The following is a 57,671-nucleotide window of genomic DNA, read 5'->3' as shown; positions in this document are numbered from 1 at the left end:
GGCGACATCTCGTTCGCCGCTTGCGCAAACATCGGCCCCATCATCTTGCACGGCCCGCACCAGGGCGCCCAGAAATCGACCAGCAGCGGCACCTGATCGTTCTTCAGATGCTTGTTGAGTTTCATCTCGTCGATATCGAACGGCGCGGCGGGAAACAGCGCTGCCTTGCAAGCCCCGCAGGTGAGCTTGGCGCCAAGCCTGTCTTCAGGGATACGGTTGATGGCTTGGCAGGCGGGGCAAACGATGTGGATCTTGTCTGTCATGGTAGCTTCACTCGCAATCGGCGGCGCTGACGTCCACAACGTCTTCGATCACGGCGCTGGTGCCTGTGCCCACCAGCGAGGGCAGGGTATGCAGGTGCACGCCCTCGGCATTGTGACCGGCGAGAATGGCCAACGCGCGCTCCTCGTGTTGCTCATCGCGGGTGCGAACCCAGAGCAGCAATCCGCCTGCCAGCAGATGTTTCTCGATCTCGTCGGCATGGGCCTTGCCGATCAGGTGCGCTATGACCGCGCCGACTGATCCACCGACGCCGCCGGCGATTAATGTTGCGGCTACCGCTGCCGCCAGCGCGCCACCTGAGGCAACCACTGCCGCAGCCCCGATCATCGCCGGCACATAGACCAGAACGCCGATCACCGCGCCCATCGCATCGCCGATGGTTTCGGTTGCGACAAAGGCCGTGGTCGGCACCGCGACCCGGTCTTCAAGCTCGCGGGCGGGGATATAGGATTCATGCAGCTTTTCTTCGATGGCGGTTTCGGACGCCAGAATGCTCAAATCCATGCGGTTGAAGCCCTGGCTCAACAGGTCATCGACCGCTGCCTGCAGATCCTCTGCGCTGTGAAAGACGCCAACGGCTTCGGTGGTGTTCTGATAGGCTGACTGGGACATGGGTTGTGCTCCGCTGATCGGGTTGTGCCCTATTGATAGCCAAAGCCCGACGGGGAGCATTGATGTATATCATAACCCGCGCATATATTGCCGCCGTCCCGTTCAACTGCACCGAATTGGCTACTGCAGCCATTTGAGCCAGCGCAGTTTGGCTTTGGAAAACGGCGGATAGCGCAGCGGTACATCAAAATATTCGGACTTGGTCAGGATCGCCTTGGCATGGGAGAAGGTGTCGAACGAGGTGCGGCCGTGATAGGCGCCCATTCCGCTGGTGCCGACGCCGCCGAACGGCAAGCCGGGCACCGCCAGATGCATCACCACATCATTGATGCAGACCCCGCCCGAGCTGGTCAGATCCAACACCTGATCGCGGATCTGTCGGGAATTTGAAAACAGATACAGCGACAGCGGCTTGGGGCGGGCGTTGATGAAGTCAATTGCGTCTTCGATCGTGCGATAGGGCACGATCGGCAGCAGCGGCCCGAAGATTTCTTCGCGCATGAGGGCCGCTTCCGCATCGACCCCGGTCAGGATGGTCGGCGCAATGTAACGTGTGGCCCGGTCGGTCTGGCCACCCGTGGCAATGGTGCCGCCGGGCATCATGGCTTCAACCCGGTCGAAATGGCGATCGCTGACCAGCCGCGCATAATCCGGGCTGGTCTTCGGGTCATCTCCGAAAAACGCTGTGATCGCTGTTTTCAGGTGTGCGACGAATGCGTCGGGCATCTGGTCATGCACCAGCAGGTAATCGGGGGCGACGCAGGTCTGGCCGGCATTGAGGAACTTGCCCCAGACCACCCGTCTGGCGGCGAGTTCGAGATTGCAATCAGGATGGATGATGCAGGGGCTCTTGCCACTCAGCTCAAGTGTTACCGGGGTCAGATGTCTGGCAGCGGCGGTCATGACGATCCTGCCGATGTTCTCGCTGCCGGTGAAGAAGATATGGTCAAAACGCTCGACCAGCAGCGCGGTCGAGGTGTCGGCGTCACCTTCGACCACGCAAATTGCTTCCCCATCCATGTAGGCGGGGATCAGCCGGGCCAGCAGCGCCGACGTGTGGGCCGAGATCTCCGACGGTTTCAAAACCGCACAATTGCCCGCGGCAATCGCCCCGATCAGCGGCATCAGCGTGAGGTAGACCGGATAGTTCCACGGCGCGATGATCAGCACCACGCCCAGCGGCTCCGGCCTGATGCGGCTGTGCCCGGGCTGGGCGGCCAGCGGTGTGGAGACCCTACGCGGCCGCATCCACCCTTTCAGATGCGAAAGCGCATGGCGGATTTCCGAGAGCACCGTGCCGGTTTCCGTCATTCGTGCCTCAAAGCCGGATTTGCCGAGATCGGCGTGCAGCGCAGCATCAATGGCGCTTTCATTGTCCTCGACCATGGCCTTGAGGCGAAGCAACTGCGTGCGCCGCCATTCCGGCGGTCTTGTCTTGTGGGTCTGGAATGTGGCGCGGAGCTTGGCGACGCTGTCGGAAGGATGGGTCATATGGGGTGCCCGGATTTGATGGTAAGGCCGTCGTTCTGTATGATCCATCTTTAACGAAACAGCGCGCCTGTGAACAGCTTCGACGCCAGCCAACATGATTGGCCGGCGGTCGCGGCGGCGGCGCAAACAGTGCAGGCAGAATAAGTGATCAAGGATTTGAGGTATCTGGCCGATGCAGGTGAACTCGTCGGCTATTTCGGCTATGGCTCGCTGGTCAACCGCGCCACGCTCAGAACTGAAATTGTCGCGGCCTTTCCCGCCCGGCTCAACGGCTGGCGGCGAACCTGGCGGCCGCAGCCGGTGATGGCACATGCGGCGGTTCCCGGCGCCGACCCGGCAATTGGCGGCGGGGCTGGCAAAGCCTTCACCCCGGCGCTGCTGACCGCGCATCGCGCGCCGCAGGCTGCCATCGACGGGCTGCTGGTGATTGATCTGCGCGCCAATCTGCCGGCAGTCGATGCCCGCGAGCGCCACTATCACCGGCGCGACATCGGCCCCGGCGATCTTGAATTCTATGGCTCCGCGCCCGATATCGGCTGTACGTTGCATGTCTACGAGGCGCGCAGCGAGTTGCCGTCGGCTGAAGGCGCCACGCCGATCCTGCGGTCCTATCTCGATGCGGTGATGCAGGGTTTTTGCACCGAGTTCGGCGAGGACGGGTTGATGCGTTTCGTGGCCGAGACCGACGATTTTTACACGCCGATCCACGAGGACCGGCATGCGCCGCTGTATCCGCGCTCGGTGCAGCTGTCGGCGCGGGAAATCGACCTGTTCGACGCGGCGCTGGGGCAGAGGCCGATAGGTCAGTCCATGCGCGGGCAGGTGCTGTCAGACGACTGATTCGCCGCTTCGGGTTTGCAGCGCGCCAAACTACCGCTATAAGCCCGTGCGAAACGCTATGGCAGCGTGCGCCAGATCTGGTGTATTCGCTGCCGCCGCATTATCAAATTGCGCCTGCGCCTTGTTCAATTCACTCTTGATTGACAGGTGCAGACGCTGAATCCGCGGGCGCGTTGCCTGCCTCAACACGGTGAACGACATGGCACAGAACTGGACCCCATCAAGCTGGCGCAACAAACCGATCCAGCAGGTCCCGGATTATCCGGATGCAGAGGCGCTGAAGGCGACCGAAGCGCGGCTGGCCAAGTTTCCCCCTTGGTATTTGCGGGTGAGGCCCGCCGGTTGACCTCGGCGCTGGCCGAAGTCTCCGAAGGCAGGGGCTTTCTGCTTCAGGGTGGCGATTGCGCCGAGAGCTTCGCCGAGCACGAAGCCGACAATATCCGCGATTTCTTCCGCGTGTTCCTGCAGATGGCCGTGGTGCTTACCTTTGGCGCCCAGCAGCCTGTGGTCAAGATCGGCCGCATTGCCGGTCAGTTCGCCAAGCCGCGTTCGTCCAACATCGAAAAGAAGGACGGCATCGAGCTTCCGAGCTACCGTGGCGACATCATCAACGGCATCGACTTCAACGAGGGCTCGCGGGTTCCCGATCCCGAGCGCCAGGTTGCTGCCTACCGGCAGTCGGCGGCAACGCTCAACCTGCTGCGCGCCTTTGCCCAGGGCGGTTACGCCAATCTCGACAACGTCCATCAGTGGATGCTCGGCTTCGTCAAGGATAGCCCGCAGGCCGAGCGCTACCGCAAGCTCGCCGACCGGATTTCCGAAACCATGGACTTCATGAAGGCGATCGGTATCACCGCCGACAACCAGTCCAATCTGCGCGAGACCGATTTCTTCACCAGCCACGAAGCCTTGCTGCTTGGCTATGAAGAAGCCATGACCCGCAATGATTCCACCTCGGGCGAATACTACGCCACGTCGGGCCACATGATCTGGATTGGTGACCGGACGCGGCAGACCGACCACGCCCATGTCGAATTTGCCCGCGGCATCAAGAACCCGATCGGTCTCAAATGCGGCCCGTCGCTCGACCCCGATGAACTGCTGAGCCTGATCGACATTCTCAACCCGACCAACGAGGCCGGCCGGCTCACCCTGATCGCCCGTTTTGGTCACGACAAGGTGGCCGATCACCTGCCCAAGCTGCTCCGCGCCGTCGAGCGCGAGGGCCGCAAGGTGGTGTGGTCGTGCGATCCGATGCATGGCAACACGATCACGCTCAACTCCTACAAGACCCGCCCGTTCGAGCGGATCCTGTCGGAAGTGGATTCGTTCTTCCAGATCCACCGCGCCGAGGGCACCCATCCCGGCGGCATCCACATCGAAATGACCGGCAAGAACGTCACCGAATGCACCGGCGGCGCCCGCGCGCTCACCGGCGAGGATCTGCAGGACCGCTACCACACCCATTGCGACCCGCGTCTCAACGCCGACCAGGCGCTGGAACTCGCCTTCCTCGTCGCCGAACGCATGAAGGGCGGCCGCGACGAGCAGAAGGCCGTTGTCAACGGGTAAGGACGAATATCGGGGACAGTTTACTTTCTCGGCGTAAACGCAAAAGTAAACTGTCCCCGACATCCGCATCGAATGCGCAACGCCGGAGGTAACTCCGGCGTTGCGCGTTTGGGCACAGTCGATTTGATCGAGATGCCCAATTGTGATACCAAGAACTGGTACTTGGAGAGTTCACATGGGCAAGAATACCTCAGTGGTGTTGACCGACCAGCAAGAAGCCTTTGTTCGGACCCAAATCGAACAGGGGCGTTTCGCGTCTGTGAGTGAGGCCGTGCGTGCCGGCCTGTCAACCTTGCAAGAACGAGACCAGATGTTGGACGCGTTGAGGCGCGAGATCGACGTCGGTGATGCCTCCGGCCCGGCAACGCCTTTGGATATTGATGCCTTTCTTGCCGATTTGCGCGGCTGATGCTGAAACTGGTCTACTCGCCTTTGGCGAAGCATGACCTTATGGGTATTCATGAATGGAGCGTTCGAGAATTCGGTGAGGGTCAAGCTGGTCTTTATGCTCGCGAGATCGTAGCAACGCTCAGACGTGCTTCAGAAGTGCCGGGTATCTTACGCGATGCGTCTGAAGTCCGACCTGGCTTGCTAAAACTCAATACGGGTTCGCATATTTCATTTGTCCGGCTGGTCGATGACGAACTTCGGGTCATCCGTATTCTGCACGGTCGCATGGACCCGGAGCGCTGGATGTGACCCGTGTTCACCCCATGTCGCAAATGTCAGTAGCATGGCAGCGCCGGCCCGTGATTATATCACCTCCAATCTGATACACATCCGTTGGAGGTCCTATGTCAGACGATCAAGCCCGCACCGGGCGGTGCAATTGCGGCGCGGTCACATTCCGCACCACCGGTCCCTTGCGCGAGGTCGTTGCCTGTCATTGCTCACAGTGCCGCCGCCAGTCGGGGCTCTATTTCGCCGCCACCAATGTGCCCGATGACAACATCGAGATTACCGGCGAGGCCAACATCACCTGGTATCAGGCCTCCGATGTTGCCAAACGCGGGTTCTGCACCACCTGCGGCTCGGCGCTGTTCTGGAAACATCAGGCAGATAAGCACATCTCGGTGCTGGCGGGCGCCTTCGACCAGCCAACCGGTCTTGCCATCACCAAGCACATCTTCTGCGCCGACAAGGGCGATTTTTACGAGATCACTGATGGGTTGCCGCAATATGAGAAGGGTTCGGCGGGGATATTGGTGGCGGAGTGATGTGGAGTGGCACCGCTTGGCACATTTTCTCCGTCGTCATCCTAGGGCCCCGACCCTAGGATCCATTCCGCAATCCCTCCAAAATGTTAGAGTTGTTGAAGGTTCACGGTATGGATCCTCGGCTCGGAGGCCGAGGATGGCGAAAATCGTTAAGCCCCCACAAATTCCCCTTCATTTTGTCCACACTCTTCAAACCCCATGCCAAACTTGACGTGCTCCTGCTGCCGGATGGATCGCGAACGGTTCGAGCCAGGTGGGAGGAAGGCCTTCCGGATTTTGCCGTAACGTGCGGCAAAGCCCGGGAGGAGGTGGTGACCAGCGTGGCTCCGCTGGCGGGTCTGTTCATCCTGTGCGGATGGCAGGATTCAGCCAGCCACCGGTCCGTCCTCGGGTTCTGTGCCTCGCGTGTTGCGGGCGCGGAACCGGACAGCGGGCCGGGCCTGTGGCGACGCCTGCCCCCTGACCCGGGGACAGGTTGCGTGCCGGACCCCGCGCTGAAAGCTTCCGCCGCAACCCTTGTCCGGGGATGCGGCTTGGCGAAAGCCATGAAGGCCGCGTCGGGTCAAACCATCCAAGCGGTCGAGTTGAGGCCAGTCTCTGCCTGTCGGATGCGGACATCATCCGGCGAAGATCGGGCCGCGCGCGTGCTGCGCCACCCATTTTATAATCTTCCGTAAGGCAACGCCCGCGTGCGGCCCTCCGGACCTCATCTTGTTCCCCCGCCGGTTTTGTCCGTACGGGCGCTTCGCCATGCCGGTTTGCTTGCGGTCCGGACGCTGTCCATGAATTGCGAACGTTCAGTGGTCAAATTGGCATCTACCGTGAACGGGCTCGGCCCCCTAGATTGCGGTCAAGGAGACTGCCAATGACCCAAACCACGCAGAGTATCGGCGCGCCCATGCCAGCGCTGTTCATTTCTCACGGATCGCCTGACACGGTGATCGCCGGCACGGAAGCCGCAGAGTGGATGAAGCAGTTGGGTCAAGAGTTGCCGCGTCCGCGCGCCATCGTGGTTGCAAGTGCCCATTTCGAAATCGGTGGCGGGGTCGCCGTGACCGCCGATGCCAATCCCGAAACCATCCATGATTTTGGCGGTTTCGCGCCCGAACTATACCAGATGCAATACCCGGCGCCGGGTGACCCGAAACTGGCCAAGCGCATCGTCGGTAACCTGCAGGCGCAAGGCTTTGCCGCAGGCGCGGTGCCCGATCGCGGTTTCGATCACGGTGTCTGGTCGCCGCTCAAGCTGATCTATCCCGATGCCGATATCCCGGTGGTGGTTGTCTCGGTTGATCCGGCAGCGGGACCTGCGCACCATTACCGGCTGGGCCAGGCGTTGGCCGGGCTCGGCGCTGAGGGTGTGCTGGTAATCGGTTCCGGCTCGTTTACCCACAATCTCGGCGAAGCGTTCAAGATCATGCGGCAGGGCCAGCGGTGTGCCGATGTTCCCGACTGGGTCGAGGCGTTTACCGACTGGATGAACGAACGGCTCGGCGCCAGCGACATCGACGCGCTGCTCGATTATCGCGCCCGGGCGCCGTTTGCGGCTAAAAACCACCCGACTGACGAACATTTGCTGCCGCTTTACGTTGCCTTTGGCGCAGCCGGCGAGGGCAGCTCGGCCATGCGTCTGCACCAGAGTGCCGATTTCGGCGTGTTGGCGATGACCATGTGGCGGTTCGATCATGCCATGGCGGACGCGCCAGCCGTTTAACCGGCTGTTCAGCCCTTTTCGGCTAGTCAGGACGGATGCGCTCTTTCATCACCGCCCCGTTTGTTTGTCTCACCCTTGTCAGCCTGGCGCTGCCACTGTCGGGATGTGGCACCTATCTGGTCGCCAAGACCGTGACCAACACCGGCTCGCTGGTGGTTGGCGGCGCTGTCGGCGCGGTCAAGCTGACCGGCAGAACCGCCGGCGCGGTGGTCGGTATCGGCGGCGACAGCGATCAGGAATGATGTCTGTGGGCTGATCGCAAAACGATGATTTGCAACGCCGCCGATCCGGGGTAAGACCTCAGCCATGATGACACGCGACAATTCATCCCCCGATATCCTCCGCATCGCGGTGGCGCAACTCAACCCGGTTGTCGGCGATATCGTCGGCAATCTCGCCAAGGCGCGCGAGGCGCGTGCCGATGCGCAGCGCCAGGGCGCCGATCTGGTGTTGTTTACCGAACTGTTCCTCGCCGGCTATCCGCCAGAAGATCTGGTGCTCAAGCCGGCATTCCTGCGCGCCTGCCAGCGTGCCGTCGATGATCTTGCCGCCGATACCGCCGATGGCGGCCCGGCCGTGATCATCGGTTATCCGCGCGCCGAGGCAGGCAAGCGTTTCAATTCGGTGGCCATTCTCGATGACGGCAAGCTGGTGGCCAGCCGCGACAAGGTCGATCTGCCCAATTACGGCGAGTTTGATGAGAAACGGGTATTTGACGCCGGTGAAATGCCCGGACCGGTCTCCTTGCGCGGTGTGCGGCTCGGAATCCCGGTCTGCGAGGACATCTGGGGCGAGATGGGTGTGTGCGAAACGCTCAGTGAAAGCGGCGCGGAGTTCCTGCTGGTTCCCAACGGCTCACCCTATTATCGCGACAAGGTCGATGTACGCCAACAGATCGTGCTGCGCCAGGTGATCGAGAGCGGCCTGCCGCTGCTTTACGCCAACCAGGTCGGCGGCCAGGATGAACTGGTGTTTGATGGCGCCAGTTTCGCACTCAATGTCGACAAGAGCCTCGCCTTCCAGATGAGCCAGTTCGAGGAGGCGGTCAGCCTCACGGTCTGGAAGCGCCAGGCCGATGGCGGCTGGGCCTGCGCCGAAGGGCCGATGTCGGTGATTCCCGAAAGCGAGGAGGCGGATTACCGCGCCTGCATGTTGGGCCTGCGCGACTACGTCAACAAGAACGGCTTCCGCAACGTGGTGATTGGCCTGTCGGGCGGCATTGATTCGGCAATCTGCGCGGCACTCGCCGTCGATGCTTTGGGCGAAGAGCGGCTGCGCGCGGTCATGCTGCCCTACCGCTACACCTCTGAAACGTCGATCAACGACGCCGAGGCCTGCGCCAAAGCGCTGGGCTGCCGTTACGATACGGTGGCAATCGAGGAACCGGTGCAGGGGTTCCTCACAGCCCTTGGCGAGATGTTCGAAGGCACCGACGAAGGCATCACCGAGGAAAACCTGCAAAGCCGGGCGCGTGGCGTCATCCTGATGGCGATTTCCAACAAGTTCGGCTCGATGGTGGTGACCACCGGCAACAAGAGCGAAATGTCGGTTGGCTACGCCACGCTCTATGGTGACATGAATGGCGGCTTCAACCCGATCAAGGATCTGTACAAGATGCAGGTCTACGCGCTGTCGCGCTGGCGCAACAGCCATGTGCCTCCGGGCGCGCTGGGGCCGTCGGGTGAGGTGATCCCGGTCAACATCATCGACAAGGCGCCCTCGGCCGAGCTCCGGCCCGATCAGACCGACCAGGATCTCGCTGCCGCCCTATCCGGTGCTTGACGATATTCTCGAATGTCTGGTCGAGCGCGAGATGGGGGTCGAAGAGATTGTCGCGCGCGGCCATGATATTGCCACCGTGCACCGCATCGAGCACCTCTTGTACATCGCCGAATACAAGCGCCGGCAGTCGGCACCCGGGGTCAAGATCACCCGCAAGAATTTCGGCCGCGACCGGCGTTACCCGATCACCAACCGATACCGGGACAGGTAATGTCAGCCATCCTGTTCCTGCGCGACAACGCCCGCTGGGTTGCCGGCGGGCTCATGCTCACCTTTTTTTCGTCGTTCGGGCAGACCTATTTCATCTCGTTGTCGGCGGGGGAAATCCGCGCCGAATATGGCCTCAGCAATGGCGATTTCGGCATCATCTACATGTTTGCCACGCTCGCCAGCGCCGCCTCGCTGCCGCAGATCGGCAAGATTGTCGACCGTATCAGCGTTGCTTCCACGGTGCTGCTGTCATCGCCGATCCTGGCGCTCGCCTGTGTGCTGATGGCCTGGTCGCATTCGCTGGTGCTGCTGGTGCTGGCGATCTATCTGCTGAGGCTGTTCGGCCAGGGTATGTTCAGCCACATCGCCATGACCGCTATGGGCCGCTGGTTTGCCGCCCAGCGCGGGCGCGCCATTTCATTTACCGCCATCGGCGTCAATTTCGGCGAAGCAGTCTTCCCGATCTCCTTTGTCGGAGTGGCGGCATTGGTTGGCTGGCGCGGATCGTGGCTGCTGGCCGCAGCCATGCTGATGCTGGTGGCGCTGCCGCTGATCTATTCGCTGATGAAGCTTGAACGCACACCGCAATCGGTCGTCGTTGACCCCGATCTGCCCGCAGTACGGGAATGGACCCGCGCCGAGGTGATCCGCGATCCGCTGTTCTGGGCGGCATTGATGGGCGTGTTGGCGCCGGCTTTCATCGGCACCACGGTGTTCTTCCACCAGGTCTATCTGTCGGAACTGCGCGGCTGGGAGCCCAGCGTGTTCGCCGCCTCGTTTGCCATCATGTCGGCCATGACCATCCTGTTCGCGCTGATTGCCGGGCAACTGGTTGACCGTTTTTCGGCGATCAAAATGTTGTCGACATTCTTGGTGCCGCTGTCGCTGTCCTGCTTCGTGCTCGCGTTCACAAATGCGGCCTGGGGGACCTATGTGTTCATGGCACTGATGGGGGTATCCTACGGCTTCTCCTCAACCCTGTTCGGATCGCTTTGGCCGGAACTCTACGGCACCAGAAACCTTGGCAGCATCCGCTCGCTGACCGTCGCCTTCATGGTGTTCAGCTCGGCGATGGGCCCGGGCCTGACCGGGGCACTGATTGACCGCGGCGTTTCCTATCCCGGGCAGATTGCGGCGATGGGGATCTACTGCATCATCATGATCGGTCTGATGGTGCTGGTCGGCCGCAAGGCGCTGGCGCGCAACCAGCGCCAGGCAACACCGGTGGCTGCGGCTGCCGCATAATCCGGGATGAATTGAGCCTCGCAACGCCTGCCGGAATTCAGTGTCGGCGAGAATGTGCACGCCCCAGATTGCAGTATTAAACTGAGATCGTCGGGTAGGGTGGCCGCGCGATGTTTTGGGTTTTCGGCTTCTTTAATTTAAGCCCCAGGGTTTTGCACACCTCGAGGCTAACCTCTGGTGCGGCATAAGCGGCGGAAATGCGCCCTTAACGGATTGCCCAATCGGTGTTGGCCTTGAGATCCAGGTGGCCGGCCTGGTCAGGCAGGAATGTTGGCCCCACCATTCGCACTTCGCGGTGTTCATCGGTCAGTGGATGCTCGGCCCTGGATGCGGCAATCACGGCTGCGACATCCTCCGAAGTCAGGCGCATCTCGGCATCAAGAACGGATTCGGGGTCTTCGCCGGGGTCGGGCCGGTTGAACGGGCGCACCCATGTGGTGACAGGTGCGTCCTGCTCGGCGGTGCCGTTGAGGATCGCCTCGCGGCGGGCCATTTCCTTGAAGAATGCGCCCATGTTGCAGCTGCAGGCCTTGCTCATCGGCGCGTTGGCGGTGCGATAGGCAAAGGCATTGGGCATTTCGGTGTATGGTGCGCGGCTGCGGGCGGAAACCATCTCTTCGCTTTCCTGGCCATTGGCGGCGTGGAAATAGAGTGCGGTCTTGGTCCCCGGGCACATCATCTGGCAGGTGCGTTCGTCGCGGGGAAAATCGGAAGGCGAGGCCGAGGAGGAGACTGGAAAGAAGAAGCCGTCGCAGCTGCGCACGCAAAGTGTTCGGTAGTTGCCGCCGCGTGAGGCTTTCGGTTCGATCCGGATGCGCGCGCGTGCCTGGCTGCTGGCCGTGACCCTGTCGCCGCCGCTGTTGTCCAATATCGCCACCAGACCGGGGCTTTTTGAACGCTTGCGATCAATTTCGCCCTTGAGGGCTGCGGCCTGAATGGAAGCGCGCTGACCATCACAGTCATTGGCCTGAATCGCAGCTTGAATGCGGCGTTTTGTGGTCTTGCTGTCGTTGCGGGCAAAGGAATCGCGCTTGCGCTCAAGCGCGGCGATATTGGCGCGCATCTTGGTGTGTGCGGCTGTCAATTTGGCGCAGGCCTTGGCATTCTGACCGCCACGGACAATGATGCTGCCTGAGGTGCAGCCATAACGGCCGAGATCGGCGCGCACCTTGCGAATCTGCTGACCCTGCTTGGTCACTGCATCGGCGTATCGCCGGAATTTCGCCGATGAGCCGTCGTTGCTTGACACGTTGGCCAATTGCGCCTTGAGCCGGGTGCAGACCGCCGATGCCTCGGCCACGCCGGCGCCGGCGAGGACGAATGCAAGCACCAGCAAAGGACTGCGAAACCAGGCGCGGCGCATGGACAACTCCAACACATACTCGGTTACTTTGGCCGCACCGGAAACCAATCCGCAGTGCCGCACCAAGTGCCATTGTAACGCCTGTGCCGATTTGCGCCAAACACATCCTTTTGTTTACCTTAACCCGGTCCTAGCAAAGACAGGGCGTGGCGAAAAAACGCGGACGCTGGTCTTATTCCGCCGAAGAAGCCTCGACCACGGCCAGCGTCGCCATATTGACCACGCCGCGCGAGGTTACCGATGGCGACAGGATGTGGGCGGGCATGGCCGAACCGAGCAGGATCGGACCGACATGCAGGGCGTCGGTCAGGGTCTTGACCACTCCGAGCGAAATGTTGGCCGCATCCAGGTTGGGAAACACCAGCAGGTTGGCTTCGCCACTCAGCGTGCTGTCGGGCATCACCCGGCGGCGCAGCGCCTCGGAAATCGCGGAATCGGCATGCATTTCGCCATCTGCCTCAAGCTCCGGGGCAATCGAGCGGATGATTTCCATGGCCCTGCGCATCTTCAGGGCGCTCTCGGAATCGCGCGAACCGAAATTCGAGTGCGAGACCAGCGCCGCCTTCGGGTTGATGCCGAAGCGGCGGATTTCCTGGGCGGCCATGATTGTCGTTTCGGCAATCTCCTCGGCGCTGGGATCGAGTGACACATAGGTATCGGTGAAGAATGTGGCGCCACGCTGCGAGATCAGCAGGCTCAGGGCGGAAAAATCGAGCACGCCCTCGCGTTTGCCGATGATCTGGGAAACATCGCGCAGATGCTTGGAGTAGCGGCCTTCAAGACCGCAAATCAGGGCATCAGCTTCGCCGCGCCGCACAGACAGCGCACCGATGACGGTGGAATTGGTACGGATGATGGTGCGGGCAGCCTCGGGGATCACGCCCTTGCGGCCTACCAGCGCAAAATATTCGTCCACATAGTCGCGGAATCGCGGATCCTCTTCCGGGTTGGTAACGGCGAAGTCGACACCTGGCCTGATGCGCAAGCCGAACCGTTCCAGCCGGCTCTCGATGATGTTCGGGCGGCCGATCAGGATTGGTTCTGCAATGCCTTCCTCGAGCAGCACCTGAGCGGCGCGCAATACCCGTTCGTCCTCGCCTTCGGCAAACACGACGCGCTTCTTGGAGGCGACCTTGGCAGCCGTGAACAGCGGTTTCATGATCAAGCCGGAGCGGAACACGAAGCGGTTGAGCTGGTCGATATAGGCTTCGCGGTCGGCAATCGGCCGTCGCGCCACACCGGACTTTGCGGCGGCTTCGGCCACTGCCGGTGCGATCCGCAGGATCAGCCGCTGGTCAAACGGCGAGGGGATCAGGTATTCCGGTCCAAACACCGGGGTTTCGCCGGAATAGGCGCGGGCGGCGATATCGGACGGCTCTTCGCGCGCCAGCCCGGCGATGGCACGGACGGCGGCCATCTTCATTTCCTCGTTGATGGTGCGGGCGCCACAATCCAGTGCGCCCCGGAAGATGTAGGGGAAACACAGGACGTTGTTGACCTGGTTGGGGAAATCCGACCGGCCGGTGCAGATCATCGCATCCGGTCGTGCTGCCCGCGCCTCATCCGGCATGATCTCCGGCGAGGGGTTGGCGAGCGCCATGATCAGAGGCTTGTCGGCCATCTTGGCAAGCATGTCGGGCTTGAGCACGCCGGCGGCAGAGAGCCCGAGAAACACGTCGGCGCCGTCGATCGAATCGCGCAGCACCCGCTTGTCGCTGGTCTGTGCATAGATCGATTTCCACTTGTCCATCAGCACCTCGCGGCCCACATGGACGAGACCTTCGATGTCGTGGACCCAGATGTTCTCGCGCCGGGCGCCGAGTTCGACCAGCAGGTTGAGACAGGCGAGCGCTGCCGCGCCTGCACCGGAGGTAACGATCTTGGCGTCTTCGATCTTTTTGCCAGCCAGTTCCAGCCCGTTGAGAATGCATGCGGCGACTATGATGGCAGTGCCGTGCTGGTCGTCATGGAACACCGGAATGTCCATGATTTCGCGCAGCTGCTGCTCCACCTCGAAGCATTCCGGCGACTTGATGTCTTCCAGATTGATGCCGCCAAAGGTCGGCTCCAGCGCCGAAATCACGCTGACCATCCGGTCGACATCGGGGGCGTCGATCTCGATGTCGAAAACATCGATGTCGGCGAATTTCTTGAACAACACCGCCTTGCCTTCCATCACCGGCTTGGAGGCCAGTGGGCCGATATTGCCCAGTCCCAGCACTGCGGTGCCGTTGGAAACCACCGCCACCAGATTGGCGCGCGATGTGTAGGCTGCAGCAGCGTCGGGATCGTCGCGGATGGCAAGACATGGCGCGGCAACGCCGGGCGAATAGGCAAGCGCGAGGTCGCGCTGGTTGCCCAGCGGCTTGGTTGCCTGGATCTCCAGTTTACCGGGTCGCGGATAGCGATGGTAAAACAGCGCGTTCTCGTCGAGGTCGCCGCTGGTCGGTTTCGGGTCGTTGCCGCGCTTGGTTTCTTTGGAGGTCATCTGCAATTCTCTTCTCAAGGGGATAGGGTGTCTCAGGTCAATGGCCGGGCGAGGGCCGATCATCCCGGGTCGTGGTTGCGGCAGGCGGAGTTCTGGCGCACAGAAGCTGACCTCGCAGCACCTGGAGCGCTGTTGCAAACAAATCTCATGTCGGCTTCCCCCTCAACCAAACGCTCCCTATCTGGTTACACCCTAGTCCATGCCGGCATGGCTGGGAAATCCCGCAATAGCTGGTTTTGGCTCAAGCTGTTGCTTGCTATTCGGCAAAATCGGCCGGTTCCACAACAAAAGTTGATGGCGCTGGCTTGTGCCGGTAAACCGCGCAGCACTTATCCCCACAGTTCCGGTGTCGGCGGTGAAACCAGCGATCCGGCATAGGCAAGTCCGGGCGACCGATCGCGCGCCAACAGCAGCGGGCCATCAAGATCCACCCAGTCGGCATCCTGGGCTAGCAGCACCGCCGGCGCCATCGCCAGCGAGGTGCCCACCATGCAGCCGATCATCACTCCGAATCCGAGTTCGCGGGCGCGGTCACGCATCAGCAGCGCTTCGGTCAGCCCGCCGGTCTTGTCGAGCTTGATGTTGATGGCGTCATAGCGGTCGGAAAGCTTGGCGAGATCGGCCAAGGTGTGAACGCTTTCATCGGCGCAGATCGGCACCGGATGAGGGATGTGGGCGAGGATATCGTCCTTGCCGGCCGGCATCGGCTGCTCGATCAGCGAGATGTGCAGTTCCGCCGCCAGCAGCAGGTGTTCGCGGATGTTGCTTTCGTCCCAGCCTTCATTGGCATCGAGGATGATCTCGGCGCCGCGCGCGGCACTGACCACGGCATGCATGCGGGCTCGGTCATCTGAAGTGCCGACCTTGACCTTGAGAAGCTTCTGGGAGGAGTGGGCGCGGGCTTCGCTGGCCATGTCGGCTGGATCGCCGAGCGAGATAGTCACGGCGGTGGGTACCGGCCGAGGCAGAATGCGGCAGGCGCTGCTTGACACCCGAGTACCGGAGAGCTTGGCTTCCAGATCCCACATCGCGCAATCAATGGCGTTGCGCGCCGCGCCGGGCTTCATGGCCGTCTGCAGATCTTCGCGTGTCGCGCCATCGGCAATTGCCCCGGCATAGGCGTTGATAGCCTCGTGCACACCCTCGACCGTTTCACCATAGCGCTTGTAGGGCACGCATTCACCGCGTCCGACGGCACCGTTTTCGGTGATCGTGCAGGTCACTACATCGGCAGCGGTCTTGGCGCCGCGGGAGATGGTAAAGGCGCGGGCGAGCGGAAAACTGTCGATGGTGGCGGTAAGCTGTCTGGGCATTGTCGATAAGTCCGTGAATAAGGGTCGAAAGGCGTGCACACCGGGTCAAAACGAGGAGCTGTGCGGTGACAGTCATCGAGTGACCCGCTATGTGTTGGGCATGTTGACCGAACAGCCAAAAGATACAAGGGCAGATGTGCCTCCGCGACGCGGCAAGACCGCGTCGCCGCGCGTCGAACACAGGTCTGGGGCCGATGGCGACAGGCTGGTGCTGTCGGGCGACTGGCGGCACGCGGCGATTGCCGGCGTCTATGGCGAGATGATGGAAATCCAACACGCTCTGTCGGGCAAGCAGCTCGACATCGATGTGGCGGAGGTGAGCAATCTCGACACCGCCGGCGCCTGGCTTGTGCGCAAGGCAATCATCGCCGCCGAGGCCCGTGGCGCGACGGTCAGGATCGAGGGCGCGTCAGTGCCGATCGCCACGCTGATCGAGGCGATTGAAGCGCCGGCCAAGCGGACTGTGTCCAGTCTCGCGGCCAAACCGCCGTTGTTCGAGCGAATGTTTTCTCCGCTCGGCAAGGCGATGTACGAACTGTTTGACGATCTGGTCGCATCGATGTTCATCCTCGGCTCGGCGGTGCGCGGTGCGCAGCTCAAGCTCAACCGTTCGTCCGGCATTTCGCCAGCGGCGATTGTCACCCAGATGGATCATATGGGCGTGCGGGCGGTGCCGATCATCATGTTGATGAGCTATCTGATCGGCGCCATCATCGCTCAGCAGGGCGCGTTTCAGCTGCGCTATTTCGGTGCCGAGGTGTTTGTCGTCGACCTGGTTGGAATTCTGCAATTACGGGAAATCGGCGTGCTGCTGACGGCGATCATGATTGCCGGCCGCTCGGGCAGCGCGATCACCGCCGAGATCGGCTCGATGAAAATGCGCGAGGAAGTCGACGCGCTGAAGGTGATGGGCCTGAACCCGATTGGCGTGCTGGTGTTCCCAAGGCTGGTGGCGCTCACGGTAGTGTTGCCGCTGCTGACGGTGGTTGCCAATTTCGCGGCGCTGGGCGGGGCCGCGACGGTGGCGTGGAGCTATTCGGGGATCACGCCGGATGTGTTTATCGGCCGTCTGCGCGAAGCCATCGACATGTCGACCGTGACCTCGGGCATGATCAAGGCGCCGTTCATGGCGCTGATCATCGGCATCGTCGCGGCAGTCGAAGGCATGAAGGTTGGCGGCAGCGCGGAATCGCTGGGTCGCCGGGTGACGGCATCGGTGGTCAAATCGATCTTCGTGGTGATTCTCGTCGACGGGTTGTTCGCCATGTTCTACGCGGCGATTGATTTTGAGGCGGGACCGGATGAACCAGCAAACGCCCAGTATAGACGGCGAACACGGCCCGGCGGACGAACGCGAGGTGGTGTTGTCCGTGCGCGATGTGCATGTCGCATTTGGCAGCAATGTGGTGCTGGATAAGCTTGATCTGGATGTCTATCGTGGCGAGATCCTGGGGTTCGTTGGCGGTTCGGGCACCGGCAAATCCGTGTTGATGCGCGCAATTCTGCGGTTGCTGCCGCGTCAGAAGGGTGAAATTCGACTGCTTGGCGCCGATTACGACAAGGTCGACGAGGCAACCCGGGTCGAGCTCGACATGCGGCTGGGCGTGCTGTTTCAGCACGGGGCGCTGTTTTCGGCGCTCACCGTGCGGGAAAACATCCAGGTGCCGATGCGCGAATATCTCGATCTTCCCAAGGTGCTGATGGACGAACTGGCAGAGCTCAAGGTGGAGATGGTCGGACTGGCGCCGGATGCGATCGACAAATACCCCTCCGAACTGTCAGGCGGGATGATCAAGCGGGCGGCGCTGGCGCGGGCATTGGCCCTTGATCCGGACCTGGTGTTCCTTGACGAGCCAACCTCCGGTCTCGACCCGATCGGCGCTGCCGAGTTCGATGAATTGATCGCCCGACTGCGAGATACCATGGGACTGACCGTCTACATGGTCACGCATGATCTGGACAGTCTGTTCTCGGTCTGCGACCGTATCGCGGTGCTGGGAAACAAGCATGTGCTGGTGAATGGAACGGTTGAGGACATGCTTTCGTTTGACGATCCGTGGGTACAGTCCTATTTCCGTGGCAAGCGGGCGCGGATGATCCCGGACCGGTTACCTGCAAGCAGAACTACGCCGCAGCAAGCTGGCAGCCAGAAAAGCGAAGCGACGTAATGGAAACGCGTGCAAATTATGCCATCGTCGGCTTCTTCACCCTGCTGGTGATGCTTTCGGCCTTCGGATTTGTCTACTGGATGGCGCGCTATGGCACCACCGGCGAGACGACCCAGTTGATCGTCCGCATTCCGGGCTCGGCCAACGGGTTGTCAGTGGGCTCGCCCTTGCGGTTCAACGGCATCCCCTATGGCGTGATCCGGCGGATCAGCATCGATCCCGCGAGCCCGAATTTCGTGATTGCCGAAACCGATGTGCGCACTGATGCGCCGATCTACACCGACACCCGCGCTGCGCTCGAAATTCAGGGGCTGACCGGTTCGGCCTATATCGAATTGCAGGGAGGCACGCCCACCAACCCGAATATCCTGCTGCAGGCGCTCGAAGCGGAGAAGGTGGCGGTAATTGAAGCCGACCCCTCCGGTGTGACCAATCTTCTGGCCACCGCTGACGAGATTCTCAACCGGGCCAACCGGGTGATCGGCCAGGTCGAAGGCTTCATTTCCGATGCCCGCTCGCCGCTGACCCAGACACTGAAGAACGCCGAAGCCTTTACGGGCGCCTTGCGCGACAATGCGGATGGCATCGACCAATTCCTCAAAAGCGTATCGAGCCTGTCGGGAACAGTGCAATCGCTATCGACCAGGCTTGAGGGCACGCTCGGTTCGGTCGACCGGCTGGTCAATGCCGTCGACCCGGAGAAAGTTGGCAACATCGTCACCTCGATCGACAAGGTGGCTGGCGACATCGCCGCGTCATCGGGTGATATCACCAAGACGCTCGAGAGTTTCAGGATCGCCGCGGAATCGCTGCAGAGCTTTGCCGCCGACGCGGGAGCGTCGCTGGAGAAGGTCGACAAGCTGGTGGCCGGGGTCGACCCCGCCAAGGTCGGTCAAACAGTGGACGACATTGCCGCGGCCAGCGCCGATGCACGCAAGGCACTTGCCGATGCGCGTGGCGTCGCCGAAACATTTTCGGCACGACGTGAAGACTTTGACGTGATCATCACCGATGTGCAGCAGATGAGCGGTCGCCTGAACGCCGCATCGGTGCGGGTCGACGGAGTTCTGGCCAAGCTTGACGGGTTCCTTGGCGAAGGCGACGCTTCGTCGCTGCTTGCCGACGCGGAAGCGACGTTGAAATCATTTCGCGATGTCGCCAATTCACTCAATGCCCGGATCGGGCCGATTGCCGACAATCTGCAACGGTTTTCAGGCTCCGGCCTGCGCAACGTCGAGGCGCTGGTCAATGACGCACGACGCTCGATCGAGCGCATCGAGCGATCGATTTCCAGCATCGAACAGGACCCGCAGCGGCTGATTTTTGGCGGAGATAGCGTCAAGCAATATGATGGACGGACGCGGCGTTGACTCTGGGGCGGATGCATCGCAAGACAAAGGTTAATGATTTCGAAAGATGCCGGATGGTGTCGGAGCGTGGAGTACGCGTGAAAATGGGTGGGCGGATTGCTGCAATCGCCATGTTGTCGGTTTTGACCGGCTGTGCCGGCGGGCTTGGCAAAGCCACGCCGCCCGACACCTATGGCCTTTCCGAGGCGCCACAGGTGAGCGGGCAGGTGGCCCGCAACCGGCAGATCCTGATCACCGAACCGACTGCGCTGAAAGCGCTCGATAGCGAGCAGATCGTGATCCGGCCATCGGCCTCGTCGATCCAGTATCTGGCCGATCTCGAAATGGTCGGACCGGTTGCCGAAGATCGTCCAGGACAAGCTGGTGCAGGCGTTCGAGAACACCGGCCGCGTTGGCGGCGTCGGCCGTCCGGGTGACGGACTGGCGATCGACTTCAAGGTACTGACGGCCATTCGCGCCTTCGAGATCAAGGCCGATGCCGGCGAGCAGGCGGTGGTGGAACTGTCGGTGAAGGTTCTCAACGACCGCAATGGCGTCGTCATCGCCTCGAAGGTGTTCCGTGCAACATCGGCGGTAACGGGACGTGGCAATGCCGCATATGTGCAGTCGCTGGACCGTGCTTTCGAACAGGTGGTCGAGGAAATGGTCGCCTGGACGCTGGCGCGGATCTGACGCGGGTTCCGTTCCTACGCCGGAATTTGTGACGCGTGTTGTGCCTTGCGGCAAAGAACGTTCAACGACCGCGCCACCGATAATACGTGACGGGATGCCCGGAACCTGGATGCCGAGCTTCGCGGAAGGCTCTCAATCCTTCGCGCTCATAAAACCGGCGAGCACGCGAATTTTCTGATGTGGTATAAAGTTCAAAGCCTGCTGGAATGACCGCCTTGGCGTGGTCGAGCAACCGCTTTCCAACGCCCGCTCCGATCTGGTCGGGCCATAGGAACAGTTCCGCGAGAATACGTTCCCTGGGCTTCAGGGCAACAAAGCCGACAATTGTGTGATCGACATGCGCAACGGTCACTTGCCAGCCGGCAGCCAACTCCTGATCCACCCGGTTCCGCAATTCGGCAAGGGTTGGCATGATCGGCGGCCCGACATTCGGAAGGCTTGCGCTGGTGTGCCAGATTTCGGCGATCCGGCTGGGATCGTCGTCTTTCGCGGGGCGGAGTTGGACTGTCGTCATCAATATGTTCCGTTGAGCGCTCCACCACATTGGCCACGACGAATTTGGCAGAATTGAAGCGCTGCGTTAGCGGCAGGTCGGAACATCATTGCGTCGATCTTCATCCACGCACCGCCTGGGCAGGGATGACGGCATGTGCCGCGCGTTGTCGGACGGGGGAGTAGCGGGAATTATACCGGACGGGCGGCATCAAAATTTGGGCCTGAAAATGATCAACCCCGCACGGGGCGGGGTTGATCATTTAATCGGCTGGTGTTGCGGTTTTAGTCGCGATCGAAACGACCGCTGGCGTGGGCCAGCATGGTGTAGACCTTGCCGGTATCCGAGGTCAGATAGGTCTGCGTCATCATGTTGTCGCGGTCGTTGCGGGCAACATCGCTCAGCAGCTTTTCGAAATCGGTGATGTAGCGGTCGACGGCTGCGCGGAATTCCGGCTCGCGACCATACTTGTTCTTGATCTCGTCGAAGGTCTGCTGACCCTTGAGTGTGTAGAGCCGGCGGGTGAAAACATCGCGCTCGCCGCGCTGATAGCGCCGCCACAGGTCCACCGATGCGTCGTGGTCGATGGCGCGGGCGATGTCGACCGACAGCGAGTTGAGCGATTCAACCACATGACGCGGGTTGCGCTCAGGCGTCGTTGGCTTGGCTGCGGGACGGGCGGCGGCCTGTTCCTCGCGCGATGCACCACGCAGGAGATCGCTGACCCAACCATCACTCTTGGCCGGTGGGGCTGTGGGGGTTGCTGGTTCGATGCTGCCGCGCAATGGTGCGCGCTGGGCAACAGCAGCCGGGGCACGGGGAGCGGGGGCCGGCTGTGGCCGGGGCGCAGCGGCCCGCGGAGCAGCGTGGGAAGCCGATGCCGCTACCTGGCGTGGCGCTTCGCTGACTTCGCCGCGTTGGCTCGACTGACCGACGATCTGAGAGAGTTCCTGCAGCGCCTTGATCTGGTCGGCGACCGCGCGGCGCATGGCGGCGGCACTCTCGCGGGTTTCTTCGGGCAGGTCGAAGGCGCCGCGCTTGAGCTCGCTGCGGGTTTCTTCGAGTTCGCGTTTGATCACCGAGGCCGACTGGCGCATTTCGTCGGTGGCGCCGGAGAAGCGGCTGATTGCTTCCTCGATTGCCGCGCGCATGCTTTCGCTCATGGTCCCGGCGGCGGTCTGGGCACGCCGTTCGGATTCGCCGAGCAACTTGCCGGCTTCGTCGACCGCTTCGCGCACGCCGTCACGCACGGAGCCGGCCAATGTCTGGGCGCGGCTTTCGGTCTGGCCGAGCAGCTTGCCCGCATCCTCGACGGCTTCACGCATGCTCACGCGCATCACGCCGGCTGCGGTATGGGCGCGGCTTTCGGTTTCGCCGAGCAGCTTGCCCGCGTCCTCGGCGGCTTCGCGCATGCTCTCGCGCATCACGCCGGCTGCGGAATTGGCCCGGCTCTCGGTCTCGCCGAGCAGTTTGTTGGCGTTTTCAGCTGCCGAGCGCAGTCCGCCTTCGAGCCGGCTGGCGGCGCGCTGGGACAATTCATCTGCACCCTCGAATGCCTTTTCGACAATGCCTTCGAGCGACCGCATGGTCTCCTCGATCTGTTCGGACCGGTTGACCAGCCCCACCGACAGCGCCTGCAGCGCCTCGCGACGTTCTTCCAGTGTCGTGGCCAGATTGGACTGGGCCGCGCCGAGAAGGTCGGAGGCCGAGGCAAGCACCTTGGAGTGATCGTCGAAGCGACCAGCGATGGCGCCAACCTGGTTGAGCGTGCGGCCAGAGATTTCGGTCAGGCGTTCGACCTTGCCGTCGAGCAGACGGGCCGATCCGGACAGCATATCGGCAGCCTTTTCGGTTGATGCCGAAAATTCGCCGGAGGTCTCGGTCAGCCGCTCGTTGGCCGCGCCGAGTGTCGAGGCGGCCTGGTCGATGACGCTGGAAATTTCGCGGTTGCTGACGCCCAGACGCTCGATCAATTCGCCAACATTGCCGCTCAGGCTCTGGTTGACGTTCTCGAGAGCTGACAACGTCTCGCTGGTGCGGTTGGTGATGGCGTTGATTAGCGCCGCGTTTTCGGCCCGCAGGCGGTCTGTCGAGTTCTGGGTGACCTCGGTCAGGCGGGTGGCGAATTCCTCGCCGCTGGCGGCGTATTGCTCGACCAGCGGGCGCGCCTGCTCGTCAATGACCCGTGACAGTTCAGCCGAACGGCTGGCGAGCATCGAATTGAGCTCCCGGGTGCGCTCATCGAGGGTGGAGTGAACTGCGGTGGCACGGGTATCCATGGCCTGTTCGGCATCGATCAACCGCTGCACGATGGCCGAGGCCTTCTGATCCAGGGCGTCGCCGACAGAGCCAGTGCGCGAGACCAGTGCCTCGCCGGTTTCGGCGAGCCGGGCGCTGATCGCGCTGGCCTTGCTGTCCAACGTCGACACAAGGGTCTCGGTGGTCTGGTTGATGCGACCGGTGATGTCCTGGGTCTTGCCGTCGAGCGTTGTGACCAGGTGTTCGGCGGTTTCGCCGATGCGGTTCGAAATCGCGCCGGTTTCGGCTTCAAGGCGCGCAGCCAGGGCTGCGGTCTGGTCGGCGAAACGGGCTTCGGTCGCATCCAGCGTGCTGGAAATCGCGTTGGCCTGATTGCCCACGGTCTGGCCGACGCGTTCGATCAGGTCACCGATGCGGCTGGCTTCGCTGCTCAGGTCGCCGGCGCTCACGGCTATGCGGCCAGCGATGTTTTCGGCGTGCGCGGCGAGATCGGCGGTGCGCTCCTCGACATGGCTGTCGAGCCGGCGGGCGAATTCGCGGGCCTGCTCGTCCATCCGGCCGGCAAAGCCGGTGCCGACAGACTGCAGGGTGTCGCTGGCCTTGAGCGCTTCGGCGTCCAGTCCGACAGCCGCATCGGCCACAGCCTCACGCAGCTTGGCGGCAAGCCCGGTTGCCTTGCCTTCGATGGTCTTGGAGACCGAATCGAGCCCGATGCCGAGCATGTTGTTCATGGTCGCCAGTCGCTCGTCGATGCGTCCGGTTCCCTTGGTGAAGGTGGTTTCGACCTGATCGACCGCGGTTTGGGTTAGTTCGGAGAAACGGGTGCCTTCGACATCGAGCGTCGCAGAAAGCCGTTCGGACGCATCTGCAAGGCTCGCGCGGATGCCGTCGGTGCGGGCGGCGAGGCGACTGTCAATGGCATCGGCACTTTCCGAAATGCCGCCAAACAGAGCCTGCGAGCGCTCGTTGAGGCTGCTGTCGATCCGCTCCGCACCGGCCGATACGGCGGCTTCGAAGTCGCCGATCCGCGAGCCGATGCTGGAGACGATCTCCGAGAGCTTCTGGTTCATGCTCGCATCAAGATGTTGAGCGTTGGCTGACAGTGCATTCTCGAGATCAGCAACCTTGGCCGCAAGTCCGGATACAATGCCCGCGGATTTGTCGGTGAGGCTCGAATCGATGCGTTCGGCATTGGTCGAGAGTGCATGCTCGAGTTCGGCCACCTTTGCAGCCAGACCGGAGATGATGATGGCTGATTTTTCGCCGATGCTGGCATCGATGCGCTCGGCGTTGGCCGATAGCATGTTTTCGAGTTCTGCCACCTTGGCAGTCAGACCAGAGACCATGGTCGTTGATTTTTCGCCGATGCTCGTATCAATACGCTCGGCATTGGCCGACAGCGTGTTTTCGAGTTCGGCCACCTTGGCAGCCAGACCGGAGACCATGGCAGTTGATTTTTCGTTGATGCTGGTATCGATGCGTTCGGCACCGACAGCGAGCGCGGTGCTGATGGCTTCGGCACGATCGGCGAGGGACGTCTCGATACGCTCGGCCGCCGATGAGGTCGACGTTTCGAGCCTTGCCGCGCCTGTTCCCAGCGTCGTTTCCAAAGCCTGGCTGCGATCGGTAAGGGTGGCGCCGATGCGCTCGAGGCTTGCCGAGAGAATGCCGTCCATGGCGGAAGCGCCGCCGTTGAGCGACTCGTTGATCCGGGCCAGACTGTCGGACAATTTGCCGTCGAGACTGCCGGCGCGGCTGTCGAAAGCGGAGGTGAATTCGGCAACACGCTCGTCGAAGGCAGCGGTGAGGCGGCCAACGGAGGATTCGAGCTTTTCTTCGAAAAAGCCGGACCGCAGGTCGAGATCCATGACCGCGTCGTCGGCGCTAGACTTGAGGGCCTGACGGAAGGACGCGCCTTTTTCATCAAGCGAGGCGTTAAGTGTGGCGAGGGTTTCGTCGAGTCCGACCGAAATGGCCTGCTGGCCGATCTGCAGGCTTTCCGAGATTTCGCGGGTGCGGGCAATCAGTGTTTCGTTGAGCTGGCGCGCGCGTTCGCCTAGCGCTGCGTTTAGCTTTTCGGTGTTGGCGTCGAGAGTGGAGGCGCGGGTCTCGAATTCGGACAGCAATGCCTTGCCGCGCTGGTTGAGCTGCACATTGAGCATTTCCAGACGGGTATCGAATTCGTCGGTCAGCTCGCCGCCCGAGGTCTTGAGCGCAGTGACCAGTGCATTGGTGCGACCGGCCAGCAGGGTTTCCAGCTCACGGCTGGTTTCCACCGTGCGCTCCTGCAGATTGGCGGCGCGGGTGTCCATCAACTGGGCGACGGCTTCACCGGAAGTCGAAATCCGTGTGGCGATTTCCTCGCTGGCGGTGGTCAGTTCTTCCTTGAGCTGCTCATGAGCGCCAGCGATCGAGGCGCGGATGCGTTCGGCGTGGTTGACGATGGCATCGCGCTCGGAGCCAAGTTCATGGACCAGGCCACGGACGCGCATTTCATTGTCGGTGTAGCTGCGTTCGAGTGCATTGACTTCCGAATGGACAAGGGTCTCGAGTTCCGAGGCGCGTGCGATGGTTCGCTCGATGCCTTCGTTCATGGCCGAAACTTCGCGGCGGACAGCCTGGCCGACGGTGAGAATGCGATCGCCGGCGATGTTCTCCGGCTCGGCCAGGCGCAAGGCGACCTCGGCCATCGAGCGGGCGGCCGAGCGCATTTCGCGGGCGCGGGCCATCATGATGGAGAAGGCAAAGAAGATCAGCACCGGCACCAGAATGGCGACCGCGAAGCCGATCGCTGCCGGCATGGCCAGAAGATCGTTGAGCGAGCGGATCTGCCAGATTTCCGGCGCGTAGAGCAAATTGGCGAGGCCAAGCACACCGATGGTCCAGATCACCGAGATGATGCTGGCGTTGCGGATTGCTCCGCGGCTTGAACGGATTTCGAGTGCGCGCAGCAGGCCTGCGGTGGTCTTGCGGCTGTCGTCATTGGCCGGCGCCATCGGGCCAGCCGGCGTAAATGGTGGTGGTGATGTGCGCGGCGCAGTGCTTTCGCCGGGGCCGGATCTGCCCGCGGCCGGGCCGGGTTTGGCAGCGGCGGCGGTCACCGGCTCATGCGCGTTCTTCAGCTCCTTGGCGGCGCTGGAGACCTTGTCTTCCAGTTCATCGAGCGAAATTTCATCGAGCGGCCCCAACGAGTCATCATCAAGGTCGATCTTGAGTGCGTCCTCGAGCGCTTCGAATGTCTGTTCGTCAATGCTTTTGTCCGCTGGTTTCTTACTCATGCTACTCAAGCCTCGTTACTCGAAAGAGGTTTCTTGTCTCGGCCCGCCGGAGCCGTGTGTGCGAAAAAGGGCCCCGCCAACTTGTGGCCTATATAGGGTCATCAAGCCGGTATGGCCCGTTTCCGGACCGCTAAACCTCCAATTTAGTGACACACACGGGGGGATTTAACAATTGAAACCGATGGTTCGCCTTCAACGTCCACCGGTTTTTGGGGAGTGGCTGTGTCGGATGGGGACACAAATGCCAATGAAACGCCACATTTACGGGGCGTTAACCATTCCGGCAAGTTTCACTGTTAACCAGCGACGCATGTTTACCCGATCATCAGTAAATGGCGCGACACTTGCAGACAGCATTCTCCGAGCAAAGGAAACAGGCCATGGCGGCGCTCAGTATTGCATTCGAAGCCCCCGAAACCGGCCAGCAGCCGCGCCCCTCCGGTGGACGGCCCATTGATCTGGTGCATCTGGCGCGGCAAACCGGCGGCGACAAGACTCTGGAATCCGATGTGCTGGCGCTGTTTGCGCGTCAGGCCCGTATGGCGGTCGCGCACCTGGGCGAACTCGATGCCCGCGCCCGCGTCAATCTCGCGCATAAAATGGGCGGAGCCGCGAAAGGGGTGGGGGCTTTTGAAGTCGCCCGATGTGCGGCAACACTCGAGTCCCAGCCCGGCAGCCCGGCTGCTGTTACCGCTTTCACCAAGGCCGTGGTCGACGCCGACACGTTCATCGCTGGTTTGATGCGTTAATTTTCCAGGTTTTCGGCCCAAAAGGCGTCAAATTGAAAAACCATGCTGCGAAGCGCTGTCGCAGCGTGGTTTTCATTCTTGCCTCACGCAGTCCAGCGTGTATGAAAAGCCTCATTCCCCAATGCATGTCGCGTTCAAGTGGATTTGTTTGACCGACAACGTACATGTATTAGTTCAAGCTGTTTCAGCGTTTCTTGCGCATCCAACGGGAGGCGCGGCGCTGTAGTAACCGTAACAGAGGCCGTAATGACCAAGATTTCCGTTGTCGCTTTTGACGGCACGCGTTTTGATATCGACGCCGAGAACGGCTCGACCGTGATGGAAAATGCGATCCGCAATTCCGTCCCGGGAATTGAAGCCGAGTGCGGCGGTGCCTGCGCCTGCGCTACTTGCCATGTGTATGTTGACGAGCAATGGGCTGAAAAAGTCGGCTCGCCTGAAGCGATGGAAGAGGACATGCTCGACTTCGCATTCGACGTGCGCCCCACTTCGCGGCTGTCTTGCCAGATCAAGGTTCGCAAAGAGCTTGATGGACTGGTGGTGCATGTGCCCGAGCGGCAGGCCTGATTTTCCTCTTTTCTGCGGATAGTGTTGATGTCTACTCCCATTGAAACCGATGTCGTAATCGTTGGCGCCGGCCCGGTCGGCCTGTTTGCCGTGTTCGAACTGGGTCTTTACGATCTCAAATGCCACCTGATCGACATTCTCGATCGACCGGGCGGCCAGTGCGCGGAACTTTATCCGGAAAAGCCGATCTATGACATTCCGGCCTGGCCGGAGATTACCGGGCAGGCCTTGGTCGACCGCTTGATGGAGCAGATCGCGCCGTTTTCACCGGAATTCCACTTCAATAGGATGGTTGCCGGCTTTCGCAAGCTCGATAACGGCCGTTTCGAAGTGGAAACCGACGAGGGCGAATTGTTTCATGCCCATGCCGTGGTGATCGCTGCTGGCGGTGGGTCGTTCCAGCCCAAGCGACCGCCGGTTCCCGGCATCGAAGCCTATGAAGACAAGAGCGTGTTCTACTCGGTACGGCGGATGGAAGAGTTTCGCGACCGGGACCTGCTGATTGTCGGAGGCGGCGATTCCGCGCTCGACTGGACACTCAATCTACAGTCCGTGGCAAAATCTGTGACGCTGGTGCACCGCAGGCCGGATTTCCGCGCGGCACCCGACAGTGTCAACAAGATGCTGGCGTTGCGCGACGAGGGCAAGATCGATTTCAAGGTGGGGCAGGTGACCGGCCTGAAGGGCGATGATGGTCAAGTGACTGCGGCGACCCTGAAGGGCCCGGACGGTCTGTTCGAGATCGCCTGTGATCGTATGCTGCCATTCTTCGGCCTGACCATGAAGCTTGGTCCGATCGCAGATTGGGGCCTCAATCTGCATGAAAACCTGATCAAGGTTGATACCGAAACCTTCGAGACAAACTTGCCCGGCGTGTACGCCATCGGCGATATCAACTGGTATCCAGGCAAGCTCAAGCTGATCCTGTCGGGTTTCCACGAGGCAGCGTTGATGACCCAGGCGGTCAAGCGGCGCGCACACCCCGACCAGAAGCTGGTGTTCCAGTACACCACCTCATCAACCAGTCTGCAGAAGAAGCTCGGGGTTCAGTAACTTCCGACCGGATGCCGAAGTTTGCCGCGTATCACCGGGGCCCAAAAAAGGGCCTCGCTATCCCGGGTAAGGGAAAGCGAGGCCAATGGGCACGCCGGAAAACCACATCCGATGAGGGAGGAGCATCGGCAAGTCTTCGCGTACCGGAAAGACCGTTTCGAATCACCATGACTGTCCCTTGCACTAGATTTAACCAGCGCAAGCCTGCGTGAATATTGCGAGGAAGCCCCCGTGTGAATTGAGGGGTCAGCCGTTATTCAAGATGAACGGCAAGCTTATTAAACGTGGTGGTCCACTTTATTTGACGACTACCCGCCATTTTTTTGTTGTTGAGCCTTATACCTGAGCATTCTGCTCATTCTCCGCTCGAAGCTTACTGCCTCGACCCGGTCAAACCGTTGCTGGTCGGCGGCGTGCTTGTCGACGATGGCCTTGGTCTTGGCGTCGACACGGGCTGCCATCTTCTTGCAGTCGGATTGCGGACGTAGGGTCTCCAGCGCTCTTTCGAGTTTGCGGGCCCATTGCCGGGCGATTTCGGCGTGACGCTCCTCATGGCGCTTGATGTCGGAGGACAGCGTGTCCCAGATCAGAACGGTGTTGCGGTTGGCGCGGCTGCGGTTGGTCCAGCGGGGCAAGGTCAGATGGGTTTCGAGCTCGACCACAGCATCCTTGACCCTGCAGGAGCTGCCCGAAGCCTGATAGGTGACCGAACCGCCCATCTTGATCCTGGTGGCGCCCGAGTGGCGGGTGCCGGTATCGGACACTTGCGGGCCGTGCTCGGCCAGTTCAGCCTCCAGCTCTTCGGCGGTGTGACCGCCAACGTTGAAGTAGGAATAGCTCTTCTTGATCACTGGCTCGGCATGCGCCGAAGGTGCGGTGAGGCACAGGATGAGCGCCGAAACAGCGAAACGGACGGGGCGCATCAAAAACTCCGGGTGGAAACAGGAAGGGCGAACTTGCGTCATGGTGCAGGCTCATGCAACAGCAACACCGGGCAATATTGCCACACGCAGTGGGAAAGACGCGCCATGAGATCATTTCCGGATGCGGTGTTTGAGCCAAGGACGCTCAGGCTTGCCGGCGACGCCGCAATCGAGTTGGGGCCGCGCGCGCGATTGATGGGCATTGTCAACGTGACACCGGACTCGTTTTCCGATGGTGGCCTGCACGCCGACGCCAATGTTGCGATTGCCGCCGCACTGGCCATGGCGGAGGCGGGCGCCGACATGCTCGATATTGGCGGAGAATCGACCAGGCCGGGGGCGGAGCCTGTGACTGCGTTCGAGGAACAACGCCGTATCATGCCGGTGATAGAGGCGCTGGCCGACCGACAGGACTTGCTGATTTCGGTCGATACATGGCGGGCGGAAACAGCGAGACTGGCGCTCGCCGCCGGGGCCCATCTGGTCAATGATGTCTGGGGACTGCAGCGTGATCCGGACATTGCCCGGGTTGCCGCCGAGCATGGCGCCGCTGTTGCCATCATGCATACGGGCAGAGACCGAGAGGTGCTGGCCGATCCGATTGAAGATCAGTTGCAGTGGTTTTCGGCCTCGCTGGCGATTGCCCGAAAGGCTGGCATTGGCGAGGACCAGATCCTGCTCGACCCGGGGTTCGGCTTTGCCAAGGACGCAGACCTCAATCTGGCTCTGATGGCCCGTTTCGAGCAATTACACACACTCGGATTTCCGTTGCTTGTGGGCACCTCGCGCAAGCGTTTTATCGGCACGCTTACCGGCCGCGAAGCTGGAGATCGCGATGTCGGTACTGCGGCCACCAGCGTCGTGCTGAGGCTCGCCGGTGCTGCAATGTTGCGCGTGCACAATGTCGCTTTCAACAAGGACGGGGTTGCGGTTGCCGATGCGATGGTTCAAAGGAGCCGCCAAAGGGAGGCCGGACATGGCTGACAGCTACATCATCCGTCTCGTCAACTGCGCGTTCTTCGCGTTTCACGGCGTCTATGACGAGGAAGGGTCTCTCGGCCAACGGTTTTATGTCGATGCCGAGCTGGAGATTGATCGCGGTGCTGCGCTGGAGACTGATTCCCTTGAAGGAACAGTTGATTACGGCGTGGCCTTCAAAGTGATCGAAGAGGTCGTTACCGGCCAACGGAAATTTCTGATCGAGGCGCTGGCGCTGGATGTGGCGAAGACGCTGACCGATCGGTTTGCGGAGGTCAGGCGTGTTCGCATCGCCCTGCGCAAACCCGGTGCGCCGGTGCAGGGCGTGCTTGACCATGTCGAAGTAGTGGTTGAACACCGTGCCTGAATCGCAAGCATCGTCGGTCGACAAGACCGTGATCGCGGCAATCGGGTTTGGCGGCAATATCGGCAATCCGCGCAAGACCATGGCGCGGGCGCTGGCGCTGCTCGACGAGCGAGACGATATCCATATCCGCACGGTGTCGCGGCTGTACCGGACGCCGCCGTGGGGCAATACCGATCAGGAATGGTTCCACAATGCTTGCGTGCTGGTGGAAACCACGCTCGACCCGCATGAATTGCTCAAGGTCTGTCTGGACACGGAACTGGCCCTTGGACGGGTGCGTGCCGACCGATGGGGGCCGCGCACGATCGATCTCGATGTGCTGCTGCATGGCGATTTCCTGTCAGACCACGCCGATCTGACCGTGCCGCATCCGCGGATGACCGAGCGCGCGTTCGTGATGGTGCCGCTGGCCGACATCGCGCCGCAAGCGGTGGTCAATCTGCAAAGTGTTGCGGACTGGTCGAGCCTGGTGGATTCAGAAGGTATCGAAGCGCTCAGCCGCGATGGCGACTGGTGGCTGCAGCCGTAGCGGTGATATAGCGCGTACTATGATAATCCTGTTCAGCGCAAAGAGCCGGTCTTGACGTTTTCGATGTTGCGCTTGAGGGTCATGCCGATCACCGGCACCATCTCCGAGCCGACCTTGACTGAAATCGTCACGTTCATCGTTTCCGGATCGTTGAGGCTGGCAATCATCGCGCCATCGAGCGTCTTGCGGTTGATGGCCATGACTGCGCGGTTGCCTGTTACCCGACCTGACACGATATCCAGGCCCTGACCGGCCGAGCCATCGAGAAAGCGGCCGGTGTAGCCCTTGCCCTTGCGGGTGATAACGGCAGACATTTTCTGATTGAAAACGCCGACCCGGCAGGTGCCGTCGAGGGTGATGCCGCTTTTTTCGTTGTTGTTGGCATCGCCGCTGAGGTTGCAGACGAATTTCGTGCCCTTGTACTTGCCGGCGACAATTTCCCCTGGTCCTTTCCAGATCCCCTCGACGGAGCTGAAAAAGACATGGTCCTTGTCGCGCGCCATCGATGGCGTCGCGGTCGTCAGGGCGAATGCCGCGAGACAAAGCGGGAGGATGCGAAACTTGGAATACATAGTCACACCTGTTGCGGCTGGAAACGGACCCCAGAAATGACGCAGAATGGTTAATGGAGCGTAATTATCGCGACGGTAATCGTAAATCTGTCCGGGATCAATCGTCCGGTCTGGTTTTACCGTCCTTGCTGGCGAATCCGGTAATATCGGACATGAAATCGCCGATTCCCGGGCGCTTGGTTGCGGCGAACGGCATTGGCCGGCACAAATCCATCGCCGAGATACCGATGCGTGCGGTCATCAGGCCGTTAATGACACCTTCGCCGAGCCGGGCGGAAAGTTTTGCCGCCAGGCCATGACCGACCACCTGCTGGATCAGACTGTCGCCCGCGGCCACAGCGCCGGTGACGGCGAGATGGGCGATGACATCCTTGAACAGCCGGACCATGCCGATCGTACCGGGCCTGCCGCCATAGAGTTCAGCCATGGCGCGAATCAGCCGAACCGCCTCAAAGCCGACATAGGCGAGATCGACAAAGGCGCGGGGGCTGACCGCAGTGACCACCGAAACCCGTCGTGCGGCATTGAGCGTAAGCTGCCGCGCCTGTCGGTCGAGCGGGGTCAGCAATTCACGTTCGGCGAAGGCCAGGTAATGCGGGCCGTCAATGATTTCATCGTCCAGCGCATCGAGGTTCTTTCGGCCGCGGGCGGAAAGCGGGTTGGCCGCGAGCAGGTGGGACACGCGACCGGCGAGCGCGCGGGCTTCGGTGGCGGTGGCGAATTTGGCCTTGTCGGAAATGTCCTTGCGCAGTTCGGCGACCCGGGCGAGCCGGCGCAGGCCGATGATTTCGCGAATGATCACGACCAATAGTGCCAACACGGCAATTGCGGCAGCCACCGCCGCAGCCCAGCCGAGCCAGGGAAGGCGGTCAAACAGGGTGGTGATCAGCGCATCGGTCCAGATCCCGACCGCCAGGGCCGCGAGAAAACCGAGGCTTGCGAGCAGCAGCTTGCCGGCGGTCAATCGCCGGGAGCGCGGCTTGGCCGGCGGTGGTGTCAATGCGTCGAGCTCAGCCTTTGGCTCCTGGAACGGATCATCCTCGGTCCGTGTCATTTCCACCGTGACGGGGAGGGCTGACGGCTTGCGCTGCTTTTCCGGCTTGGGTTTTGGCTTGGCGGCGGGTGCATGCTGTTCCTCGACGCTGAAAGCGCGCGGCTTGCGGGCAGGGCCGGAGGTGTCATGGTCGGTCATGCGAGCCGGTCTCCCAGGAGATATTCAAGCGCCCGGTCAAGCCGGATATGCGGCAGCGACAGTTTCACGCCGCTGTCGCTCAGCTCAATCATCGGCGGGCGGAAACGGACAATGTTGATATCGGGCGGCATTGCCTGAGATCCTGAATCAACGGCTTTGAAGAATGAATCCGGATTGAGCGGCAAGTCACCGGGAAATATGGCTGTTTTGCGATTCCCGTCGAAGCTCTCGGTGCCGATCTTCTCGCCTTCGAGAGGGATGCCGACGATCACTGGAAGGGTCTCGCCATCCTGCCGGGCAGTGGCTTCGCGGGTGGCGCGGACGGCCGCCAGCGCCAGCACTTCTATGTGTGCGCCCGACGAGCCGATGTCCTTTGAGGCGCGGTCGACAATGCGCCGTGCAATGGCTTCAAGCCGGTCATGGCTTTCGTGGTGCAGGTGGTCGGCCTTGGTGGCGGCGATCAGCACCTTGTCGATGCGGCGCGAAACCAGGCTGGTGAGCAGATTGCCGCGACCCGGCCGGAAGCATGACAGCACATCCGACAGCGCTCGCTCGAGATCGATCACCGCTTCGCGGCCGGCATTCATTGCCTGCATGGCGTCGATCAATACGATTTGCCGATCAAGGCGGGCGACATGTTCGCGGAAGAAGGGTTTGACGACGACGGATTTGTAGCTTTCGAAACGGCGCTCCATCATTGCCTGCAGCGATCCCTTTGGCGCCGGCGTATCGGGCAGGTTCGGCAAGGGCGCAAAGGTCAGCGCCGGTGATCCATCAAGGTCGCCAGGCATCAGGAACCGCCCCGGCGGCAGGGTGGAGAGTGCCCGTTCATCACGTTTGCAAGCCCGGAGATAATCCGTGTAGAGCCGCGCCAGTTCGCGCGCGTCGCCCTCATTGGCGGGTTTGTGCGGGTCGATGGTGCCCGCCCGATCAAGCCACGGCGTGGCCAGGTCGAGACGGGCCGAGGACCGCGCAAGACTGGCGGCATTGAGCGAGAAGGCTGCAAAATCCTGGCCCAGAAGCGGCAGATCTAGCAACCATTCACCGGGATAGTCGACAATATCGAGGCACAGTCTGCCGCCCGAAAAGAAGCGGTTCCAGCCGCTGGCCGATTCATATTCGATAACCAATCGCAGTTCGGAAATGGCGCGAGTGGAATCGGGCCACAGACGCTCTTCAATCAGCCGGGCTGCATGATCCTCGTACTGGAACCGCGGCACGGCGTCGTCGGGCTGCGGTTCGAGCGTGGCGCCGGCCAGACGGCCGGAATGGGACGCTTGAAACATCGGCAGGCGGCCGCCATGCAGCAGATTGTGCACCAGCGAGGTGATGAATACAGTCTTGCCTGCGCGCGACAGGCCGGTGACCCCGAGCCGCAGCGTCGGCTCGATCAGATTGCTTGCGCGATCGGTGAGCGTGTCAAAGGCGATCAGCGCCTCATCGGCGAGGGTGGTGATGGAAGACGACACGGGTGCCTTTCACAATTAAACAGCTTCCGCCGATATAGGAGAGTGAAGGGGCGATTGAAAGCACAAGCATGACAGCGCGGCGTTCGGGTAACGTGGCGCGAATGCCACCAACGGCGCAAATGTCGCGCTAACGCTTTGATTTATTGCATGTACTTTGGCACTCGAAGGAACCAATCCGGTTCCACGGACATCAGGTGTCGGCGGGCGAGATAAGCGCCACAAATTGGGCATCCCCGGCACGCCATCCGGCTTCGACCCGGGGGCAATCGACAATTAGCAGCCCTGCGGTCGGGAAGCCGCCGGCAAGCGCTTCGGCAAAGGCGGCGGAATTGTCCTGCAATAACGCCTGTGCGGTGTCTTCGATCATCGGATTGTGGCCGACGATCATGATCGAGCGGACGCTGTCTGCGTGGCTGGCCCTGATGAGATCAAGGTATCTTTCGTGACTGCCGGCGTAGAGCGTGTCGCTGCGTTCGATGACGGGCGACAGGCCAAGCTGCGGGAGCAGCAATGTGAGTGTCTCTTCACAGCGGCGTGCGGTGGAGCAGTAGACCAGGTCCGGTTCATAGCCGTTGACCACCATGGCCGCCGCCAGTTGCCGGACTTCGTCCCGTCCCCTTGTGTCAAGCGGCCTGTCGAAGTCGCGTGTGCCGGGCAGCGCCCAACTGGCGTGGGCGTGGCGGACGAGAAATACACGCAAGCTGGGAGAGGGAGATGAGGTCATTGGCCAAACTTAAACCTTCGCTGCCGCGGTTCAATTCGCCAATAGCCCAAAGTGCGGGAAGCTTGGACTGTGAACGGGGCCGACATTGGTACATGCACCTTAAGGCAAGGTCAAAAAATGTGTTTGCCGGCACCATATGGCCTGAAGATTGAGCGAAACCAATCCTTTCTCGGTCCCTCTGCGCCGTTGTGTCATATCGATAAAATTGCGGTGATAGGCATCATTTACTGCTTGTACCGGCGCGGCCCTCTGGATATACGTCCCCCCGAATGGCTTAGCCGGGAGAATCGTCATGAGTGAAGACTTCGATTTTTCCTCTTATGTGCCCTCTGATGAAGAGGATTTCATGAACGCCAAGCAGCGGGCCTATTTTCGGGCCAAGCTGACTGCATGGCGCAATGACATCCTCAAAGAGGCGCGCGAGACGCTTGACCATCTCGCGGAGGAAAGTGCCAACCATCCTGATGTCGCTGACCGGGCATCATCCGAAAGTGATCGTGCGATCGAATTGCGCGCTCGTGACCGGCAACGCAAGCTGATCGGCAAGATCGATTCGGCTTTGACGCGGATCGACGAGGGAACCTACGGATATTGCGAAGAGACCGGCGAGCCGATCAGCCTGAAACGGCTCGATGCGCGGCCGATTGCGACATTGTCGATCGAGGCGCAGGAACGCCACGAGCGGCGTGAAAAGGTTTATCGCGACGAATAGACCGGAATATTCTTCCGGATCGCTCAACTATCAAGGCGCCGTGTGTTGCAGACACGGCGCCTTGATGCGTTTGAAGCGGCTCTGACGTCTCAGATCGTGCGACCCTTTTTGTCAGGACGCTGAGTGGATCATCAGCCTGGCCGAAGACCGTTGATTGCGGCGGCAGGATCGTTTCCGACCGACGGGTTTTAAGAAGGCTTGCGCGACAGGTCGCCGAGCAACCGCGCCATTTCGGCCTCAAGCGAGTCGCGTGAAGGTGAGGTGTCGGGCTTGACTTCCGGTGGCTCGACCGGCTCGACATCCGGCAACGGACCAGTGCCCTGATCGGGGGAATCGAGAAAGCCGTCGTCAAATCCATCAAGCGACAGATCTTCCGACAGTTCGGCGGCGAGAACCGATTCGAAATCACCAGCCGGCGCCGACCGCTCGCCTGCCGCAGGAACAGGTGTCCGTGCCGGTTCGGAGGGCTGGGCCGGGTCGGGGGAAGAAGATGAATCGGCTTGGTCGGCCAGAACTTCACTGTAGCCTGGCAGTTCGATTTCAGGGTTTGACGCGGGCTCAGCCTGACGGGCGGCGAGCGATGGGTCGACAGAAGTGGGCGCGGTGATCGGCGCCGGAGGCACTTCGTCAAGCACAGTGTCGCTAAAGTCAGGCTCGTCAAACACCCGTGCGCGGGCGGTTTCCAAGGCGTCAGCGGCGTCGGCCTGAACCGATCCGACCGCTGTCGCAGTAGTGACCGTGGCCGCGATGGCCGCCTGTGGGGATGGCGCCGGGCGGGCTGAATCGGATGGGCGCGCCTCGCGCGGGGCTGCAGTCGGTTGCGGCCGCGCGGCCGGTTGGGGCCTGGCTGTCCGGCTTTGCTGTTGCGCGACGGGGGCTGGCGCAGCAGACGCCGCCGCTCGCGGCGCGGGATCGGCCATCGTAACCGGGGTCGGCATGCGGGCAGGGGCGACCGGCCTAGTGTCGGCGGGTTCGTCCGGCATCCGAGTGATGCGGCTTTCAATGACGACGTCGGTCGGGCCACCGATCATTACCAGGTGCTCGACATCGTCGCGACGAATGAGCACGATTCGGCGCCGTGTATCGACGGCGGCGGCATCCAGCACGGCCAGGCGTGGCTGGCGGCCGCGGCCACCGCGCACGAATGTCGAGGACGTCCGTCCGCGAATAAGCCGGAAAACGCCGACCAGCGCCAGAAGCGCCACGGCGACGACAATAACCGCGATCAGTAACGTTGCCCCGTGACCGTCCAGAATGTTGTCGGGCAAATGCAGTCCTCCGCATGATTTCGACGCGGGTCGCCCGATTGTCGGGAACTGGCCGAATTGGTTTGCAAACGGAGTGTATTTGACGTTTTTTCGTGCGTCTCCACAAGACGTTGCGGGGATTTATCCCGTATCGTATCTGTTCGCTGCCAGCGAAGAGGGCCCAGACCATGCCGAGACCATCGATTTTCGCAGACAAACCGTGTTCATTGGGGCGCGATCACCGGGTTTGGGCTTTCCATACGCGGTGGAATGTGATCCAAACCGGACGATCCGTGGCGGGACGAAAGAGCAAAGCATGACAGATACGACGCCCTCGGCCGGACATCCGGCGCCGCTTGTGGACCGAAGCGCCAAACCGCGTTCCGTGTCGAGGCTCATTTTCCTCGCACTGGTGATGATTGGCGCCTCCGTTGTGTTTTTCCTGTTCAAGGACAAACTCAACAATGACGTGATGCTCGGCATTCTCGGCGTGCTGGCGGTGGTCGGGATCTTTTTCCTGGTGTCGACCGTGATCGGCTTTGTCACCATCATGCCCAAGACCGTGACCGATCCGTTGGCGCGGGCGTTTATCGACAGCCATCCCGAAGGCACGCTTGTTACCGACAACAAGGACCGGGTGATCTACGCCAATCATGCCTATGGAAAACTGACCGGTTCTTCCAGTGCTGCCGACGTGCAGTCGATCGAGGCAATCCTGTCACGTCACCGCGAATCCACCGAGGCCGTCTACCGGTTGACCAACGCCATGCGCGATGGCCGCGAGGGGCAGGAAGAATTCCGGATGACGCAGCCGCTCGGCGAAACCCGCGAAGGCGGCAGTTCGGCGCATTGGTACCGTTTGCGTGGCCGGCCGGTGACCGGCGTCGACGGCGCCGAGAAGCTGATGGCCTGGCAATTGTCCGATATCAGCCACGAGCGCACCGAACAGGAGATGGTGTTCAAGGAGTTGCAGAACGCCATCAACTATCTTGATCACGCGCCGGTCGGGTTCTTTTCCGCAGGCCGCGATGGCGACATCGTCTATCTCAATGCGACGCTGGCCGACTGGCTAGGGATCGATTTCACCGCATTCTCGCCGGGCAAGTTAATGCTGCGCGATCTGGTGGCGGGTTCCGGCATGGCGCTTGTGGAATCGGTACAGGCGGAGCCGGGACTGAACCGCACCGCGCAGCTCGATCTCGATTTGCTCAAGTCCAACGGCCAGAGCTTGCCTGTACGACTGGTGCACCGAGTGAGTGCAACCCGCGACGGCTCGCCGGGCGAAAGCCGCACCATCGTCATCAGCCGCGAAGACGGCGGTTCGGGCGTCCAGGATGCGGCACGGGCGGAAATGCGGTTTACCCGTTTTTTTAACAACACGCCCATGGCGATTGCATCGGTCGATGGACAGGGCAAGATCCTGCGCACCAACGGGCCGTTCCTGCAGATGTTTCATGGTCTGGTGACGCGTGACGACATGGAGCGCGGCACGTTGTTTGAGACGGTGCTGCGCGCCGAAGATCGCAAGGGGTTTCAGGATGCCCTGCGGCAGGCGGCAGACAAACAGGGAGACATCACGCCGATCGACAGCCGCCGTGCCGACAACGAGGAACGGCATTTCCGCTTTTACGTCAATGCGGTGATCGAACACACCGAGGAGGCGCCGGAGGAAACCGCGATCATCTATGCGGTCGAGACCACCGAGCAGAAGGCGCTCGAAGCGCAGATGGCGCAGACCCAGAAGATGAACGCCGTGGGCACGTTGGCCGGCGGCATTGCCCATGACTTCAACAATGTGCTGACCGCGATCCTGTTGTCAGCCGACCACCTGCTGATGTCGCTCAGGCCATCGGATTCGAGTTTTGCCGACCTCATCGAGATCAAGCGCAACGCCAATCGCGCAGCCGTGCTGGTGCGCCAGTTGCTGGCGTTCTCGCGCAAGCAGACGATGCGCCCGACGGTGCTGTCGATGACCGACGTGATTGGCGATCTGAGGATGCTGGTCGACCGGTTGACGGGGACAAATGTGAAGCTCGAGCTGGAGTTTGGCCGCGATCTGTGGCCGGTCAAGACCGATCTGGGGCAGTTCGAGCAGGTGCTGATCAACCTCGCCGTCAATGCCCGTGACGCCATGCCCGAGGGTGGCACGATCACGGTCAGAACCCGAAATGTCGAGGCGGATGAGGTCGAGCGGCTCAATCATCGCGGCATGGAAGTGGGCGAATATGTTCTGATCGAGATCTCGGACGAGGGCACCGGCATATCGCCTGAGGTGATGGAAAAGATCTTCGAGCCGTTTTTCACCACCAAGGATGTCGGCAAGGGCACGGGCCTTGGCCTGTCGATGGTTTACGGCATCATCAAGCAGTCGGGTGGCTACATCTATCCCGACTCGGAACTGGGCAAGGGGACTACCTTCCGGATCTACCTGCCGCGGCATGTGGAAGACGAGGCCGAGAAGGCCGCCGCAGCGGCGGAAGCTGCGGCGATCCTGGAGGCTGTCCGCAACGGTGTGGTGGCGGAACCCGTCAAATCGACCAATGGGCCGGAAGATCTGACCGGAGGATCCTCTGTGGTGTTGCTGGTCGAGGATGAGGAAGCGGTGCGGCGTGGCGGCAAGCGGATGCTGGAAGCGCGCGGCTACGAGGTACATGAAGCGGGCACCGGCGTCGAAGCGCTGGAGGTGCTGCAGGAACTCGAAGGCCGGGTCGACATCGTCGTCTCCGACGTGGTGATGCCGGAAATGGACGGGCCGACCCTGCTGACCGAATTGCGCAAGGACTATCCGGACATGAAGTTCATCTTCGTCTCAGGCTATGCCGAGGATGCGTTTGCACGCAACCTGCCGGCGGACGCCAAATTCGGGTTTCTGGCCAAGCCGTTCTCGCTCAAACAATTGGCCACGGCGGTCCGGGAAATGCTGGACGAATAGCCGCGTACGATGATAACGCATTGATAATGCAGTAATTTGTGTGATGATGGAATGTTCATCATCCTGCCGCATTTTCCACTAGAATTCGCCAACTGACATATGCCGAGAGGGGCTAACATGAAAACCAAAATCCTGGCAGCGGCGCTGGCCGCAATCTTTGTGTCCGCCTGCACGACCGATCCTTATACCGGACAGCAGAAGGTATCGAACCTGGCTGGCGGTGCGGCGCTGGGCGCGGCTGCCGGTGCGGGCCTTGGCCTGCTGGCTGGCGGCGACGACCGCAAGAACGCGCTGATTGGCGCTGGTATCGGGGCGCTCGCAGGCGGCGCGATCGGCGGTTACATGGATCAGCAGGAATCCGAATTGCGGGCGCAATTGCAGGGCACCGGCGTATCGGTGACCCGCGTGGGCAACAACATCGTGCTCAACATGCCGTCCAACATCACCTTCGACAGTGACCAGTCGGCGGTCAAGCCGGAGTTCTACCCGACCCTGAACTCGGTGGCGCTGGTGCTGAAGAAATTTAACCGCTCGCTCGTCGACGTTGCCGGTCACACCGATTCGACCGGTTCGGACAGCTACAACCTGACCCTGTCGCAGCAGCGTGCGCAGTCGGTTGCCAGCTACCTGATTTCGCAGGGCAACAATAGCCAGCGGTTCTACACCCAGGGCTTCGGCGAAAGCCGTCCGGTGGCCGACAACAGCACCGAGTTCGGACGTGCGGCCAACCGTCGTGTGGAAATCCAGATCGCGCCGCTGAGCTGATTGAACTGATCTGACTCAAGGGCTGCTCGCGCACCTAAGATGGGGTGGGGCGGCCGGAGTGGTGAGAATGTTTCAGTTTCCGCGCCCCGCAACCCGGAAATCTGCCCTGATTTCGGGATGGGTGTGGAAGGTCGTTTGAGGCGACATTGGACCCAGCAGCTCAGGCTGCCGGGTCTTTTCGTTTGCTGCAGCGCGGCTTGAATGGGGCAATCCCCCGTTCATCGGCCGGCCTGACCGGTCATTTGCTCAAAGCCCGGCGGCGGCGCGCAGTGCGGCATTGATGCGGTCTTGCCAGCCGGGGCCGTCTTCCTGAAAATGCTCGAGTACGGCGCGGTCGAGCCGCAGCGAAACCAGTTCCTTGCCCTCGGGCACGGTTGCGGGTTTGGGGGCGGCTTCGACCGGCTTGGTGGTCGCGGATTTGAAGGCGGCTTCTGCCTTGTCGAATACGCTGCCAGTGCGTCGGGTTGGTTTCATCGACATTGTCCTTGTTGTGGCGACGGGAGAAAATGGGCGGTCATTCTGATCCGGCTGCCAGCGCCACGGCAATGCGGGCGGCGAGGCGGGCATTGTTGAGCACCAGCGCGATGTTGGTCTTGAGGCTCGCGCCGTCGGTCAGGCCGAGGATTTCGCCCAGCAGGAAAGGCGTTACCGCCTTGCCCTCGATGCCTTGAGCCTTGGCCATTTCGAGTGCGGCCTCGATATGGCCGTGCATTACATTGGCGGGAATTTCATCTGTTTCGGGCACCGGGTTGGCAATCAGCATACCGCCATGGCCACCCAGCGCGCGGCGGGTGATCTCGAACCTGGCAATGGCTTCGGTCGTGTCAAGCCTGAGCGGTGCGGCAAGGCCCGAACTGCGCGACCAGAACGCCGGCATCTCGTCCTGGCCATAGGCCACCACCGGCACGCCGCGGGTTTCCAGTGCTTCCAGCGTCTTGGGGATATCGAGAATGGCCTTGGCGCCGGCGCAGACAACGATCACCGGCGTGCGACCCAGTTCTTCGAGATCGGCGGAGATATCAAAGCTCAGCTCGGCGCCGCGGTGGACGCCACCGATGCCGCCTGTGGCAAACAACGAAATGCCGGCCAGTTTTGCCGCCATCATGGTGGCAGCGACAGTGGTGGCGCCAGTGCGACCCTCGGCAATGGCGAAGGCGAAATCGGCGCGTGAGACCTTCATGACGTCGCTGGCCTGGGCGAGCGCGGTGATGGACGCCGTATCGAGGCCCGCATGCAGGGTGCCGTCGATGATGGCGATGGTGGCCGGGACTGCGCCTTCCGCGCGGATTACAGCCTCAACCTCGAGCGCCATGTCGCGGTTGCCAGGCCAGGGCATGCCATGGGTGATGATGGTGGATTCGAGCGCCACCACCGGACGACCGGCAGCCAGCGCGTCGGCCACTTCCTGGGTGGTTTCGATGTCGATCGATCCGGGCATGGGGCAGGCTCCTGAACTCAAGTGTGGATTGGCGTGGGCTTTGGCATGGCGGCGAGGGCCTGGGCAAGCAGGTGCGGCGATAAATCCGGCCGTACCGGCCCGCGCACGGTAGCGGTAAGCCGCGCCAGCGCAATGCCGCGAATGAGATTGTTTTCGCGGGTGCCGCCCGCAAGCAGGCCGTCGACAAAGCCTGAAGCGAGCGCATCGCCGGCGCCGGTGACATCGGCAAGGCTGCCCAACGGTGGCGATGCCAGCAGGGTGACGCCGCTATCGTCAAAGGCCATTACCGGGCCTGCGCCGGCGCTGATCAGGCCGCAACAAAGTCCGAGCGGGGAGAGCAGGTCGGACCAGTTGCGGGGATCTTCCGCAGGGCTTCCGCTCAATGTGGCGGCTTCGGCTGCGTTCATGGCAAGCAACGCCAGATGCGGCAGGCTCCTGTGCCAGCGCACCACCTTGGCTGGCGACACGGCGATGGCTGCGACCGGGATGCCGTGCCCGGCAGCTGTCTTGCTGAGTGCATAAAGTGCGTCTTCGGGCAGATTGGCGTCGGCCAAAAGCAGGTCGGCAGAGGCCAGCCGCTTATGCAGCCGCGCGGTCATCAGCCGGCGCGCAGGCACCTGGTCATAGAGCGCCATGTCGGCGAGTGCGGTGATCAGATTGCCGTCGGGCTCGAGTATCGCCGAATAGCTTGGCGTTGCCCGATCGAGAAAGGTCAGCGGGCAATCCTCGATACCTGCGTCGGCGGCTGCACGCGTCACCTCATCGGCAGCCGCATCGCCACCGCGCGGCGCCACAAGCGTGACCTGGTGGCCGAGCCGCGAAAGGTTGCGCGCTGCGTTGAAAACACCACCGCCGGCCTCGCTCTGCCAGAAGCCGGGATTGGAGGCGCCAGGCCGGTGCGGGGCAGCAAGCCGGCCGGTGCGGTCGATATGGGCGCCTCCGATGGCAAGGATGCGCGCCATGGCCTAACCTTCGCACAATCCGGCGGATAACCGAATCGCGGTCTGGTCGGCGTCGCGGATGCAGGTTGCCGCGTCATCGCGGGCACCAGCGGGCCGTTTACCGAAACAAAAATAGAACACGTAGTGAATTATCATTATATTCCAGTGGGTTGAGTGGGGCTTGCGAAAACGGAACAAAGAGAGTACATATTTGTCAAACGAGCATTGATTGCTTGCTGCGGCACGATAACCTAAAGGTGGATGGAATGGCACAGAACTCTTTGCGACTGGTAGAGGAAAAATCCGTGGACAAAAGCAAGGCGCTCGACGCCGCACTTTCTCAGATCGAACGCTCGTTCGGCAAGGGCTCGATCATGAAGCTCGGCGCCAATGAGGGCGTGGTCGAGATCGAAACGGTTCCGACCGGTTCGCTGGGGCTCGACATTGCGCTGGGCATTGGCGGTTTGCCACGCGGCCGCGTGATCGAGATTTTCGGGCCGGAAAGCTCCGGCAAGACCACGCTGGCGCTGCAGACCATTGCCGAAGCGCAGAAGAAGGGCGGCATTTGCGGCTTTATCGATGCTGAGCACGCGCTCGACCCGGTCTATGCCCGCAAGCTCGGCGTTGACCTCGAAAGCCTGCTGATTTCGCAGCCTGACAATGGCGAGCAGGCGCTCGAAATCACCGATACGCTGGTTCGTTCCGGCGCGCTTGATGTGCTGGTGATCGATTCGGTGGCTGCATTGACGCCGCGCGCCGAAATCGAAGGTGAAATGGGCGACAGCCTGCCAGGCTTGCAGGCGCGACTGATGAGCCAGGCGCTGCGCAAGCTGACCGCCTCGATCTCGCGTTCGAACTGCATGGTAATCTTCATCAACCAGATCCGCATGAAGATCGGCGTGATGTTCGGCTCGCCCGAAACCACCACCGGCGGCAATGCGCTGAAATTCTATGCCTCGGTGCGGCTCGATATCCGCCGCATCGGCTCGGTCAAGGACCGCGATGAAGTGGTCGGCAACCAGACCCGGGTCAAGGTGGTCAAGAACAAGATGGCGCCGCCGTTCAAGCAGGTCGAGTTCGACATCATGTATGGTGAAGGTGTTTCCAAGGTCGGCGAATTGATCGATCTGGGCGTGAAAGCCGGGATTGTCGAGAAATCCGGCGCCTGGTTCTCCTACAACAGCCAGCGGCTGGGGCAGGGGCGCGAGAACTCCAAGCAGTTCCTGCGGGACAATCCGGTGCTGGCCGACGAGATCGAACTGTCGCTTCGCCAGAATGCCGGGCTGATTGCCGAAAAATTTCTGGAAGAAGACCGCAGCGCCGGGGAGAATGACGACGCCGGCTCCGCCGAAATGTAGGCCTTCCGCACATTCCTGGTGCAGGTTTCAAGCCGGTCGTCAGTCTCGAAAGGGACTGGCGGCCGGTTTTCCGTTGATGGTGCCGCCGCTGCCGTCTGGACAGGCAGGGGGGCGGGCGATAAAAGCGGCGGTCCGCACGGTTTTTGTGGTGCGGGCATCCATCCGGCGCGTGGCGCGGCCGGCTTGTCGAACAAAGGGTTGATCATGAGTGGCGTGAACGAAATCCGGTCGTCGTTTCTCGACTATTTCAAGAAGAACGGGCACGAAGTGGTGGCCTCGAGCCCGCTTGTGCCGCGCAATGACCCGACGCTGATGTTCACCAATGCGGGGATGGTGCAGTTCAAGAACGTTTTTACCGGGCTTGAGCAGCGGCCCTATTCGACCGCGGTGACCTCGCAGAAATGCGTCCGCGCCGGCGGCAAGCACAATGACCTCGACAATGTCGGCTATACCGCGCGTCACCACACCTTCTTCGAGATGCTCGGCAATTTCTCCTTTGGCGATTATTTCAAGGACCGAGCCATCGAGCTTGCTTGGAACCTGCTGACCAAGGAGTTCGGCATCGACAAGGAGCGGTTGCTGGTCACCGTCTACCACACCGATGACGACGCCTATGATCTGTGGCGCAAGATTGCGGGGATTCCGGAAAACCGGATCATCCGCATCGCTACCAATGACAATTTCTGGGCGATGGGCGACACCGGTCCTTGCGGGCCGTGTTCCGAGATTTTCTATGACCATGGCGACCATATCTGGGGCGGACCTCCCGGCTCTGCGGACGAGGATGGTGATCGGTTCATCGAGATCTGGAACCTGGTGTTCATGCAGTTCGAGCAGACCGCCGACGAGCGGCTCGACTTGCCGCGGCCGTCGATCGACACCGGCATGGGACTGGAGCGGATTGCAGCACTTTTGCAGGGTAAACACGACAATTATGACATCGACCTGTTCCAACGGCTGATTGCCGCCTCGGTGGAGGCCACCGGGGTCCCAGCCGAGGGCGACACCCGCGCCAGCCATCGGGTGATCGCCGATCACCTGCGTGCCTCAGCCTTCCTGATCGCCGACGGCGTGCTGCCGTCCAAGGAAGGGCGCGGTTATGTGCTCAGGCGGATCATGCGCCGGGCCATGCGACATGCACAATTGTTGGGTGCGCCCGAGCCGCTGATGTGGCGGCTGCTGCCGACGCTGGTGGCTGAGATGGGGCGTGCCTACCCGGAACTGGTGCGTGCCGAGGCGCTGATTTCTGAAACGTTGAAACTCGAGGAAACCAATTTCCGGGTAACGCTGGAGCGCGGCCTGAGCCTGCTCGACGACGCCAGCGCCGGGCTTGGCGAGGGCGACCGGCTGAGTGGCGAAACCGCGTTCAAGCTTTATGACACCTATGGCTTTCCGCTCGATCTGACCCAGGATGCGCTGAGACAGCGTGGCGTCGATGTCGATACCGAAGGGTTTAACGCGGCGATGGAACGGCAGAAGGCTGAAGCACGGGCCCACTGGTCCGGTTCCGGCGATGCATCTACCGAGAACATCTGGTACGAGATCAAGGACAAGGTCGGTGGCACCGAATGTCTGGGTTACGACACAGAGACCGCCGAAGGTGTGATCCTGGCGCTGGTGCGCGACGGGGCGCAGGTCGAGAGTGCCGCAGCGGGTGATGCCGTCGACGTGGTCGTCAACCAGACGCCGTTCTATGGTGAATCCGGCGGCCAGATGGGTGATCAGGGCATCATTTCCGGCGAGGGCTACCGGCTTGAAGTCAACGACACCCAGAAGCGCGGCGAGGGCGTGTTCGTGCACCGGGCGAAAGTTGTCGAAGGCAAGGTCAGCGTGGGCGCCGAGGCGCAGCTTGATGTCGATCACGCGCGCCGTGCCAAGATCCGTGCCAATCATTCGGCCACCCATCTGCTGCATGAAGCGTTGCGCGAAGTGCTCGGCACCCATGTGGCCCAGAAAGGCTCGCTGGTGGCGCCCGAGCGGCTCAGGTTTGACGTTTCCAACCCGAAGCCGATGACGGCTGAAGAGATCCAGCAGGTCGAGGCCATGGCCAACGAGATCATCCTCCAAAACAGCCCGGTAACGACCCGGCTGATGGCCGTTGACGATGCCATCGCTGAAGGCGCGATGGCGCTGTTTGGCGAGAAATATGGCGACGAGGTTCGGGTGGTGTCGATGGGAACGGCGACGCATGGCGCCAAAGCCAACCGGCCCTATTCGGTGGAACTGTGCGGCGGCACTCATGTTGCGGCCACCGGTGAAATCGGTCTGGTCCGTGTGCTTTCCGACAGCGCCGTGAGCAACGGAGTTCGCCGCATTGAGGCGCTCACCGGCGAGGCTGCGCGCAGGCATCTGGCGGAACAGGACGAAAAGCTTAAATCGCTGGCTTTGCTATTGAAAGTGCAGCCGGGCGATGTGGCTTCACGGGTTGAAGCGCTGATGGACGAGCGCAAGAAGCTCGAACGCGAACTGGCCGAGGCGCGCAAGAAACTGGCGCTCGGTGGTGGTACCGCGGGAAGCGATGAGAGCCGTGATATCGGCGACGTCAAATTCCTGGGCAAGGTGGTCAGCGACGTGCAGCCCAAGGATCTCAAGGGCCTGGTTGATGCGGCAAAATCATCGCTGGGCTCCGGCGTGGCGGCGTTTGTCGCGGTCAGCAGTGACGGCAAGGCAAGCGTCGTCGTCGGCGTCACCGAGGATCTGACCTCGCGGCTGTCGGCAGTCGATTTGGTGCGGGTGGCATCCGAAGCGATCGGCGGCAAAGGCGGTGGCGGGCGTCCCGACATGGCTCAGGCCGGCGGTCCGGATGGAGAAAAGGCCAATGCGGCAATCGACGCCGTGGCCGCGGCGATCGGCTGATCCGCTCTGCCGCTCACGCGGTGCAAACAGGCTTCATGATTTTTCGCGCCCGGGGTTCTACCCCGGGCGTTTTTCGTGGCGCTGGCCCGTAATGCCCACGCTTGAGTATGTCCTTATCAGGCGCCGGTGCTGCGGCTCCGCTTGGCTCGGCCGCCAGGTGTTTTTTCGCCTTTCCGGGGTGCGTGTTAAACTGGCGCGCAGACGTGGGAAGAACGGGAGGTTACGATGGCCAAGCAGATTGCTGTTGCCGTGATCCACGGCATTGGCTCTTTCGGCAAACGTCCGGGCGACAGCGCCGCGCTGTCCTTTTCCAAGGATCTGGCGCGCCTGGTGCGGACACGGATCGACAGGGACCACGCCGGCCACTTTGCCTCGCGCGTGGCGTGGCGGGAAATCTTTTATTCCGACATCACCGAGAAGAACCAGAATGCCTATTTCGAACGGGTGAAAAACAAGCTCAATTATGACGGGCTGCGCGAATTCGCGATCAAGAATCTTGGCGATGCTGCGGCCTATCACAACGCGCCGGGTGATCCCAATCACGACATCTACCGCGATATCCATGCGCGCTGTGACACGGTGCTGAAAGAACTGGAAGAAGACACCGAAGCCGGCGCGCCATTGATCGTGCTCGCCCACTCGATGGGCGGGCATGTGTTTGCCGACCACATCTGGGATCGCCAGCATGACCAGCGGCTGACGACGCAGCGGATATCGAGTTGCAACACCATCGCCGCGTTGATGACATTTGGCTGCAACATCCCGCTGTTTACCTTCGCCTATAGTTTTGACCAGATCCTGTGCATCGCCAATCCCGGCACCGACCTGCCGGCGGCGCTGCAACGCCAGCCCTGGTGGCTTAATTTCTATGACAAGGATGATGTGCTGGGCTATCCGCTCGAAAATCTCGGCATCGGCTACAAGAGCCTGGCCGACGCCGGCGGTCTCAAGGATCGGCAGATCAATTCCGGATCCTGGCTGAGTTCGTGGAACCCGCTGTCGCACAGTGGCTATTGGCGCGACGCTGATTTTGTCGATGAAGTTGCCGACATGGTGCAGTCGACGTTGGACAGGGTGTGAATCCCGCTCTCCAATGGTTCTTCAGGCATGAAAGCGCATGTTTGAACCAGTACCTCGAAGCGTCTTTGAAGCCCAGGGGTGGGTCAACTTTGTTTCACGACGTCGGTTTGATTTTTGGTTTTCTGGCGGCGTGCAGCAGCCTCCAGCCCAAGAATGCGGCAATTGCCAGCAGCGCCAGCGCCATCGACAGGTTGCCCAGAACATTGGCGAGGGCTTCGATATTGGAGCCGAACACATAGCCAAGCACGATGTAGATCGTCACCCACAAGGCCTCACCGGCGAGACCCCAGAGGGTAAAGAGCGGCCACGACAGTCGGGTGGCGCCGCTGGCATAATTGACCGGCGGGCCGAGAGGCGTGAACAGCCAGCGCGACAGGAACACGCCGGATCCGCCCCATTTTTGCAGATGTGGCTCGGCTTTCCTCGCCCGGCGGGCGAGCTTGCCGATCATGCCGGGGCGATCGGAAGCCTGTTGCATGACCAGTCGGCCGACAAAATAGCCGGCCTGATCGCCCAACGTGCAACCGGCTACTGCCCAGATGAAGGCGCTTGAGACATCGGCGTCGCCATTGGCCGCCAGCGCACCGAGCGCCAGCAGTGCCAGCGAGGTGGGCATGGGAATGCCGATCTGGCCGATAGCTAGCAACAGCGCAGCTGCGGGGATGCCGTAAAGCGCCAGCGCATCCAGCAGTTGCTCGGTCATGGCTGCCCGGAGGGGACAGGGTCTGGAAGGTCGCTGTTGGGTATGCCGCGGGCCTTGCGGTCGGCCTCTATCGCCTCGATGATTGTCGTGGCCATTTGATCGAGCGGCCGGCCATCTTCGCGGGCGATCCGGATCAGCGGCCGGCGGTCAGGGCCGGTGCGGGGCAGACCGATGGCATCATGCACCAATTCCGGATCGACCCGGTAGGAATTGGCGATATAGCGCACCGTCATCCAGCCTTCGATCGGTTCATCGGTATGGTTTTGCCAATAGACAAAAAAAACGCTGGCGCGAATGATGAAAAACAACGCCAGCGTCAATGTGATCAGAAAAGACAGGGTTAGCCACCGGTTGTGCCGCCACAGCTTTCTGAGCGTGACGACAGGTCCGGTGGCCATCAGTCAGGCCATGGCCTTCTGCAGGTTTTCGTCGATCTTGTCGAGGAAACCTGTGGTCGACAGCCACGGCTGGTCGGGACCGATCAGCAGCGCCAGATCCTTGGTCATGAAGCCCGATTCGACGGTCTGGATGCAGACCAGTTCCAAAGTGTCGGCGAACTTGGCGAGCTCGGCATTGTTGTCGAGCTTGGCGCGGTGCGCGAGACCACGGGTCCAGGCAAAGATCGATGCGATCGAGTTGGTCGAGGTTTCCTCGCCCTTCTGATGCTGGCGGTAATGGCGGGTGACGGTGCCGTGGGCGGCTTCTGCTTCCACGGTCTTGCCATCCGGGGTCATCAGGACAGACGTCATCAGGCCGAGCGAGCCAAAGCCCTGGGCAACGATGTCGGACTGGACGTCGCCGTCGTAGTTCTTGCAGGCCCAGACGTAGCCGCCGGACCATTTCAGGGCGGAGGCGACCATGTCGTCGATCAGGCGGTGTTCGTAAGTGATCTTGGCTTCGGCGTACTTGTCCTTGAATTCGGCTTCGAAGACTTCCTCGAACAGATCCTTGAAACGGCCGTCATAGGCCTTGAGGATGGTGTTCTTGGTCGACAGGTAGCAGGGAACGCCGCGCATCAGCGCATAGTTGAGTGACGCGCGGGCAAAATCGCGGATCGAATCATCAAGGTTGTACATGGCCATGGCAACGCCGGCGGACGGCGCGTCATAGACTTCGTGCTCGATGGTTTCGCCGTCATCACCGACGAACTTGATCGACAACTTGCCCTTGCCGGGGAAGCGGAAATCGGTGGCGCGGTACTGGTCACCGAAAGCGTGACGGCCAACGATGATCGGCTTGGTCCAGCCCGGAACCAGCCGCGGCACGTTCTTCATGATGATCGGCTCGCGGAAGATCACGCCGCCAAGAATGTTGCGGATCGTGCCGTTGGGCGAACGCCACATCTTCTTCAGGCCGAATTCCTCGACGCGGGCTTCATCAGGCGTGATGGTGGCGCATTTGATGCCGACGCCATGCTTCTTGATGGCGTTTGCGGCGTCGATGGTGACCTGATCGTCGGTTTCGTCGCGGTATTCGACCGAGAGGTCGTAATAGTCGATCGTCAGATCGAGGTAGGGCAGGATCAGTTTTTCCTTGATGAACTGCCAGATGATCCGCGTCATCTCATCGCCGTCGAGATCGACGACCGGGTTTGCTACCTTGATCTTTGCCATGCGTTTTGGACCTTTTGAGAAGGGTTGCCGTAAAGAGCGGGTGAATGCCCGTCCAGATGGCGCATCTCTTAACAAAAGCCGTGCGCGCGCACAACACGCCGGTAGCGGTGATCGCCTATACGTGACGAAGGTCGAAACCTGGTAGCGTCTGTCAGCACCGGTAGTTACTGCTGCGGGCTATCTGGACGACTGCTTGGGTTTTGATTTGCCAGGTTTTGGAGGCAATGTGCGGGCATGGGCCAGCGCCCGTTCCAGCCAGTGGGAAAGTGCCGGCTCGCTCTCAAGTTCGGCCGGTGTAACATAGAGATATCCGGCCATCGGTTTCCCGCGCATCACCATCGGCATGGTTCCGGATTCGCAAAGTGCAGCCTGATGCTCTGCCCTGCTCAACCTCACAAGCATCTGTCCGGTGTGGCTGTCGGCGCACATCATGTTGCCGTTCAAGGTAAAGCAGATACCACCAAACATGCGGATTTCGCCAATGCCGGGGGTATCTGCCAGCAGGGCACGGATGCGCGGGGCGAGATTTCCGGTCATGTTTGGGCGCTCCGGCTTCTCAAGTCCGGTGAAGTATGACAGGAAACCGGCACATCAACCACCGGCAAAATCCCATGGCAGGCACCGACAGGCAGCGCGAAAACATCACCGGCGGGCCGGCGATCATACTGATGGAACCGCAACTGGGCGAGAACATCGGCATGGTGGCGCGCGCCATGGCCAATTTCGGGCTCTCCAACTTGCAGAATCGTCAACCCGCGCGATGGCTGGCCCAATGACAAGGCTGTCAGCGCGGCCGCGCATGCCGACCATGTGATCGACGGGGCTGTGGTGTTTGAGACGCTTGAGGCCGCGTTGGCAGACCTGAACTTGGTCTATGCGACGACGGCACGACCACGCGACGGGCACAAGCCGGTGCGGGGGCCGGTGGAGGCGGGCGAGATCTTGCGTGGACGCGAGAATGCAGGCGAAAAGACCGGGATCCTGTTCGGGCGCGAACGCATCGGCCTGCGCAATTGGGAGGTTGGTCTCGCCGACGAGATCGTCACCTTTCCGGTCAACCCAGCCTATGCCTCGCTCAATATCGCCCAAGCGGTGTTGCTGATGTCCTATGAATGGATGAAGTCGGGGCTTTCCAGTCCGCTCGAGACGGCGTTCGACAAGCCCGAAGTGGAGCCGGCACCAAAATCTGATCTGCACGGATTGTTTGCCCAGATCGAGGAAGGGCTTGATGCACGCGGCTATTTCCGCTCCGAGACCAAACGGATGAAGGCGGTCGACAATTTACGCGCGGTGCTGACTAGGCCGGGGTTTTCGACCGACGAAATCAACGTGCTGCGTGGTCTTTTTGCCTCATTTGACAAGTTTAGTCGCTCCGGCCAGCGCAGGGCTGGCGGGGTGGGAGACGACGAATGAGTGACGGTCCGGTTCTGGTGTTTGACAGCGGCATTGGCGGGCTCAGCGTGCTGCGCGAGGCGCGGGTGCTGATGCCGGGGCGGCGATTCGTCTACGTTGCCGACGACGCCGGTTTTCCCTATGGCCGCTGGGAAGAGGCGGCGCTTAACGACCGTATTGTCGCGCTGTTTGCCGATCTGATCGAGCGGCACAAGCCGGCGCTGGCGCTGATTGCCTGCAATACTGCCTCGACCATCGTCATGCCGGCGCTGCGCAAGGCCTATCCGGACCTGCCTTTCGTCGGCACGGTTCCAGCGGTCAAGCCTGCCGCTGAGCGCACCCGCTCAGGCCTTGTCTCGGTGCTGGCAACGCCGGGCACGGTCAAACGACAATACACCCGGGACCTGATCCGCGATTATGCCGACAAGGTTCATGTGCGGCTGGTGGGATCGGAAAACCTCGCCACTCTGGCCGAAACCTACATGCGTAGCGGATTTGTCGATGAAGCAGCGGTGGCAGCGGAAATCGCGCCGTGTTTTGTCAACCATGAAGGCCGCCAGACCGATATTGTGGTGCTGGCCTGCACGCATTTTCCTTTTCTGGTCAACCGCATGCGCAAGATGGCGCCCTGGCCGGTGGACTGGATCGATCCAGCCGAGGCGATCGCACGACGCGCGCTGGCAATTGTTGAGACTTTGCCCGGCGGAGAGGCACTGCCCGATGCCCGCGACAGCGTTGTTTTCACCTCGGGCAATCCGGATTACAGCGCGCGGCGGCTGATGCACGGCTTTGGTTTGAACCAGGACAAGCGATAGGATTTTTTGCCGTGCCCGGACCAACGTCGCCCATTTCTGCGTCCTTGATCATCCGTCAGGCCCAGACGGGCGATGTCCGTGAATTGGTGGAATTGCTCAATCAGGTTATTGACGCTGGTGGTACGACGGCAATCGAGGAGCCGCTGACAGAAGCTGAATTCAAGCACTGGTTCCTGTCGGGACCGGACTGCGTTGGCTGCCACGTTGCGGTGATGCCGGATCTTTCTATTGCCGGCTTTCAAGCGCTGGAGAAATGCAGCCGCTTGCCGGATGGCTGGATAGATGTTGCGACATTCACTCGCAGGCCTCGGGTTCCTGGCGTCGGATCCGCGCTGTTTCCGGTGACGCGCGATTATGCCCGCAATGCAGGGTTCACGATGATCAACGCCACCATCCGCGCCGACAATGCAGGCGGGATGGCCTATTATGCCAAACTCGGATTTATCGATTACAGCGTTGTGACCGGCGTTGCCTTAAGCGATGGAACTCGGGTGAATCGCGTATCCAGGCGTTATGCGTTGCGTTGAATCATCAATACCTCAACCGGTATTCCGAATAATTCTTGAAACCCGCGTTCGCCATCACGGGTGATCGTCAGTATCCGGGTATCCTTGACTGGACGCACCCAGTGACGTCTTAGCGACTGCGCCAGAAGCTGCGCACCAAGCCTGCCACCCAGATGCATGCGTCGCTCGCTCCAGTCCAGGCATGTGCGACACAAAGGTCGGGCGGATCCGGGCTTCGGATCAAGATCAATTCCGAAACCGCAAAAGAACTGTCGACCTTCATCGGTTATCAGGCCAGCGCGGTCTTCGATCACGATTAGGCCGCGCGCAACAAGCGATTCGGTCAGCGCCACGGCGAGGCGGCCGGCCATGTGATCGTAGCAGGTGCGGGCCTGGCGCATCGCCTGATCTTTCGGACCTGTCGGCTGGTGATGCTTCGGGCCGACGGCGGCGAGATCGGACAGGCCTTCAAACGCCACGGCAACGGAGGCCGAAGCGAGCCGGTAGTAGCGATGGCGCCCCTGTTCTTCGACGCTGACAAGCGCACCGTCGATCAGCTTGGCGAGATGACCGCTGGTGGTGGGCGCGCTGACACCGGCGGCACGTGCAAGCTCGCCCGCCGTCAATGCCTTGCCGCTCATCAGCGCCGTCAGGATGTTTGTCCGGGCGACGTCGCCGATCAATGCGGCGACCGCGGAAATGGTGATGGCAGTTGCCTGATTGTTCATGGGCAGAGTTTAACGCAGGCATGCGTCAGCGTCATCTCCAAACGCTTCGGCCGCGGACGAAGTGTCAGGCCGATGATCAAGGCTAGAACGCAGCTCCGGTAAACAGGAGTACGGCCATGAACGGCAAGACAGGTTTTCATATCGGATATGCAATTGGCGGGGCCGATTTGCGGATGACGCGGTTGACCGCCAGAGCTTGCCGCGCAGCGGGATCGGCCTGGTGCGCGGTGGCCAACTGGTTTGAACGGCGACGCCAGCGCCGTCATCTGGGTGAACTTGAAGAGCACATGCTGCGCGACATTGGCGTCACCCGCGCGCAAGCCCGAGAGCAGGCACGGCGCTGGCTGCGCTGATGGCAGCTGGTTTCCCCGATGTTCCACTGGCAGGGGGCGGGTGGCACCGAATTTCTGTGAATTTTCCAGATCACTGCGGGCGCAGCTGCGAATATCTGGTAGGGGATGCGGTGGCCGATTGTTTCGGGAATCGGTTTGTCGTGCGTGGAAATTTACGGGGTAAAGCAAAGGTGCAGGTCGGAATTGACATGGGGACCCTGAGCGGCGGACAGCCGGCCAGGCTCGATATCGAGGAGTTGCTGGCGACCCGTCTTCTGGTGCAGGGCAATTCCGGTTCCGGCAAGTCACATCTGCTTCGACGGCTCCTGGAGCAGTCTGCGCAATGGGTACAGCAGGTGATCATCGATCCCGAGGGCGATTTCGTCACCCTGTCGGAAAAATACGGACATCTGGTGGTCGATGGCGAGCGCAGCGAGGCGGAACTCGTAGGTATCGCCAGCCGCATCAGGCGGCACCGGGTCTCCTGCGTGCTGTCGCTCGACGAGCTAGAAGTAGAGCAGCAGATGCGCGCCGCCGCGGTGTTTCTCAATGCCATGTTCGATGCTGACCATGAATTCTGGTATCCGGTGCTGGTGGTGGTCGACGAGGCGCAGATGTTTGCACCCGCAGTCGGCGGGGACGTTTCCGAAGACGCGCGAAAAATGTCGCTCGGCGCCATGACCAATCTGATGTGCCGCGGCCGCAAGCGTGGTCTGGCTGGCGTTATCGCCACGCAGCGACTGGCGAAACTCGCCAAGAACGTGGCGGCGGAAGCCTCGAATTTCCTGATGGGCCGTACCTTTCTCGACATCGACATGGCGCGGGCCGCCGATCTGTTGGGCATGGACCGGCGTCAGGCCGAAATGTTCCGGGATCTCCAGCGTGGCAATTTCGTCGGTCTCGGGCCCGCGCTGTCACGGCGGCCGTTGCCGATCTCAATCGGCGAGGTGGAAACCCAAGCTCGCTCATCGAGCCCTAAGCTGATGCCGATGCCGGAAGTGGTCGAAGATGTCGAAGATCTGATCTTCACCCCCGACCTGGAGGAACTTACCCAAGTGGGCCCCCGGCGCACGCGTCCGACGCCGCGACCGACAACTGATATTCTGGCTGAACTGTCACGCGCCACGCCGCTCACCGATGCGCCGCTGGCCAAACCCGCCAATGCGCCGGAAGCGCCGGCGATGGCAGAAGAGGAGCGCGCAGAGCGGCTCGCCAATGTGCTCGGTGAGATTCTTGCTGATCCACAATCGGGCTACCGCACCGATGCAGCGCTCTATCAGGATTTCCTGGTACGGGCGCGGATGGCACGGGTCGCCGGGCCGCCGATGCCGCTGGGTGAATTCCGCCGCCGGGTTGCCATCTCCCGCTCCGGTGTGGACGCCGAGACTGCGGCGACCGAGGCCTGGGCCACGGCGCTGTCGCTCTCGGGCAATGTCTCTGAGGATCTGCAGGGCGTGTTCCTGATGCTCGCCAATGCCGCGATCAAGGGGGAGGCCTGCCCGTCGGACGCGCGCATTGCCCGCGCTTACGGAACCCACTCGGCACGGCGGGCGCGACGGCTCCTGGGCTATTTTGAAGAGCAGGGGCTGCTCATTGTTCATGCGGATTTTTCCGGCAAACGCATCGTCGGCATTCCCGACCTGCAAGCCGAAACCGCACCGGGGGCTGCCGATGCACCCGAACCCGCAGAAGGCGCGGAGGCGGCGGAGTGAGTTCTGTAGGCTTGCATCTGTGTTGCAGGGCTATCGCCAGCGTTGACAGCCTGCGCCGGATGGCCTAGAGACCCGGCAGCGCGGGAGAGTTTTTTTCCGCGTTTTCTTACGTGTCCCGTGGATGGTTTGTCACAAAGCGTGCGTGAACCATCCTGTCAGGTCTTCAATATGGGGGCCAGAGGAGGGCGCGTTTCCTTCAGCCAGTTTGAGTGCAAACTGGTGCAACCGTTTGAAAGGAAATGCGATGAGCAAGCGCGAATCGTCAAAATACAAACTAGATCGCCGTATGGGCGAGAACATCTGGGGTCGTCCGAAGTCCCCGGTCAACCGTCGCGAATATGGCCCCGGCCAGCACGGTCAGCGCCGCAAGAGCAAGCTTTCCGACTTCGGCGTGCAGCTGCGCGCCAAGCAGAAGCTGAAGGGCTACTACGGCGACGTTTCGGAAAAGCAGTTCCGCAAGATTTACGACGAAGCCAACCGGATGAAGGGCGATACGCCTGAAAACCTGATCGGCCTGCTGGAGCAGCGTCTCGACGCCGTCGTCTACCGCGCCAAGTTCGTGCCGACGATTTTTGCCGCACGCCAGTTCGTCAACCACGGCCACATCACGGTCAACGGTACCCGGGTCAACATCGGTTCCTACCGTTGCAAGCCGGGCGATGTCATTGCGGTCAAGGAAAAGTCCAAGCAGCTCGCCATCGTGCTCGAATCGGCACAGCTGGCCGAGCGCGACGTGCCGGAATACATTGAAGTCGATCATCACAAGATGTCGGCCACCTTTGTCCGCGTACCGACGCTGGCCGACGTTCCTTACGCCGTAGTGATGGAACCGAACCTGGTCGTCGAATTCTATTCACGCTGATCCCTGTTTCAGGATCACGTCAGATCGAGGCCGCCTTTCGGGGCGGCCTTTTTGTATCTGCGCCAATCATCGCTGTTGATGCGCCGGGAGACAGGGCATGACCGACTTGCAAGAGGTTCTCGACGAGATAGCCCAGGAGATGGCCTGTTCGGCGGACCGGGGGACGGTGGCCCAATATATTCCAGAA

The 57,671-nt window shown here is 61.4% G+C and carries 49 protein-coding genes and 5 pseudogenes (2 of these 54 cut by a window edge); 32 read left to right on the top strand and 22 right to left on the bottom strand.

The window, feature by feature from the left end:
* The 3 genes from trxC to OEG84_RS06205 all read right to left on the bottom strand — a co-directional run.
* On the bottom strand, positions 1-263 hold the 5' portion of the coding sequence (gene trxC, locus OEG84_RS06215; RefSeq protein WP_267652916.1) for a thioredoxin TrxC. The gene continues 178 nt to the left of window position 1, outside the view; only the first 263 of its 441 coding nucleotides appear in the window; its start codon is at positions 261-263; its stop codon lies off the left edge, out of view.
* Between the two features lie 7 nt (positions 264-270).
* Positions 271-894: a hypothetical protein gene (locus OEG84_RS06210; RefSeq protein WP_267652915.1), complete on the bottom strand. Its 624-nt coding sequence runs from the start codon at positions 892-894 to the stop codon at positions 271-273.
* A gap of 120 nt (positions 895-1,014) precedes the next feature.
* Positions 1,015-2,385 (bottom strand): aldehyde dehydrogenase family protein, encoded by a 1,371-nt coding sequence (locus tag OEG84_RS06205; RefSeq protein ID WP_267652914.1) that lies wholly within the window; start codon positions 2,383-2,385, stop codon positions 1,015-1,017.
* Positions 2,386-2,529: 144 nt separating this feature from the next.
* Between OEG84_RS06205 and OEG84_RS06200 the strand changes: the two genes are divergently transcribed.
* The 9 genes and pseudogenes from OEG84_RS06200 (at position 2,530) to OEG84_RS06160 (ending at position 10,965) form a co-directional block, all read left to right on the top strand.
* On the top strand, positions 2,530-3,225 hold the full coding sequence (locus OEG84_RS06200; protein ID WP_267652913.1) for a gamma-glutamylcyclotransferase: 696 nt from the start codon (positions 2,530-2,532) through the stop codon (positions 3,223-3,225).
* Positions 3,226-3,424: 199 nt separating this feature from the next.
* Positions 3,425-4,797, top strand: a pseudogene (locus OEG84_RS06195) (class II 3-deoxy-7-phosphoheptulonate synthase).
* 175 nt (positions 4,798-4,972) lie between these two features.
* Positions 4,973-5,206, top strand: a complete 234-nt coding sequence (locus OEG84_RS06190; RefSeq protein WP_267652912.1) for a type II toxin-antitoxin system ParD family antitoxin — start codon at positions 4,973-4,975, stop codon at positions 5,204-5,206.
* Positions 5,206-5,496 carry a type II toxin-antitoxin system RelE/ParE family toxin gene (locus tag OEG84_RS06185; RefSeq protein WP_267652911.1) on the top strand — a complete coding sequence of 97 codons (291 nt, stop codon included), beginning with the start codon at positions 5,206-5,208 and terminating at the stop codon, positions 5,494-5,496. Before OEG84_RS06190 ends, OEG84_RS06185 begins: the two co-directional genes overlap by 1 nt.
* A gap of 95 nt (positions 5,497-5,591) precedes the next feature.
* Positions 5,592-6,014, top strand: coding sequence for a GFA family protein (locus tag OEG84_RS06180; protein ID WP_267652910.1), 423 nt, complete (start codon positions 5,592-5,594; stop codon positions 6,012-6,014).
* An 865-nt stretch (positions 6,015-6,879) separates the two neighbouring features.
* Positions 6,880-7,728: a DODA-type extradiol aromatic ring-opening family dioxygenase gene (locus tag OEG84_RS06175; protein WP_267652909.1), complete on the top strand. Its 849-nt coding sequence runs from the start codon at positions 6,880-6,882 to the stop codon at positions 7,726-7,728.
* Between the two features lie 35 nt (positions 7,729-7,763).
* Positions 7,764-7,970: a hypothetical protein gene (locus tag OEG84_RS06170; RefSeq protein WP_267652908.1), complete on the top strand. Its 207-nt coding sequence runs from the start codon at positions 7,764-7,766 to the stop codon at positions 7,968-7,970.
* 67 nt (positions 7,971-8,037) lie between these two features.
* Positions 8,038-9,721 (top strand): annotated as a pseudogene (locus tag OEG84_RS06165) (NAD+ synthase).
* A complete protein-coding gene (locus OEG84_RS06160; protein WP_267652907.1) occupies positions 9,721-10,965 on the top strand; it encodes an MFS transporter in 1,245 nt (414 codons plus the stop codon). Before OEG84_RS06165 ends, OEG84_RS06160 begins: the two are co-directional and overlap by 1 nt.
* 205 nt (positions 10,966-11,170) lie before the next feature.
* On the opposite strand, the gene OEG84_RS06155 is transcribed toward OEG84_RS06160, so the two are convergent.
* The 3 genes from OEG84_RS06155 to dgcA all read right to left on the bottom strand — a co-directional run bounded on the left by OEG84_RS06155 (position 11,171) and on the right by dgcA (position 16,129).
* Positions 11,171-12,328 (bottom strand): DUF2865 domain-containing protein, encoded by a 1,158-nt coding sequence (locus OEG84_RS06155; protein WP_267652906.1) that lies wholly within the window; start codon positions 12,326-12,328, stop codon positions 11,171-11,173.
* A 172-nt stretch (positions 12,329-12,500) separates the two neighbouring features.
* The gene (locus tag OEG84_RS06150) at positions 12,501-14,816 is read right to left on the bottom strand and encodes an NADP-dependent malic enzyme (RefSeq protein ID WP_267652905.1); all 2,316 of its coding nucleotides are present in this window, start codon (positions 14,814-14,816) and stop codon (positions 12,501-12,503) included.
* 329 nt (positions 14,817-15,145) lie between these two features.
* The gene (dgcA, locus tag OEG84_RS06145; RefSeq protein WP_267652904.1) at positions 15,146-16,129 is read right to left on the bottom strand and encodes an N-acetyl-D-Glu racemase DgcA; all 984 of its coding nucleotides are present in this window, start codon (positions 16,127-16,129) and stop codon (positions 15,146-15,148) included.
* 100 nt (positions 16,130-16,229) lie between these two features.
* On the opposite strand from dgcA, the pseudogene OEG84_RS06140 reads away from it, so the two are divergent.
* From OEG84_RS06140 to OEG84_RS06125, 4 genes and pseudogenes are all read left to right on the top strand, one after another.
* Positions 16,230-17,417, top strand: a pseudogene (locus OEG84_RS06140) (MlaE family lipid ABC transporter permease subunit); the annotation flags it as partial.
* 13 nt (positions 17,418-17,430) lie between these two features.
* Positions 17,431-18,297 carry an ABC transporter ATP-binding protein gene (locus OEG84_RS06135; protein ID WP_267652903.1) on the top strand — a complete coding sequence of 289 codons (867 nt, stop codon included), beginning with the start codon at positions 17,431-17,433 and terminating at the stop codon, positions 18,295-18,297.
* Entirely contained in the window at positions 18,297-19,667 is a 1,371-nt protein-coding gene (locus OEG84_RS06130) for an MlaD family protein (protein WP_267652902.1), read from the top strand. The genes OEG84_RS06135 and OEG84_RS06130 overlap by 1 nt, the downstream gene beginning before the upstream one ends.
* Before the next feature lie 83 nt (positions 19,668-19,750).
* A pseudogene (locus OEG84_RS06125) lies at positions 19,751-20,339 on the top strand (ABC-type transport auxiliary lipoprotein family protein).
* A 61-nt stretch (positions 20,340-20,400) separates the two neighbouring features.
* Here the strand turns inward: OEG84_RS06125 and OEG84_RS06120 are convergent.
* Positions 20,401-20,751: a GNAT family N-acetyltransferase gene (locus OEG84_RS06120; RefSeq protein WP_267652901.1), complete on the bottom strand. Its 351-nt coding sequence runs from the start codon at positions 20,749-20,751 to the stop codon at positions 20,401-20,403.
* A 365-nt stretch (positions 20,752-21,116) separates the two neighbouring features.
* Positions 21,117-26,369 (bottom strand): apolipoprotein A-IV repeat region-like domain-containing protein, encoded by a 5,253-nt coding sequence (locus OEG84_RS06115; RefSeq protein ID WP_267652900.1) that lies wholly within the window; start codon positions 26,367-26,369, stop codon positions 21,117-21,119.
* A gap of 380 nt (positions 26,370-26,749) precedes the next feature.
* On the opposite strand from OEG84_RS06115, the gene OEG84_RS06110 reads away from it, so the two are divergent.
* From OEG84_RS06110 to OEG84_RS06100, 3 genes are all read left to right on the top strand, one after another.
* Positions 26,750-27,118, top strand: a complete 369-nt coding sequence (locus OEG84_RS06110; RefSeq protein ID WP_267652899.1) for an Hpt domain-containing protein — start codon at positions 26,750-26,752, stop codon at positions 27,116-27,118.
* Between the two features lie 246 nt (positions 27,119-27,364).
* Entirely contained in the window at positions 27,365-27,685 is a 321-nt protein-coding gene (locus OEG84_RS06105; RefSeq protein WP_267652898.1) for a 2Fe-2S iron-sulfur cluster-binding protein, read from the top strand.
* Between the two features lie 27 nt (positions 27,686-27,712).
* Positions 27,713-28,738 (top strand): NAD(P)/FAD-dependent oxidoreductase, encoded by a 1,026-nt coding sequence (locus OEG84_RS06100; protein ID WP_267652897.1) that lies wholly within the window; start codon positions 27,713-27,715, stop codon positions 28,736-28,738.
* 308 nt (positions 28,739-29,046) lie between these two features.
* On the opposite strand, the gene OEG84_RS06095 is transcribed toward OEG84_RS06100, so the two are convergent.
* Entirely contained in the window at positions 29,047-29,661 is a 615-nt protein-coding gene (locus tag OEG84_RS06095; RefSeq protein WP_267652896.1) for a DUF922 domain-containing Zn-dependent protease, read from the bottom strand.
* Positions 29,662-29,766: 105 nt separating this feature from the next.
* Here OEG84_RS06095 and folP point away from each other — a divergent pair, with 105 nt between their 5' ends.
* Genes folP through folK form a run of 3 tightly spaced genes read left to right on the top strand, consistent with a single transcriptional unit; the run spans position 29,767 to position 31,535 of the window.
* Entirely contained in the window at positions 29,767-30,645 is an 879-nt protein-coding gene (gene folP, locus OEG84_RS06090; protein WP_267652895.1) for a dihydropteroate synthase, read from the top strand.
* Positions 30,638-31,006: a dihydroneopterin aldolase gene (gene folB / locus OEG84_RS06085; RefSeq protein WP_267652894.1), complete on the top strand. Its 369-nt coding sequence runs from the start codon at positions 30,638-30,640 to the stop codon at positions 31,004-31,006. Before folP ends, folB begins: the two co-directional genes overlap by 8 nt.
* Positions 30,999-31,535: a 2-amino-4-hydroxy-6-hydroxymethyldihydropteridine diphosphokinase gene (folK, locus tag OEG84_RS06080; protein WP_267652893.1), complete on the top strand. Its 537-nt coding sequence runs from the start codon at positions 30,999-31,001 to the stop codon at positions 31,533-31,535. Before folB ends, folK begins: the two co-directional genes overlap by 8 nt.
* 32 nt (positions 31,536-31,567) lie before the next feature.
* Here folK and OEG84_RS06075 read toward each other — a convergent pair whose 3' ends face one another.
* From OEG84_RS06075 to OEG84_RS06060, 4 genes are all read right to left on the bottom strand, one after another.
* A complete protein-coding gene (locus OEG84_RS06075) occupies positions 31,568-32,107 on the bottom strand; it encodes a hypothetical protein (RefSeq protein ID WP_267652892.1) in 540 nt (179 codons plus the stop codon).
* A gap of 97 nt (positions 32,108-32,204) precedes the next feature.
* The gene (locus OEG84_RS06070) at positions 32,205-33,299 is read right to left on the bottom strand and encodes a YcjF family protein (protein ID WP_267652891.1); all 1,095 of its coding nucleotides are present in this window, start codon (positions 33,297-33,299) and stop codon (positions 32,205-32,207) included.
* Positions 33,296-34,768: a YcjX family GTP-binding protein gene (locus tag OEG84_RS06065; protein WP_267652890.1), complete on the bottom strand. Its 1,473-nt coding sequence runs from the start codon at positions 34,766-34,768 to the stop codon at positions 33,296-33,298. Before OEG84_RS06065 ends, OEG84_RS06070 begins: the two co-directional genes overlap by 4 nt.
* A 190-nt stretch (positions 34,769-34,958) precedes the next feature.
* Entirely contained in the window at positions 34,959-35,468 is a 510-nt protein-coding gene (locus OEG84_RS06060) for a SixA phosphatase family protein (RefSeq protein WP_267652889.1), read from the bottom strand.
* Positions 35,469-35,784: 316 nt separating this feature from the next.
* Here OEG84_RS06060 and dksA point away from each other — a divergent pair, with 316 nt between their 5' ends.
* Positions 35,785-36,204: an RNA polymerase-binding protein DksA gene (dksA, locus tag OEG84_RS06055; RefSeq protein ID WP_267652888.1), complete on the top strand. Its 420-nt coding sequence runs from the start codon at positions 35,785-35,787 to the stop codon at positions 36,202-36,204.
* A gap of 188 nt (positions 36,205-36,392) precedes the next feature.
* Here the strand turns inward: dksA and OEG84_RS06050 are convergent, their stop codons facing one another.
* Positions 36,393-37,472, bottom strand: coding sequence for a flagellar biosynthetic protein FliO (locus tag OEG84_RS06050; RefSeq protein WP_267652887.1), 1,080 nt, complete (start codon positions 37,470-37,472; stop codon positions 36,393-36,395).
* 295 nt (positions 37,473-37,767) lie between these two features.
* On the opposite strand from OEG84_RS06050, the gene cckA reads away from it, so the two are divergent.
* Both cckA and OEG84_RS06040 read left to right on the top strand, forming a co-directional pair.
* A complete protein-coding gene (gene cckA, locus OEG84_RS06045) occupies positions 37,768-40,383 on the top strand; it encodes a cell cycle histidine kinase CckA (protein ID WP_267652886.1) in 2,616 nt (871 codons plus the stop codon).
* 117 nt (positions 40,384-40,500) lie between these two features.
* Positions 40,501-41,148: a YiaD family glycine zipper/OmpA-like lipoprotein gene (locus OEG84_RS06040; RefSeq protein WP_267652885.1), complete on the top strand. Its 648-nt coding sequence runs from the start codon at positions 40,501-40,503 to the stop codon at positions 41,146-41,148.
* A 246-nt stretch (positions 41,149-41,394) separates the two neighbouring features.
* Here the strand turns inward: OEG84_RS06040 and OEG84_RS06035 are convergent, their stop codons facing one another.
* From OEG84_RS06035 to OEG84_RS06025, 3 genes are read right to left on the bottom strand one after another with little or no spacing between them, the layout of a single operon-like run.
* Entirely contained in the window at positions 41,395-41,622 is a 228-nt protein-coding gene (locus OEG84_RS06035; RefSeq protein ID WP_267652884.1) for a BrnA antitoxin family protein, read from the bottom strand.
* Between the two features lie 40 nt (positions 41,623-41,662).
* Complete coding sequence (locus OEG84_RS06030) at positions 41,663-42,586, bottom strand: pseudouridine-5'-phosphate glycosidase (protein WP_267652883.1); 924 nt, start codon at positions 42,584-42,586, stop codon at positions 41,663-41,665.
* Between the two features lie 17 nt (positions 42,587-42,603).
* The gene (locus tag OEG84_RS06025) at positions 42,604-43,548 is read right to left on the bottom strand and encodes a carbohydrate kinase family protein (RefSeq protein WP_267652882.1); all 945 of its coding nucleotides are present in this window, start codon (positions 43,546-43,548) and stop codon (positions 42,604-42,606) included.
* A 245-nt stretch (positions 43,549-43,793) separates the two neighbouring features.
* Here OEG84_RS06025 and recA point away from each other — a divergent pair, with 245 nt between their 5' ends.
* From recA to OEG84_RS06010, 3 genes are all read left to right on the top strand, one after another.
* Positions 43,794-44,885 (top strand): recombinase RecA, encoded by a 1,092-nt coding sequence (gene recA / locus OEG84_RS06020; protein ID WP_267652881.1) that lies wholly within the window; start codon positions 43,794-43,796, stop codon positions 44,883-44,885.
* A gap of 204 nt (positions 44,886-45,089) precedes the next feature.
* Entirely contained in the window at positions 45,090-47,741 is a 2,652-nt protein-coding gene (gene alaS / locus OEG84_RS06015; RefSeq protein ID WP_267652880.1) for an alanine--tRNA ligase, read from the top strand.
* Positions 47,742-47,966: 225 nt separating this feature from the next.
* Positions 47,967-48,821, top strand: coding sequence for a hypothetical protein (locus OEG84_RS06010; RefSeq protein WP_267652879.1), 855 nt, complete (start codon positions 47,967-47,969; stop codon positions 48,819-48,821).
* A gap of 94 nt (positions 48,822-48,915) precedes the next feature.
* Here OEG84_RS06010 and OEG84_RS06005 read toward each other — a convergent pair whose 3' ends face one another.
* The 4 genes from OEG84_RS06005 to OEG84_RS05990 form a co-directional block, all read right to left on the bottom strand.
* A complete protein-coding gene (locus tag OEG84_RS06005) occupies positions 48,916-49,524 on the bottom strand; it encodes a DedA family protein (protein WP_267652877.1) in 609 nt (202 codons plus the stop codon).
* Positions 49,521-49,922, bottom strand: coding sequence for a hypothetical protein (locus OEG84_RS06000; RefSeq protein ID WP_267652876.1), 402 nt, complete (start codon positions 49,920-49,922; stop codon positions 49,521-49,523). Before OEG84_RS06000 ends, OEG84_RS06005 begins: the two co-directional genes overlap by 4 nt.
* A gap of 3 nt (positions 49,923-49,925) precedes the next feature.
* Positions 49,926-51,137, bottom strand: a complete 1,212-nt coding sequence (locus tag OEG84_RS05995; RefSeq protein WP_267652875.1) for an NADP-dependent isocitrate dehydrogenase — start codon at positions 51,135-51,137, stop codon at positions 49,926-49,928.
* Positions 51,138-51,314: 177 nt separating this feature from the next.
* Positions 51,315-51,674: a TfoX/Sxy family protein gene (locus OEG84_RS05990; protein WP_267652874.1), complete on the bottom strand. Its 360-nt coding sequence runs from the start codon at positions 51,672-51,674 to the stop codon at positions 51,315-51,317.
* Positions 51,675-51,748: 74 nt separating this feature from the next.
* On the opposite strand from OEG84_RS05990, the pseudogene OEG84_RS05985 reads away from it, so the two are divergent.
* From OEG84_RS05985 to OEG84_RS05975, 3 genes and pseudogenes are all read left to right on the top strand, one after another.
* Positions 51,749-52,550: pseudogene (locus OEG84_RS05985) on the top strand (RNA methyltransferase).
* Positions 52,547-53,344, top strand: coding sequence for a glutamate racemase (gene murI / locus OEG84_RS05980; RefSeq protein ID WP_267652873.1), 798 nt, complete (start codon positions 52,547-52,549; stop codon positions 53,342-53,344). Before OEG84_RS05985 ends, murI begins: the two are co-directional and overlap by 4 nt.
* Positions 53,345-53,388: 44 nt before the next feature.
* A complete protein-coding gene (locus tag OEG84_RS05975) occupies positions 53,389-53,871 on the top strand; it encodes a GNAT family N-acetyltransferase (protein ID WP_267652872.1) in 483 nt (160 codons plus the stop codon).
* Here OEG84_RS05975 and OEG84_RS05970 read toward each other — a convergent pair.
* Entirely contained in the window at positions 53,856-54,578 is a 723-nt protein-coding gene (locus OEG84_RS05970; RefSeq protein WP_267652871.1) for an ArsR/SmtB family transcription factor, read from the bottom strand. The genes OEG84_RS05975 and OEG84_RS05970 overlap by 16 nt on opposite strands.
* A 116-nt stretch (positions 54,579-54,694) precedes the next feature.
* Here OEG84_RS05970 and OEG84_RS05965 point away from each other — a divergent pair, with 116 nt between their 5' ends.
* The 4 genes from OEG84_RS05965 to OEG84_RS05950 all read left to right on the top strand — a co-directional run.
* Positions 54,695-54,931: a DUF1127 domain-containing protein gene (locus OEG84_RS05965; RefSeq protein WP_267652870.1), complete on the top strand. Its 237-nt coding sequence runs from the start codon at positions 54,695-54,697 to the stop codon at positions 54,929-54,931.
* Positions 54,932-55,101: 170 nt separating this feature from the next.
* Positions 55,102-56,622, top strand: coding sequence for a helicase HerA domain-containing protein (locus OEG84_RS05960; RefSeq protein WP_267652869.1), 1,521 nt, complete (start codon positions 55,102-55,104; stop codon positions 56,620-56,622).
* Positions 56,623-56,866: 244 nt separating this feature from the next.
* Complete coding sequence (gene rpsD / locus OEG84_RS05955; RefSeq protein WP_267652868.1) at positions 56,867-57,484, top strand: 30S ribosomal protein S4; 618 nt, start codon at positions 56,867-56,869, stop codon at positions 57,482-57,484.
* 97 nt (positions 57,485-57,581) lie between these two features.
* Positions 57,582-57,671: the 5' end (the start) of a glutaminase gene (locus OEG84_RS05950; RefSeq protein WP_267652867.1), read on the top strand. Its footprint extends 840 nt past the window's final position; the window shows 90 of its 930 coding nt (coding positions 1-90); it begins with the start codon at positions 57,582-57,584; its stop codon lies off the right edge, out of view.

The organism is Hoeflea algicola (assembly GCF_026619415.1).
Taxonomy (GTDB): domain Bacteria; phylum Pseudomonadota; class Alphaproteobacteria; order Rhizobiales; family Rhizobiaceae; genus Hoeflea; species Hoeflea algicola.
Note: the sequence above shows the minus strand (reverse complement) of the source record. Positions and strands in the feature narration are given on the sequence as shown.

Coding starts and splice junctions, on each gene's coding strand:
- OEG84_RS06010 (WP_267652879.1), top strand. CDS start 47,967: ATGGCCAAGCAGATTGCTGTTGCCGTGATCCACGGCATTGGCTCTTTC.
- OEG84_RS05995 (WP_267652875.1), bottom strand. CDS start 51,137: ATGGCAAAGATCAAGGTAGCAAACCCGGTCGTCGATCTCGACGGCGAT.
- OEG84_RS06095 (WP_267652896.1), bottom strand. CDS start 29,661: ATGCGCCCCGTCCGTTTCGCTGTTTCGGCGCTCATCCTGTGCCTCACC.
- OEG84_RS06100 (WP_267652897.1), top strand. CDS start 27,713: ATGTCTACTCCCATTGAAACCGATGTCGTAATCGTTGGCGCCGGCCCG.
- OEG84_RS06105 (WP_267652898.1), top strand. CDS start 27,365: ATGACCAAGATTTCCGTTGTCGCTTTTGACGGCACGCGTTTTGATATC.
- folP (WP_267652895.1), top strand. CDS start 29,767: ATGAGATCATTTCCGGATGCGGTGTTTGAGCCAAGGACGCTCAGGCTT.
- OEG84_RS06070 (WP_267652891.1), bottom strand. CDS start 33,299: ATGACCGACCATGACACCTCCGGCCCTGCCCGCAAGCCGCGCGCTTTC.
- OEG84_RS05965 (WP_267652870.1), top strand. CDS start 54,695: ATGAACGGCAAGACAGGTTTTCATATCGGATATGCAATTGGCGGGGCC.
- OEG84_RS06005 (WP_267652877.1), bottom strand. CDS start 49,524: ATGACCGAGCAACTGCTGGATGCGCTGGCGCTTTACGGCATCCCCGCA.
- cckA (WP_267652886.1), top strand. CDS start 37,768: ATGACAGATACGACGCCCTCGGCCGGACATCCGGCGCCGCTTGTGGAC.
- OEG84_RS05990 (WP_267652874.1), bottom strand. CDS start 51,674: ATGACCGGAAATCTCGCCCCGCGCATCCGTGCCCTGCTGGCAGATACC.
- OEG84_RS05970 (WP_267652871.1), bottom strand. CDS start 54,578: ATGAACAATCAGGCAACTGCCATCACCATTTCCGCGGTCGCCGCATTG.
- OEG84_RS06025 (WP_267652882.1), bottom strand. CDS start 43,548: ATGGCGCGCATCCTTGCCATCGGAGGCGCCCATATCGACCGCACCGGC.
- OEG84_RS06135 (WP_267652903.1), top strand. CDS start 17,431: ATGAACCAGCAAACGCCCAGTATAGACGGCGAACACGGCCCGGCGGAC.
- OEG84_RS06190 (WP_267652912.1), top strand. CDS start 4,973: ATGGGCAAGAATACCTCAGTGGTGTTGACCGACCAGCAAGAAGCCTTT.
- OEG84_RS06155 (WP_267652906.1), bottom strand. CDS start 12,328: ATGCGCCGCGCCTGGTTTCGCAGTCCTTTGCTGGTGCTTGCATTCGTC.
- OEG84_RS06040 (WP_267652885.1), top strand. CDS start 40,501: ATGAAAACCAAAATCCTGGCAGCGGCGCTGGCCGCAATCTTTGTGTCC.
- OEG84_RS06150 (WP_267652905.1), bottom strand. CDS start 14,816: ATGACCTCCAAAGAAACCAAGCGCGGCAACGACCCGAAACCGACCAGC.
- OEG84_RS06110 (WP_267652899.1), top strand. CDS start 26,750: ATGGCGGCGCTCAGTATTGCATTCGAAGCCCCCGAAACCGGCCAGCAG.
- OEG84_RS06175 (WP_267652909.1), top strand. CDS start 6,880: ATGACCCAAACCACGCAGAGTATCGGCGCGCCCATGCCAGCGCTGTTC.
- OEG84_RS06170 (WP_267652908.1), top strand. CDS start 7,764: ATGCGCTCTTTCATCACCGCCCCGTTTGTTTGTCTCACCCTTGTCAGC.
- OEG84_RS06160 (WP_267652907.1), top strand. CDS start 9,721: ATGTCAGCCATCCTGTTCCTGCGCGACAACGCCCGCTGGGTTGCCGGC.
- murI (WP_267652873.1), top strand. CDS start 52,547: ATGAGTGACGGTCCGGTTCTGGTGTTTGACAGCGGCATTGGCGGGCTC.
- OEG84_RS06205 (WP_267652914.1), bottom strand. CDS start 2,385: ATGACCCATCCTTCCGACAGCGTCGCCAAGCTCCGCGCCACATTCCAG.
- OEG84_RS06035 (WP_267652884.1), bottom strand. CDS start 41,622: ATGAAACCAACCCGACGCACTGGCAGCGTATTCGACAAGGCAGAAGCC.
- OEG84_RS06115 (WP_267652900.1), bottom strand. CDS start 26,369: ATGAGTAAGAAACCAGCGGACAAAAGCATTGACGAACAGACATTCGAA.
- OEG84_RS06180 (WP_267652910.1), top strand. CDS start 5,592: ATGTCAGACGATCAAGCCCGCACCGGGCGGTGCAATTGCGGCGCGGTC.
- OEG84_RS06000 (WP_267652876.1), bottom strand. CDS start 49,922: ATGGCCACCGGACCTGTCGTCACGCTCAGAAAGCTGTGGCGGCACAAC.
- alaS (WP_267652880.1), top strand. CDS start 45,090: ATGAGTGGCGTGAACGAAATCCGGTCGTCGTTTCTCGACTATTTCAAG.
- OEG84_RS06075 (WP_267652892.1), bottom strand. CDS start 32,107: ATGTATTCCAAGTTTCGCATCCTCCCGCTTTGTCTCGCGGCATTCGCC.
- OEG84_RS06120 (WP_267652901.1), bottom strand. CDS start 20,751: ATGCCAACCCTTGCCGAATTGCGGAACCGGGTGGATCAGGAGTTGGCT.
- rpsD (WP_267652868.1), top strand. CDS start 56,867: ATGAGCAAGCGCGAATCGTCAAAATACAAACTAGATCGCCGTATGGGC.
- dgcA (WP_267652904.1), bottom strand. CDS start 16,129: ATGCCCAGACAGCTTACCGCCACCATCGACAGTTTTCCGCTCGCCCGC.
- OEG84_RS06030 (WP_267652883.1), bottom strand. CDS start 42,586: ATGCCCGGATCGATCGACATCGAAACCACCCAGGAAGTGGCCGACGCG.
- recA (WP_267652881.1), top strand. CDS start 43,794: ATGGCACAGAACTCTTTGCGACTGGTAGAGGAAAAATCCGTGGACAAA.
- OEG84_RS06210 (WP_267652915.1), bottom strand. CDS start 894: ATGTCCCAGTCAGCCTATCAGAACACCACCGAAGCCGTTGGCGTCTTT.
- OEG84_RS06130 (WP_267652902.1), top strand. CDS start 18,297: ATGGAAACGCGTGCAAATTATGCCATCGTCGGCTTCTTCACCCTGCTG.
- OEG84_RS06185 (WP_267652911.1), top strand. CDS start 5,206: ATGCTGAAACTGGTCTACTCGCCTTTGGCGAAGCATGACCTTATGGGT.
- dksA (WP_267652888.1), top strand. CDS start 35,785: ATGAGTGAAGACTTCGATTTTTCCTCTTATGTGCCCTCTGATGAAGAG.
- folB (WP_267652894.1), top strand. CDS start 30,638: ATGGCTGACAGCTACATCATCCGTCTCGTCAACTGCGCGTTCTTCGCG.